This is a genomic window from Sphingomonas sp. (assembly GCF_019749955.1).
Classification (GTDB): domain Bacteria; phylum Pseudomonadota; class Alphaproteobacteria; order Sphingomonadales; family Sphingomonadaceae; genus Sphingomonas.
This window is the reverse complement of record NZ_JAIEPC010000063.1, coordinates 1-50,253: the sequence shown is the minus strand read 5'-3', so window position 1 is coordinate 50,253 and position 50,253 is coordinate 1. Positions and strand designations below refer to the sequence as shown.

Here is a 50,253-nt window from a genome sequence, read left to right as displayed (position 1 = left end):
GCGATCTGTGCGCGTCCGTAAGAAAACAGCGACGACATACCCGGCTCTCCCGGCCTGGTGAGATGGCAACATAGCCCCGGCAGGGATCGTCATGTTTGACCCGTACCCCGTCGAGTCGAGAGGCTACGCTGCGGAATCCAATGTGACAATATCCAAAATTCGACCGCCGCAAAAACTGTCCAAATTTTTGGACGTTCGTTTCTATTGACACTTTAAACCGGGCAGGCCAGTCTCACAAAGACAGTAAGTCCAAGAGGGACGCGAAGCGATGCAAGCGCGGACGACAGCCACGGGAGGAACCAGCCAGCGGGCCACCGCCGGGCTCTATACCCCCGAAGAGCGCGTGCGCCGCGATACCAGCGTGTGGACGTTGGTGCAGGGCATATTGGCCCCGGTTCAGTTCCTGATCTTTGTCGTCAGCCTGGTGCTGGTGCTGCGCTATCTGGCCACGGACGAAGGCGCCTATGCGGCGACCGTTTCGGTCATCGTCAAGACGGTGGCGCTCTATACGATCATGATCACCGGCTCGATCTGGGAAAAGGTCGTGTTCGGCAAATGGCTGTTCGTGCCCGCCTTCTTCTGGGAAGACGTTTTTTCGATGCTCGTGCTGGCGCTGCACACGGCTTATCTGGTGGCGCTCGGCTGGGGGTTGTTGGGAGAGCGGGCGCTGATGCTGCTCGCGCTGGCCGCCTACATCACCTACGTCATCAACGCCGGGCAGTTCGTCTGGAAGCTGCGTGCTGCGCGGCTTCAAGCAGCATCCGAGTCCCCCATGCAGGCGGTGGCGGCATGAGCGTGCTGACGCTCCCCGAGGCGCTGCGCCCCGCCAGCCTTCCCGGCAGCGCCGCTGATTGCGCGCCGGTGCTGCGCGAACGCGGCCAGCGCGAAGTTTTCTGTGGGCTGACGGGCATCATCTGGCTGCATCGCAAATTGCAGGATGCGTTCTTCCTCGTCGTCGGCTCGCGCACCTGCGCGCATTTGCTCCAATCGGCGGCGGGCGTGATGGTGTTCGCCGAGCCACGCTTCGGCACTGCGATCATCGAGGAACGCGACCTCGCCGGCATGGCCGATTGCCATGAGGAACTCGACCGCGTCGTTGCCGAGCTGCTCGCGCGGCGCCCCGATATCAAGATGCTGTTTCTGGTCGGCTCGTGCCCGTCCGAAGTGATCAAGCTAGATCTGTCGAAGGCAGCGCAGCGGCTGTCAACGCGGCATCATCCCGCTGTGCGGATCGTGTCCTATTCGGGCAGCGGCATCGAGACGACGTTCACCGAAGGCGAGGATGCCTGCCTTGCCGCGCTGGTCCCGCAACTTCCTGTTGCGCAAAATGCTGCGCAGCAATTGCTCGTCGTCGGCACCCTGCCGGACATCGTCGAGGATCAGTTTGCGCGGCTGTTCGCGCAACTCGGGATCGGCCCGGTCGCCTTCCTGCCCGCACGTCGGTCAGACGCGCTCCCGGCGATCGGGCCGAACACCCGCTATCTCCTCGCCCAGCCTTTCCTCGGCGATACCGCCCGCGCGCTCGAAGATCGCGGTGCCGTGCGGCTTGATGCGCTATTCCCGTTCGGCGTGATTGGGACCACCGACTGGCTGCGCGCTGCCGCGACGGCCTTCGGCGTCGACGAGGCGCATTTCGAAGCGGTGATCGCGCCTTACCGTGAGCGTGCCCGCCGCGCGATTGCGCATGCGCGCGGTCAGCTCGAAGGCAAAAGCGTCTTCTTCCTGCCCGACTCGCAGCTCGAAGTGCCGCTCGCGCGCTTCCTTGCGCAGGAGCTGGGGATGGCGCCGATCGAAGTCGGCACGCCTTATCTCCACCGCCGTCACCTCGCCCGCGAACTCGATCTGCTGCCGGTCGAGACGGTGATCAGCGAAGGGCAGCATCTCGAACGCCAGCTCGACCGCGTGCGCGATGCCAAGCCCGATCTGACGATCTGTGGCCTTGGTCTCGCCAATCCGCTTGAGGCCGAAGGCTTCACGACCAAATGGGCGATCGAGCTGGTGTTCTCGCCGATCCACGGTTTCGATCAGGCAGGCGACCTCGCCGAACTTTTCGCGCGACCGCTGCGGCGCCGCGACGTGTTGAGGGTCTGATGCAGCTGACGGTCTGGACCTATGAGGGACCACCCCATGTCGGCGCGATGCGGATCGCCACCGCGATGGAAGGCGTGCATTACGTGCTCCACGCGCCGCAGGGCGACACCTATGCCGACCTGCTGTTCACGATGATCGAGCGCTCGCAGAAGCGTCCGCCGGTCACCTACACGACGTTCCAGGCGCGCGATCTGGGCAAGGATACCGCCGAGCTGTTCCAGGCGGCGGCGCGCGATGCGTTCGATCGCTTCAAACCGCAGGCGATGATCGTCGGCGCATCGTGCACTGCCGAGCTGATCCAGGACGATCCCGCCGGCATGGCCGAGGCGATGCGCCTGCCCTGCCCCGTGATCCCGCTCGAATTGCCGAGCTATAGTCGCAAGGAAAATTGGGGCGCGGCGGAGACCTTCTACCAAATCGTCCGTACGCTTGCCGACCGTGACGTTCGCCCCGCCGCACGTGAAGGCCGCCGCCCGCTCGCCAATCTCCTGGGTCCAACAGCACTCGGGTTCCGTCACCGCGACGATGTGATCGAGATCACCCGGCTGCTCGACCAGATGGGCGTCGACCTCAACATGGTCGCGCCACGCGGCGCATCGCCGGCCGACATCGCGCGCATTGGCGCGGCCGATTTCAACATCTGCCTCTATCCCGAAATCGCCGACACCGCCGCGCGCTGGCTGGAAAAGACGTTCGGGCAGAAGACAGTGCGGACCGTACCGATCGGTTACGGCGCGACTCGCGACTTCATCGCCGAAGTGGCCGCCGCCGCCGGTGTCGATCCGGCGAAGGCGCTCGATCAATCGAACATGCCGTGGTGGAGCCGCTCGGTCGACTCGACCTATCTGACGGCCAAGCGCGTCTTCATCTTCGGCGATGCGACCCACGCGATCGCCGCTGCCCGGGTGGCGCAGGATGAGCTGGGTTTCACCGTCGTCGGCCTTGGTTGCTACAACCGCGAATTCGCGCGCGACATCCGTGAGGCCGCGAAGCTTTACGGCGTCGAGCCGCTGATCACCGACGATTATCTGGCCGTCGAGTCGGCGATCCAGGCGCTCCAGCCCGAACTGGTGCTCGGAACCCAGATGGAGCGGCATATCGCCAAGCGGCTGCGCATTCCGTGTGCGGTGATTTCGGCGCCGGTGCATGTGCAGGATTTCCCGGCGCGCTACAGCCCGCAAATGGGGTTCGAGGGCGCGAATGTGCTGTTCGACAGCTGGGTGCATCCGCTGGTGATGGGGCTGGAGGAGCATCTGCTGACGATGTTCCGCGACGATTTTGAGTTCAGCGATGCGGCGGGGGCGAGCCACCTCGGCCATGGCGCCGGAGTGCCGCATGCCGCAGCTCAACCGCTCGTTTCGAGCGAAGTCGAGCAACAGGCCACAAGCGGTGCGCAAGGTGCCTCGACGTCGCTCGACAATCACGGCTCGGTTGATGTTCTCGTCGCTGAGCCCGAAGTCGCAGCCCCCACCGGCTGGTCGGCCGAAGCCGAACGCGAGTTGCAGAAAATTCCGTTCTTCGTGCGCGGCAAGGCGCGGCGGAACACCGAGAAATATGCCGCCGAAATGGGCCTGACGGCGATCACGCTCGACACCCTCTATGACGCAAAGGCCCATTATGCGCGCTGAGGTCTCCATCCCCGCCGTCCCGGTGCGCGTCGTCGTGATCACGCTCGACAACCATTTATCGGGGGCATTCCAGCGCGCGCAGGCAGCGTTCGACCGGGCGGGGACCGGCGTGACGATTGGCTTCCATGCCGCCGCCGATTGGGAAGAAAAGCCCGATACCCTCAACGCCGCCAATGCCGACATCGCGCGCGCCGACATCGTGCTCTGCACGATGCTTTTCCTCGAAGATCACATCCGCGCCGTCCTCCCCGCGCTTCAGGCGCGCCGCGAAGACTGTGATGCAATGGTCGGGCTGATGTCGGCGGGCGACATCGTCAAGCTCACCCGCATGGGCGATTACCGGATGGACAAGCCCACGTCCGGCCCGCTTGCCTTGCTCAAGAAGCTGCGCGGCTCGGGCAAGCCGGGGACCAATTCGGGCGCGGGGCAGATGAAGATGCTGCGGCGTTTGCCCAAGCTGCTGCGCTTCATTCCCGGCACCGCGCAGGACGTGCGCGCCTATTTCCTGACGCTCCAATATTGGCTCGCCGGGAGCGATGACAATGTCGTGGACATGATCCGCGCGCTGATCGATCGTTATGCCAGCGGCGCGCGCCAGGGCTTGCGCGGCGCGATGAAAGCGGCGGCGCCGCGGGATTATCCCGAAGTCGGCGTCTATCACCCGAAAATGCCCGCGCGCATGTCGGCGCGCCTCGCCGATTTGCCATCGAACCGGGGCACCAAGGGCACGGTCGGGCTGCTGATGCTGCGGTCCTATGTCCTCGCCAAGGATGCCGCGCATTACGACGGCGTGATCGCAGCGATGGAGGCCAAGGGCCTGAACGTCATCCCGGCTTTTGCAGGCGGGCTCGACGGACGTCCGGCGATCGAGGCACTGTTCATGAAGGACGGCAAGGCGACCGTCGATGCAGTGGTCAACCTGACCGGGTTCAGCCTTGTCGGTGGCCCCGCCTACAACGACACAGCGGCGGCGGAAGCGGTGCTGACGAAGCTCGACCGCCCGTACCTCGCCGCGCATCCGGTCGAGTTCCAGACGCTGCAAGCCTGGGGCGCCAACAACATGGGGCTGCTCCCGCTCGAATCGACGATGATGATCGCGATCCCCGAACTCGACGGCGGCACCGTGCCGATGGTGTTCGGTGGCCGTTCGGACGGCAGCGACTCGCCGTGCACGGGGTGCAACTGCGGCTGTACTTTCCCGGCGACCGGTGCCGTTCGCGCGATGGAAAGCTGTCCCGAGCGGGCCGAAACGCTGGCCGGCCGCGTGCTCAAGCTCATCGACCTGCGCCGGTCGCGCGAGGCGGAACGCCGCGTCGCGATCGTGCTGTTCAACTTCCCGCCCAATGCGGGGGCTGCTGGCACCGCGCAGTTCCTGAGCGTGTTCGAATCGCTCCACGCAACGCTCAAGCGGCTCGATGCCGAGGGCTATGAGGTCGAAGTGCCTGCGACCGTCGACGCTTTGCGCGACGCGATCCTCAGCGGCAATGCCGCACGCTTCGGTACCGAAGCCAATGTCCATGCCCGCGTCAGCGCCGACACGATCGTCGCACGCGAAACTTGGCTCAAGGAAATCGAAGCCAGCTGGGGCCCCGCCCCCGGCAAGCTCCAGTCAGACGGCGCATCGGTCCAGATCCTCGGCGCGCGCTTCGGCAATGTCTTCATCGGCATCCAGCCCGCGCTCGGCATCGAAGGCGATCCGATGCGGCTGCTGTTCGAAGGGCGATTTGCCCCGACGCATGCCTTTGCCGCATTCTACCGCTGGCTGAAGGAAGATTTCCGCGCGCATGCGGTGCTGCACTTCGGCACGCATGGCAGCCTGGAATTCATGCCCGGCAAGCAGAGCGGGCTCAGCGCGCAGTGCTGGCCCGACCGGCTGATCGGCGACTTGCCCAACATCTATCTCTACGCCGCCAACAACCCGTCTGAAGGCGTGCTCGCCAAGCGGCGCTCGGGCGCGACCTTGGTCAGCTATCTGACGCCCGCGCTCACCAAGTCGGGGGTCTACAAGGGCCTCGCCGACCTCAAGGCCTCGGTCGAGCGCTGGCGGTCGAGCCCGGCGGGCGATCCCGATACTGCGCTGCTCGCCGAGCTGATCGAGACGCAGGCTGAAGCACTTGATCTCGACGGCAGCGATGTGGCGGCCCTCGCCGCCCGCCTCTACGAAATCGAGCGCGAACTGATCCCGCAAGGGCTGCATGTCGCGGGCCTCGCCGCATCACGCGAAGAGCGGATCGACATGATCCTCGCCGCGTCCGAAAGCCGGGGCGAACCGCTGTCGATCGAGACCGCCGCCGCGCTGGTCGACGGCAAGCTCAAGATCGATACCCCGCTGCTGAAAGACATGGCCGCGCTCGACAAGGCGCTGAGCACCAACCACGAGCTCGATGGCATCGTCCGCGCGCTGGCCGGCCGCTACATCCAGCCGGTGTCGGGCGGCGACTTGCTGCGCACCCCCGAAATCCTGCCGACCGGGCGCAACATCCACGGCTTCGACCCCTTCCGCCTGCCGAGCGCGTTCGCGGTGCAGGACGGTGCGGCGCAGGCGCAGCGGCTGATCGACCGCAGTCTGACCGACTCGGGTCGCCTGCCCGAGACGGTGGCGATGGTGCTGTGGGGCACTGACAACCTCAAGAGTGAAGGCGCGCAGATCGCGCAGGCGCTCGCGCTGATGGGGGCGCGGCCCCGCTTCGACAGTTACAACCGGCTGGCGGGTGCGGAGCTGATCCCGCTCGCTGAGCTGGACCGTCCGCGCATCGACGTAATCGCCACCTTGTCGGGCGTGTTCCGCGACCTGCTGCCGCTCCAGACGCGGATGCTGGCCGAAGCGGCGCTGCTCGCGAGCCAGGCCGATGAGCCGATCGAGCAGAATTTCATCCGCAAGCACAGCTTGGCGCATCAGTCGCAGCACGGCTGCGATATCGATACCGCCGCACTGCGGGTCTTCTCCAACGCGCAAGGCGCTTATGGCGCCAACGTCAATCTGATGATCGACGACGGCAGCTGGAGCGACCCCAACGAACTCGCCGACAGCTTTGAGCGGCAAAAGGGTTATGCCTACGGGGTCAAAGGCGCGCCGGTCCGGCAGGCCGCGATCCTCGCCTCGGCGCTCAAGACCGTCGATTGCGCCTATCAGAATCTCGAAAGCGTCGAACTCGGCATCACCAGCATCGACCAATATGTCGACACGCTCGGCGGCATTAGCCGCGCCGTCACCCGCGCCAAGGGTGAGGCCGCACCGGTCTATATCGGCGACCAGACGCAAGGCGCGGGCAAGGTCCGCAGCTTGCAGGAGCAAGTCGCGCTTGAGACGCGCACGCGTATCCTCAATCCGGTCTGGACCGAAGGGCTGCTCCGCCACGGCTACGAAGGCGTGCGTCAGGTCGAAGCCAGCGTGACCACGACGATGGGCTGGTCGGCGACGACGGGCGAAGTCGATCCCTGGGTCTATCAGCGGATCGGCGAGACCTATGTACTCGACGCCGAAATGCGCGAGCGCATCGCCGCGCTCAATCCCAAGGCGGCGGCACGCGTCGCCAACCGGCTGATCGAAGCTTCCGAACGCAAATATTGGACCCCCGACGCGGCGACGCTCGCCGCACTCCATGCCGCCAGCGATGAACTCGAGGATCGTCTCGAAGGCATCGTAGCGGTGGCGGCATAAAGGAACGAAAACGATGGCACTACTCGATCCCCCCACACGCGGCCTCGACGGCGAAGGCTCGGTTCAGGTCAAGCTCGATCCCTCCGACCGGATCGGCACCGCCAAGGTGATTGCGGTCTATGGCAAGGGCGGCATCGGCAAATCGACGACCTCGTCGAACCTGTCAGCGGCTTTCTCGATGCTCGGCAAGCGCGTGCTGCAGATCGGCTGCGACCCGAAGCATGATTCAACCTTCACGCTGACCAAAAAGCTGATGCCAACCGTCATCGATGTGCTCGAAACGGTCGAGTTTCATTCGGAAGAGTTGCGGCCTGAAGATTATATGTTCGAAGGCTTCAACGGCGTCATGTGCGTCGAAGCGGGCGGGCCACCCGCTGGAACCGGCTGCGGCGGCTATGTCGTCGGCCAGACGGTGAAGCTGCTCAAGCAGCATCACCTGCTCGAAGAAACCGACATCGTGATTTTCGATGTGCTTGGCGATGTGGTGTGCGGCGGATTTGCCGCGCCGCTCCAGCATGCCGAGCGCGCGGTCGTCGTTGCGGCGAATGATTTCGACTCGATCTTCGCGATGAACCGGATTGTCGCGGCGATCGGCGCCAAGGCCAAGAATTATGACGTGCGGATGGCCGGCGTGATCGCCAATCGTTCGGCGGCGACCGACGAGATCGATCGCTTCAATGCGGCGACGGGTCTGAAGCGGCTCGCGCATTTCCCCGATCTCGACGCGATCCGCCGCAGCCGCCTGAAGAAGTGCACGCTGTTCGAAATGGAGCAGACGCCCGAGGTCGAGGCGGCGTGCAACGAATATAAGCGGCTGGCCGCGACGCTCTGGGCAGGTGCCCCGGCGCTCGACGCAAAGCCGATGAAAGACCGCGACATTTTCGAGTTTTTGGGCTTCGAGTGATGACGACGACGACCTACTCACGCTATCGCGGCCAGCTCGAAACCTATTTCGATCGCACCGCGAGCAAGGCCTGGGAGCAGCTGACCAGCGATGCGCCGGTCAGCGGCATCCGCGCCACAGTGCGTGCGGGGCGCAACGAAATGCGTGACACTTTGCTATCGTGGCTCCCGGCTGACCTGACCGGCAAGCGCGTGCTCGATGCGGGCTGCGGCACCGGCGCCTTTGCGGTCGAAGCAGCACAACGCGGCGCTGAAGTCGTGGCGATCGATGTCGCCGCCAGCCTGGTCGAGATCGCCCGCAAGCGCGCGCCCAAGAACCTCCACATCGACTGGCGCGTCGGCGACATGCACGATGTGTCGCTCGGCAGCTTCGACCATGTCGTCGCGATGGACTCGCTGATCCACTATCCCGCATTTGAGATCGTCGAGGTGATCCGCGGCCTTGGTGATCGCACGCGCGGATCGATCGTGTTCACTTTTGCCCCGCAGACGCCACTGTTGATGGTCGCGCTCGGTATGGGGCGCCTGTTCCCGCGCAGCGACCGGTCGCCCGCGATCCTGCCGGTGCGCGAGCGGCTGCTGCGCACCTTGATTACCAACGCGCTGCCCAACGCCGCGCTCGGTCGCGACCGTAAGGTTTCGGGCGGCTTTTACACCAGCCACGCGTTGGAGGTGTTGCCGGCATGAGCAGCCGCACCGCCAAATTCTGGACGACGATGGGCACGCGGTTCCTGCCCTTTGCCGATGCCGCGACGACCGAATTGCCGCTCGGGCGGTTGCTGCGGCTGTCGCTGTTCCAGGTGTCGATCGGCATGGCGTTCGTGCTGTTGAACTTCACGCTCAACCGCGTGATGATTGTCGAGCTTGGCGTTCCTGCCACACTCGTTGCGGCGCTGGTCGCACTCCCGCTGCTGTTCGCTCCTGCCCGTGCACTGATCGGCTATAAGTCCGATAATCACGTCTCGGTGCTCGGTTGGCGGCGCGTGCCCTATATCTGGTTCGGGACATTGCTCCAGTTCGGCGGGCTGGCGATCATGCCGTTTGCGCTGCTGCTGATGACCGGCCGTGGTGCGGTCGGCGGCCTATGGGTTGGCATCATCGGCGCCTCGGTCGCGTTCCTGCTGGTCGGCGCCGGAATGGCGACCGCCCAAACGGCGGGACTCGCACTCGCGACTGATTTGTCGCCTGAGGCCAAGCGCCCCCGGGTTGTGGCGCTGCTCTATGTGATGCTGCTGATCGGCATGTTCACCTGCTCGCTGATCTTCGGTAGGATCCTCAGCGGTGGCTTTGATCCGTACCGGCTGGTCGGCGTCATTCAAGGCACCGCCATGGTGACGATGCTGCTCAACGTGATCGCGCTGTGGAAGCAGGAGGCGCGCGTTATCGGCGGTACCCGCCGGGTTGATACCGTCGAGTTCAGCGTCCAGTGGCGCCAGCTCATCGGCGAGCCGCGCATGCGCCGCTTGTTGCTTGCGCTCGCGCTGGGTGCGGCAGGCTTTTCGATGCAGGACATTTTGCTTGAGCCCTATGGTGGCCATGTGCTCGGCCTCAACGTCGGCCAGACGACTGCGCTGTCGGCTTTGTGGTCGGCGGGGATGATCGCGGGCTTTGCCTATGCAGCGCGCGCGCTGGACCGTGCAGTCGATCCGCACCGGCTGGCGGGCATGGGCGTGTTGCTCGGCATCGCGGCCTTTGCCGTGGTGGTGATGTCGGCGCCGCTCGCGTCGGTGCCGCTGTTGTGCCTGGGCGCGACCGGCATTGGGTTGGGCGGCGGGCTGTTCACCGTGTGCACGCTGATCGCCGCGATGGATCATGTGCCCGCCGACAAGGCCGGGCTCGCGCTTGGCGCCTGGGGCGCGGTGCAGGCGACGGCGGGCGGGGTTGCGATTCTGCTGTCGGGAGCTTTGCGCGATGGCTTCGACGCGCTGTCGATGAGCGGGCGGCTCGGCGCCGGCCTGATCGATCCGTCGAGCGGCTATAGCTTTGTCTGGCATATCGAAATTGCCCTGTTGTTTGCGACACTTGTCGCCATTGGTCCGCTGGCGCGGCGGACCGCCGAAAATGGTTCGCGTCCCTTGCCCCTATTCAACGAACGTCTCGCCTGAGCGCGCAGAAAGAAGGATGGTCCGATGCATTTGACCCTCACCCCGCACATCGACGTGGCACTTGTCGTGCTCAACGCATTCTTCCTCTTTTTCCTCGGGCTGGTGATTTATCTCCGCCGCGAGGATCGCCGCGAAGGCTATCCGCTCGAACATGAGCTGACCGGTCGTGTCGAGGGTGAAGGTGGGCTGCTGCTCCGCGCCTTGCCCAAGACGTTCCGCCTGCCGTTCGGGCAAGGCACCGTTACGGTCCCCAACGGCAGCCGCGACGATTTCAAGATTGCGGCCCGCCCTGCCGAGAATTTCGCGGGTGCGCCGCTGGTGCCGACCGGCAATCCGCTGGTCGACGGCGTCGGTCCGGCATCGTTCGCCAACCGCGCCAAGCACCCTGATCTCGATTGGGAAGGCCATCCCCGCATCGTGCCGATGCGTGTCGCCGAAGGTTTCACCGTTGAACGCCGTGACGCTGATCCGCGCGGCTACACCGTCGTCGGCGTCGATGGCGCCGTGGCGGGCAAGGTCACCGAGTTGTGGATTGACCGCGCCGATCGCCTGATCCGCTATCTCGAAGTCGAGATCGCCGGTGGCCGCCATGTGCTGGCCCCGATGTTCATGTCGAGCATCAGCCGCGCCAGGGCTACCGTGACCGTCGATGCCATCACTGCCGCACAATTCGCCGATGCCCCGTCGATCGAGGGACCCGATGTGATCACGCTCTACGAAGAAGAGCGCGTGCAGGCCTATTTCGGTGGCGGTTATCTCTATGCCATCCCGAGCCGTTCGGAGCCGATCCTGTGAGCGAATACGACAACGAACCGATCCGCGGCCTGCCGGGGCTGTTGCCGCCGGGCGAGACCATCCTGTGGCAAGGATCGCCCGACTGGCGCGTGCTGGCGCGCACAGCGTTCCACACCGGCGCGGTTGCAGGCTATTTCGGGGTGCTCGCGGTGGTGGCGCTGGTCGGTGGTTCGGTGATCGGTCTGGGCATGACCCTCGCCGCCGGGCTGATCGGCATGGCGCTGCTGCACCTGATCGCGTTTGGGACGGCCAAGACCACCGTCTATACGATTACCAATCGCCGGATCGTGCTGCGGTTCGGCATGGCGATCCCGAAGTGCATCAACCTGCCGCTGCCGATGATCGGCTCGCTCGACCTGCGCGCGCGCACCCGGGGCACTGGCGACCTGCTGATGCACCTGACCGGCAAGCAGCGGCTCGGCTATATCGCGCTGTGGCCGCATGCCCAAGCCTGGCACTTCAATGAGCCGCGGCCGATGTTCCGGGCTATCCCCGACATCGCCAAGGTCGGCATGATCGCGGCCCGTGCCACACGCGCGGCGCAAGGTGACGGCACGGTGACGCCGCCAGTCGCGATCACGCCGGTGGTGACGATGCCCACGAACACGGCGGTGGCGGCATGAGCATGACCCATGATCACAGCAACATGCTGCCCAAGGGTGCGCTGATGCTCGCCTGCGGACTGGTGCTCTCGGCACTGGCGGCGACCGCGGCTGCCCGGATCGCGCAGTTGCCGCCTGCTGCCCTGCCCGCTGCCGTCCGCGCCAACGAGAACGCGAAGATCGTGATCACGCGCAGCCTGCGCTTCAGCGATCGTGCCGATGGCGCGCTGGTGATCGAAGACGTCAATGCCAAGCAAGTCGCCGGCACCGTCGCTCCCTTCACCAAAAGCGGCTTCGTGCGCAGCGTGATGCGCGGCATGGCGCGCGATCGCCATATGCGCGGGCTGGGCTCTGAAGCGCCGTTTGAGCTGACCTTGTGGAGTGACGGCCAGTTATCGCTGGTCGACTCACTGTCGGGGCGCTCGCTTGAACTTGGCGCGTTCGGCCCGACCAATCGCGAAGCCTTTCTCGCGCTGCTGCAATCGAAGGAAGGTCGCTGATGCCGTTTCGCCGCACCTCGTTCGACACAGCGTGCCGGATCGAGATCGATAACAGTGATGCCGCATGCCATGCGCATGTCGAACTCGCCGATGATTTGCCGATCTATCCCGGCGACCGCGTGCGCGTGCACGGCGAGCCGATCGTCGTCGGCTTTGGCGAAAGCGCCGTGTTCGACCGGATCGCGACGGTCGAACGGGCAACCGCGATCGAACGGCTGTGGACCAAATTCGCGGGTCATTTTGAAATGACCGAACTCTACGAAGTCAGTTTTTCCCCCGGGAGGGCCGCATGAACGCTCCGGCAAAATTCCCCGCCATTCCTTCGGCCAAGGCGACCGACACCGAATCGATGAAGATCGCCCAGCGCGAAACGGTGCTGAGTCCGCGTTTCTACACCACCGATTATGCCGCGCTCGACCGGATCGACGTGTCGAACGTCCGCCGCGAGTGGGATTCGCTGATCGCCGAAATGCAGTCCGATCCGAACAAGCGCCACTTTAAGCGCACCGAAGCGTTCGACGGTGTGATCGAAAGCCTGCCCGAGGAACTGCGCGTCGAATTCGTCGACTTCCTCGTCAGCTCGCTCACGTCGGAATTTTCGGGCTGCATCCTCTATGCCGAAATCGCCAAGCGCGCGAAGAACCCCGACATCAAGCAGCTGTTCAAGCTGCTGAGTCGCGACGAAAGCCGCCACGCGGGGTTCATCAACGACACGTTGAAGGATGCCGGGATCGGCGTGAACCTGTCGTTCCTCACCAAGACCAAGAAATACACGTACTTCCGGCCGAAGTTCATCTTTTACGCGGTCTATCTGTCGGAAAAAATTGGCTATGCGCGCTATATCGCGATCTATCGCCATCTCGCGAAGCACCCTGAGCTGCGCTTCCACCCGATTTTCAACTGGTTTGAGCAGTGGTGCAACGACGAGTTCCGCCACGGTGAGGCGTTCGCGCTGCTGATGCGCAACGATCCCAAGCTGCTGCAAGGCCATAACCGGCTGTGGATCAAATTCTTCCTGATGGCGGTCTATGCGACGATGTATGTGCGCGATCACAATCGCCCGTCGTTCCACGCCGCGCTCGGCGTTGACCCGACCGATTATGACTATCAGGTGTTCGATATCTGCTCGGCGATTTCGAAGCAGGTGTTCCCGCTGACGGTCGATAGCAACGCACCGGCATTCCGGCGCGGGATGGAGCGCATGCGCAAAATCTCGAACGCAATGGATGCGGCCGGGGCACAGGGCGGGATCATCGGTCGCGTCAAGAAGCTGGCGCTGACGGCAGCGGCGGGCGCGACTTTCGTGCGGATGCTGTTCATTCCCGCCCAGCGCAACGCGCTGCCGGCCCAAGTGCGGCTGGTGCCGGCCTGGTGAGCTTTCCGCCGCTCCTGTTCGCGCTGATGGTGTGGTTCTTTGGGACGGCTGCGGTGGTGTGGCTCGACAGTCGCCCGCGCAGCACCTTCCGCCGAAGCTTTCGCGGCGCGGGGATTGTTGCGCTGATGGCACTCGCGGCAATTGTGCTGACCGCGAGCGACAGCAGCATGACATCGGTCTATATCGCCTTTGCCGCATCGGTGGCGATCTGGGGCTGGCACGAAATGGGCTTCCTGATGGGCTTCGTCAGCGGGCCATCGCATGAGCCCTGCCCGCCCGAAGCGCGCGGTTGGGCGCGGTTCAAGCTGGCGACGGCGACGGTGATCCATCACGAAGTCGCGCTCGCCGCGACCGTGCTGCTGCTGTTCGCGCTGACCTGGGGCCAGCCCAACCAAGCCGCGCCACTGGCATTCGCGCTGCTGTTCGGGATGCGGCTCTCGGCCAAGCTCAACCTTTTCCTCGGCGTGCCGAGCCTGTCGGACGAGGTCTTCCCGGCGCATCTCGCGTACCTCAAGACCTATTTTCGCAAAGCGCGCTGCAACTGGCTCTTTCCAGTCTCGGTCACGCTGGGATCGGCCGCGACCTGGTGGGCATGGACTGCCGCCGAAGCGGCCCGCGACCCCGGCGTCGCCGCGAGCTATACGCTGGTCGCGGGGCTCGCTTTTCTCGGCGTCGTCGAGCATTTGTTCCTTGTGTTACCGATCCGGGACGCAATGATGTATCGCTGGGCAACGCCCCAGCCTGTTAAGGCCAAGACAATAAGCACGGAGCGGAGGTAAGATGGATTACGAGGCATATTTCGGCAGCCAGCTTGCCGCGCTGAAAGAAGACGGGCGCTATCGCATCTTCGCCGAGCTTGAACGCAAGGCCGGCGCCTTCCCGCGCGCGCGCCACTATACCGATGATGGCGTCGGCGAAGTCACCGTTTGGTGCTCGAACGACTATCTCGGCATGGGCCAGCACCCGGCGGTGCTCGACGCGATGCACCAGACGCTCGACGATTGCGGCGCGGGCGCGGGCGGCACGCGCAACATCAGCGGCACCTGCCACGCGCATGTCGAGCTCGAAGCCGAACTCGCCGATCTGCACGGCAAGGAAGCTGCGCTGCTGTTCACTTCGGGCTATGTCTCGAACTGGGCGGCGCTGTCGACGCTCGCCGCGAAGCTGCCCGATTGCGTGGTGCTGTCGGACGCGCTCAACCATGCATCGATGATCGAAGGCATCCGCCACAGCCGCGCCGAATGCCAGCGCTTCAACCACAACGACTGGGAAGATCTCGACCGCAAGCTCGCCGCGATCGCGCCGGGCCGCGCCAAGCTGGTCGCGTTCGAAAGCGTCTATTCGATGGACGGCGATATCGCGCCGATCGAGCAGATCCTCGATGTGTGCGAAAAGCATGGCGCGCTGACCTATATCGACGAAGTTCATGCGGTCGGCCTTTATGGCCCGCGCGGCGGCGGGGTTGCCGAAGCGCGCGGCCTGATGGACCGGATCGACGTGATCGAAGGCACGCTGGGCAAGGCTTATGGCGTGATGGGCGGCTACATCACCGGATCGGCCAAGCTGATCGATTTCGTCCGCAGCTTTGCCAGCGGCTTCATCTTCACGACCGCGCTGCCGCCGGCGCTTGCCGCCGGGGCTGTCGCGAGCATCCGCCATCTGAAGACCAGCCAGGTCGAACGCGCCCGTCACCAGGAACGCGTCGCCACTGTCCGCCGTCGCCTCCACGCGATCGGCATTCCGACGCTGGAAAACCCCAGCCACATCATCCCGGTGATGGTTGGCGACGCCAAGAAGTGCAAAATGATCAGCGACTGGCTGCTCGACAACCACGGGATCTATGTCCAGCCGATCAACTATCCGACCGTGCCGGTCGGCACTGAGCGGCTGCGCATCACCCCTTCGCCCGTCCATTCAGACGCGGATATCGACAAGCTGGTGACCACGCTGAGTGAAATCTGGTCGATGTGCGAACTGGCGCGGAGTTCGATGGCGGCTTGATTACGTCTGAGCCACTCCGCGGGGGTTGAGCGAGAGCCCCGCGGAGCATGGCACAGCATCATTCGCGACGGCGCACTGTCACGCTCAACCCGTCGCTCGCGAAGCTTGCCGAGGATCCGCGCGCCAGCGCAAAGCGCTGCGCGATTTCCAAGGTTCGCGTGCCCGGCGGGTTCGGGCATGTGACGGGCAGCGGTCGAGTGTAGCGCACGCTCATCGTGAACATCTTCGGCTCTCCAGAGCGATAGCCGGACATGATGGTCACGCGGATGCCCGACATTTGGTTCGCCAGTCTTGGCTCATCGCCGATTGTCGTGTTTGGGCACGCATTGGGGGGCGCGTCGCTGGTTTCCCGATTGTAGTTCGCCGCACGCTCTGCCGCGACACGGAGCGGCCCCTTGAAGAGCACTTCGTCGCGGTCGCGGACCTCGACGTCGAGGTTGGCGACTTCACCCGAGATTATTGGGACCCGAATGATTGGCGGCGGCGGATCGCCCGGCGAGACAACAGTCGCAATTTGCACGAGCACGGCGGTCAGCATCGTCTTCTCCCTGTCGATTCTGCTCGGACTATCGCATTGAGATTGCGAGCGAGTAGGGAGACACGGTCAACGGCGGCTTAAGCCGCGACCGCCTGCCCCTCCAGTACGGCCTTCACCGCCGCCACCGCCTCTGCTGCCTTGTCGCCTTCCGGCCCGCCGCCCTGCGCCATGTCGGGGCGGCCGCCACCGCCCTGCCCGCCGAGCGCCGCGACGGCGGCGCGCAGCAGATCGACGGCATTGTGACTGCCGGTGAGATCGCTTGACACCCCGACCGCGACCGAGGCGCGGCCTTCGTTGACCGCGACGATCATCGCGACGCCCGACCCGATCCGCGCCTTGGCATCGTCGACCGCGCCGCGCAGGCCCTTGGGATCGAGCCCTTCGACGACTTGCGCGAGGAAATTCACCCCGCCGACGTGTTCGGGGCCTGCCGGCGCCGCACCGCCGCCACCGCCGAGTGCGAGCGCCTTCTTGGCTTCGGCCAGTTCGCGCTCCAACCGCCGCCGGTCCTCGACCAAAGCCGCGACGCGCGCGGGCACTTCGTCGGGCGATGCGCGGAGCGACGCCGCCGTCTCGCGCAGCTTCTCGTCGCGATCGGCTAGCCACAGCCGTGCCGCCTCGCCCGTCAGTGCCTCGATCCGGCGGATGCCGCTTGAGACGGCACTTTCACTCACGATCTTCACCAGCGCGATGTCGCCCAGCGCGCCAACATGCGTGCCGCCGCACAGTTCGACCGAATAGGATTTGTCGGCCTCGGCCCCCATGCTCAGCACGCGCACTTCATCGCCATATTTCTCGCCGAACAGCGCCATCGCGCCTGCCGCAATCGCATCGTCGGGGGTCATCAGCCGCGTCGTCACCGGGGCATTGCCGCGAATCTGGCGATTCACATCGGCTTCAACCTGCGCGATTTCAGCCGCCGTCATCGCCTGCTGGTGGGAAAAATCGAAGCGCAGCCGGTCGGGCGCGACCAGGCTGCCCTTCTGGCTAACATGATGCCCGAGCCGTTCGCGAAGGGCCGCGTGGAGCAAATGCGTCGCCGAGTGATTGGCCCGCACTTGCCCGCGTCGCGCAGTATCGATCGCAAGCCGCACCTTATCGCCGACCGCGACCGATCCGGCCTCGATCACGCTCTGATGCGCGTGCAAACGGCCGAGCGCCTTGGCGGTATCCTCGACCCGCACGACCAACCCGCCATCACCGGTGATCGTCCCGGCATCGCCCATCTGACCGCCGCTTTCGGCGTAGAAAGGCGTCTGATTGGTCAGGATGACAACGCTCTCGCTCGCCCCTGCCCGCTCGATCCGTGCGCCGTCTTTGACGATGGCAATCACCTGCCCCTCGCCGGTGTCGGCGGTGTAGCCCGTGAATTCGGTGCCGCCATGTTCCTCGGCAATGTCGAACCAGACATCGTCGGAGGCACGCTCGCCTGATCCCTTCCACGCAGCGCGCGCAGCCCGCTTCTGTTCGGCCATCGCCGTGTCGAAGCCCGCGCGGTCGATGCCGAAGCCTTGCGCGCGCAGAGCATCCTCGGTCAGATCATAGGGGAAGCCATAGGTGTCGTAGAGCTTGAACGCGGTTTCGCCCGGCAGGGTCGCGCCCGCCGCCATGCCCGCCGTGGCTTCGTCGAGCAGCTTGAGCCCGTTTTCGAGCGTGCGGCGGAAGCGCGTTTCCTCTTGCAGCAAGGTCGCCTCGATCAGAGGCTGCGCGCGGACGAGCTCGGGATAAGCCGCGCCCATCTCCGCCACCAGCGCGGGGACCAGCCGGTGCATCAGCGGCGTCTTCGCGCCCAATATATGCGCATGCCGCATCGCGCGGCGCATGATCCGCCGCAGCACATAGCCGCGGCCCTCGTTGGCGGGCAGCACGCCATCCGCCACGAGGAACCCGGCCGAGCGCAGATGATCGGCAATCACGCGGTGGCTCGCCTTGGCAGCGCCCTCGGCCAGCGTGCCCGTCAGCGCGGTCGAGGCGGCGATCAGCGCCTTGAAGGTATCGGTGTCGTAATTGTCGTGCACGCCCTGTAGCACAGCGGCGACGCGCTCGATGCCCATGCCGGTGTCGATCGATGGGCGCGGCAGCGGGGTGCGGTTGCCGTCGGCAGCTTGCTCGAACTGCATGAAGACGAGATTCCAGATCTCGACAAAGCGGTCGCCATCCTCATCAGGCGATCCGGGTGGGCCGCCGGGAATGTGATCGCCGTGGTCGTAGAAGATTTCCGAACACGGCCCGCATGGCCCCGTATCGCCCATCGACCAGAAATTGTCGTTGGTCGCGATGCGGATGATGCGCTCGCCGGGCAGGCCCGCGATGCGCTTCCACAGATCATAGGCTTCATCATCGGTGTGGTAGACAGTGACGGTGAGCCGGCTGGGATCGATCCCCCATTCCTTGGTGATCAGATTCCACGCGAGCGTGATCGCGCGGTCCTTGAAATAATCACCGAAGGAGAAATTGCCGAGCATTTCGAAGAAAGTATGGTGCCGCGCGGTATAGCCGACATTGTCGAGATCATTGTGCTTGCCGCCCGCGCGCACGCATTTCTGGCTCGACACGGCGGTCACATAGGGGCGGCTCTCCAGCCCCGTGAACACATTCTTGAACGGCACCATCCCCGCGTTGACGAACATCAGCGTCGGGTCGTTGTGCGGCACCAAAGGTGCGGATGCGACGCGCGCATGGCCTTCGCGTTCGAAGTAATCGAGGAAGGAGCGGCGGATATCATTGGTCGAGGTCATGCACCCGATCTAGGGCGCGCGTGCGGCTTGCTCAAGCGAAACGGTTATCCGGCCCGCTCAAGGCTGTGGCGGCGGGTCGGGCAAGCGCCGCGCGCTGACGATCCTGATCGGCGCGGCGATGATCTGGCCCTTCATGCCGCCCTCACCTTTGGCCGGATCGACCGGCGCGTTGAAAATCTTGACGACGACATCCTTGCCGTCGGTGACCCGGCCGAAGGCGGCATAGCCAGCATTGTCACCGCTCGCCTTGGGATCAGCATCGAGCGCGGGCTGATCGCCGAGCATGATCGAGAAATCGCCGGTCGCGGTGCCGGGATCATAGCGCGCCATCGAGATCGCCCACGCCTTGTGGAGGATGCCGGTCTGCGTCGTCGGTTCATGCGCGATGGGCTTCAGGATGCGCTTGGGGTCGTTTTGCGTGCCGCCTTGGATCAGCCCGTTGGGCGCATCGCCCCATGGCAGGCGCAGCGCGCGGTAAAATACGGTGCCGTCGAAGCGCTTCTGATCGACATAGACAACGAAATTCTCGGTCGTGATCGGCGCGCGCTTGTGATCGAGTTCGAGCGTGATGACGCCGGCTTCGGTCGTGAGCGCAATCCGCACCGTGTCGCCGATCGGTGCTGGTTTGGGCGGCGGCGGGGGTGCGGGCTTCTTGCGCGGAGGGGCGGCATGCGCGGCGGTGGCGAGCGCGAGGGGGAGCAGGATGGCGGCGGCGAATCGGCGGGTCATGTGGCGATCATGCCGCAGTGACGACCGGTTGTTGAGGTGCCTTAGCAACGGTCGTGCTCTTTAGTGCAGCCGTGATTTGGCCCATAGCCGACCGAAGGTTTCGCACATCGGCCTGCAACTCGGCGAGCAGCGGCGCGGCCTCGTCCCCATCGATGACGAGCTTCGTGCGTTTGGCGCCCGAGGAATCGAGCGCCGCCAGCTTGATCACCATTATCCAGCGCCGTTGACGGTCGAGCGCGACCGTAGCCACGCCGTGACAGAGCGTGGCGCGCAACGTTTCATGTTCGCGAAACTTTGCGAGCCGAGCGACGGCACATTTACCTTCGGTCGCGAACGGCCCGTCGGTCTTGATTGCGTCGTGCAGATCGGCGAGCCGCTGGCCCAACAGTTGCCTGAGCTTCACCTTGGCGCCACGCCCGTGGACAGCGTGCAGCGTAAGCAGCATCTCCGTCACCAAGGCTTCGCCTTGCGCCAACACATCAATGGCTTCGCTGCGCCACTGATTGGCCGCCCGAGTCGCTCGATCCCAAACGGCAGTATCTAGCGTCGGTTCGACTGGTGTAACGGCGTTCATTACATTCGATTAGCCCAACAATATTGAAAAGTTCTTTCCCCTACCCCAACGGTGCGTCGAGTGACTTGGGCGGCTCGCTGAACCACACCGGCCCCGCCGGCGTCATGTGGAAGCAGTCCTCGAGCCGCACGCCAAATTTGCCGGGCAAGTAAATGCCGGGCTCGTTTGAAAAGCACATGCCCGGCGCGAGCTTCGTCGTCTCGCCGCGCACGAGATTGACGGGTTCATGCCCGTCGAGGCCGATGCCGTGGCCGGTGCGGTGCGACAGGCCGGGGAGCTTATAGTCAGGGCCATAGCCCCACGCCGCATATTGCCGCCGCACGGCATCGTCGACCGATCCCGCCGCCGCGCCCACCTGCGCCGCCTTGAACGCGATCTGCTGGCCCGCTGCGACCTGATCCCAGACCTTGCGTTGCTCGGCGTTTGGCGTGCCATAGACAAAGGTGCGCGAGATGTCGGACTGATAGCCTTCGACCGAGCAGCCGCAGTCCATCAGCACGATCTGGCCATCGCCCACGCGCTGCGGCGCGCGGCTGCCGTGCGGATAGGCCGCTGCTTCGCCGATCAGGACCAGCGCAAAGCCGGGATCGCCGCCGAGCTTGGCCGTCGCAGCATTCATCAGCGCGCCGATATCGGCGGGCGTCATGCCTTTCTCGACGCGCGGCCAGGTCCAGCGATAGGCGGCAATGGTGATGTCGCTCGCCTTTTGCATCAGTGCGATTTCGGCTGCCGACTTGCTGCCCCGGCACCCGCGCACCACCGGATTGGCCGACACGATCCGCGCGGCGGGGAGTGCGCGCGCCAGCCCGTTCGACGCGAAGAAGCGCGCGGTTTCCTCGATGCCGATCGCGCCCGTCAGCTTGCGCGCCTTGAGCCAGGCGGCGATCAGCGCGACCGGCGACTGATCTTCCTGCCACACGCGCACTTCGGCCTCGACCGCCAGCGTCTGGCGGACCGAGGGTTCTTCGAAGAAGGGCGTGACGATCAGCACTGGCCCCTCGACCGGCAGCACCGCCGCCGTCAGCCGCTCGCTGCGGCCCCAGCGCACGCCGGTGAAATAGACGAGGCTCGCCCCCGGCTCGATCAGCACCGCGTCGATGCCGTTCGCTTTCATCAGCCTCTGCGCCTTGGCGAGGCGGGCGGCGCGTTCGGCAGCGGTGATCGGCGCGACGTCGCGCGTCATATCGGCGAGGCCCGCCAGATCGGGGGCCGCTGCCCGCGCGGCTGCCGAGCACAGCAACGGCGCCACTGCCGCGCCGACGATGAGGCTGCGCCGGTCGATCGTGAAACCCTGTTGCATGCGGCGCTTCCCCCGTTTTTTCGTCGACCAGCGATAGGGCGCTTGACCGGGGCGCCGCAATCCCCTTCGCTGGCGGGCAGGAATTGGGGAGCATGTAATGGCCAAGCGGCTGACCTTGTACATCATGATCGGGCTAGTGCTTGGCCTGTTCACCGGTTGGGTGATCAACAGCACGATTGCCGATGGCAGCGCGGAAGCCACCGCGCGGCTGAAGGACATCGCGGGCGGGTTCAAGATCGTCACCGACATTTTTCTGCGGCTGATCAAGATGATCATCGCGCCCCTCGTCTTCTCCACCCTCGTCGTCGGCATTGCGCATATGGGCGATACTGCCGCACTCGGGCGGATCGGCGCGCGCACGATGGGCTGGTTCATCACCGCGTCGCTGATCTCGCTCAGCATGGGCCTCGTGCTGTTCCACGCGATCGAATGGATCGTCGATATCGTCGCGCCGGGCCAGGGCTTTGGCTTCAAGCTGCCGCCGCCGAGCGAGACGGTGGGGCTGGAAAAGTCGGCTTTCAGCCTGTCCAACTTCATCACCCATATCGTGGCGACGTCGATCGTCGACGCGATGGCCAAGAACGAGATCATCCAGATCGTCGTCTTCTCGATCTTCGCCGGCGTTGCGCTGACCGCGATCGGCGAGCGCGGCAAGCCGATCGTCGCGGGGGCCGAGGCGCTGGCGGCGATGATGCTCCAGATCACCGATTATGTGATGCGCGTCGCCCCGCTCGCGGTGTTCGCGGCGATCACCGCGACGATTGCCGTCAACGGGCTCGGCATCATTGTGACCCTCGGGCTGTTCGTCGGCAGCTTTTATGTCGGCCTCGCCTTTTTGTGGCTCGTGCTGTTCGGCGCGGCATTTGTGTTCATCGGCCCGCGCGCGGGCACGCTGCTGCGCTATATCCGCGAGCCGATCTTGCTCGCTTTCTCGACCGCCTCGTCCGAAGCCGCCTATCCGCGCACGCTCGAAGCGCTCGACCGGTTCGGTGTGCCACCCAAGATCGCGAGCTTCGTGCTGCCGCTCGGCTACTCGTTCAATCTCGACGGGTCGATGATGTACATGACCTTCGCGACTTTGTTCATCGCGCGCGTTTATGGCATCGACTTGCCGATCGGGACGCAGATCCTGATGCTGCTGATCCTGATGGTGACATCGAAGGGGATCGCCGGGGTGCCGCGCGCGTCGCTGGTCGTGATTGCCGCGGTGATGGGCCAGTTCGGCATTCCCGAAGCCGGGCTGCTGCTGATCCTGCCGGTCGACCAGTTCCTCGACATGGGGCGGTCGGGCACCAATGTCGTCGGCAATGCGGTGGCGACGGCGGTCGTCGCGCGCTGGGAAGGGCAGCTCGACGACCCCGAAGAACCCGAGATCGAGCCGCCGCACGCGCCATCGAAGCATGGGGTTTAGAGCTTAATCACTCTAGCTCGAACCGTTTGTTTCGAGCGAAGTCGAGAAACAGGCCACAGGCGGTCCGCAAGGTGTCTCGACTTCGCTCGACACGAACGGGATGGGGATTGAGTCCATCTTTGGTCCTCACCCACTAGGCATAGGCATAGGGTCCGCCCTTGGCGAGCGCGGTCTGGTAGGCGGGGCGCGCATGGACCTTGGCGAGCCAGGCGAGTGTTGCCGGACGCTTGCCATTGTCGAGCCCGGCGCGGCTCTTGGCGGCTTCGAGCGGGAAGCTCATCATGATGTCGGCGGCGCTGATGTCGTCGCCCGCGAACCAGGGGCGCTGGGCAAGTTCGCTTTCGATATAATCGAGGTGATTGTCGATCATCGGCTGGATGCGTTTAACCGCTGTGTTTCCGACCAGCGGAATACGGCTCATCACCAGCCGCATGACTAACGGCGGCATCACCGATCCTTCGGCATAATGCAGGAAAAAGCGATAGCGCAGCAGCGAGTCGCGATGCGCGCGCGAGCCGAAGCGGCCGTCGGCCTTGGCGACGAGATATTCCACGATCGCGCCGGTTTCGGCGATTACCAGCCCGTCATCCTCGATCACCGGCGACTTGCCGAGCGGATGTACCGCACGCAGTTCGGGCGGGGCGAGCATCGTCGCCTTGTTCCGCTCATAGCGTGTAATCGTGTACGGCAGGTCGAGTTCCTCGAGCAGCCAGAGAATGCGCTGCGAGCGCGAGTTTTCGAGGTGGTGGACGGTGATCGTCATGGGTGGTCTCCGGGTGGTGGCGTCAGGCTGGCCGGGCGTTGCCTCTTCTATTCTTCACCTATCCGTTCGTGTCGAGCGAAGTCGAGACACGGGTCAGAGTACCTGGCGCCCGTCCCTCGACTTCGCTCGGGACGAACGGTGGATTATCGATCAGGTCCACTCTCTCTTCCTCCGCGCTCTCCGCGCCGCCGCACGAACCAATCTTCTTCTGCCGCTTCCGACCACGCCCGCATCGCTCGAAAGGTCACAAAAGTCACGACGATCGCAGGGGGGTCCCCCTGCCTCCAAACATGAAAGGCCCGCCGGGGGGAGGCGGGCCTTTCCAGTCTTGCGGCGAGGGGGACGCCGCTGGGGGTAAAATCAAACCGGTGCGCGGGGCCGCGCCCGATCACATCCAAATCACATATCGTCGTCGTCGGCCTCATCGCCATCGGGGCCGACCATCATTTCCTCCGCCACCTTGTCGGTGCGCGTGCGGATCGCCTTTTCGAGCCGGTCGGCCATTTCAGGATTGTCGGTCAGATAGGTCTTGGCATTCTCACGCCCCTGCCCGATCCGCACGCTGTCGTAAGAGAACCACGCGCCTGACTTCTCGACGAGGCCGGCCTTGACGCCAAGATCGAGAATCTCGCCGATCTTGGAAATGCCCTGGCCGTACATGATGTCGAACTCGACCTGCTTGAACGGCGGCGCGACCTTGTTCTTGACGACCTTCACCCGCGTGGTGTTGCCGACAATGTCTTCGCGGTCCTTGATCTGGCCGGTGCGGCGGATGTCGAGGCGGACCGACGCGTAGAATTTCAGCGCATTGCCGCCCGTGGTCGTCTCGGGATTGCCGTACATCACGCCAATCTTCATGCGCAGCTGGTTGATGAAAATGACCATGCAGCGCGAGCGGCTGATCGACCCCGTCAGTTTACGCAACGACTGCGACATCAGCCGCGCCTGCAAGCCGACATGGCTGTCGCCCATTTCGCCTTCGATCTCGGCGCGCGGCACGAGTGCGGCGACCGAATCGACCACCAGCACGTCGATCGCGTTCGAGCGCACCAATGTGTCGACGATTTCGAGCGCTTGCTCGCCGGTGTCGGGCTGCGACACGATCAGCTCATCGATGTTGACGCCCAATTTCTTGGCATAGACGGGATCGAGCGCATGCTCGGCGTCGACGAAGGCGGCGGTCCCGCCATTTTTCTGCGCCTCGGCGATCACGTGGAGCGCGAGCGTGGTTTTGCCCGAGCTTTCCGGGCCGTAAATCTCGATCACGCGGCCGCGCGGCAAACCGCCAACGCCAAGCGCAATGTCGAGCCCAAGCGAGCCGGTCGAAATCGATTCGACCTGCATCGTCGCTTTCGACCCCAGCCGCATCGCGCTGCCCTTGCCGAATGCGCGGTCGATCTGCGCGAGCGCGGCGTCGAGCGCCTTCTGGCGGTCGCCCGCAGCCTTGTCGCTTGTCTTGTCCGAAGAAAGGGCCATGTCGCTGTCGATAACCTTCAATTTGGCTGCCATGATGGTTCTCCTCGCTAGACCGAACACCGTTGTCGTTCAATGCGTCGCGAGCCATGTACCGTATCTGTTCCAATAGAACAAGAGCGGAACATCATGAGTGTCAAAAAAAATCGTGCGCGCCGCCCGGGCGCTGCCGCGCGGTTGTTGTTGCCGCCTCAGCCCAGCGCTTCGAGCGCCTTGGCGACGGCTTCCATCGTGAACGGCTTGGCGAGCACCGGGCGGTTGCTGTGCGGGCCTTCGACGCCGTCGCCGCTGCCGCCGCTCGCGAACAGGAACGGAATGCCGGCGGCGGCCAGCGCATCGGCGATCGGATCGCTGGTTTCGCCGCCGCGCAGATTGACGTCGAGGATCGCCGCATCGATGCCGCCCTTGGCGATCAGCGCTAGCGCCTGTGCGCAGCTATCCGCCGGGCCGATGACGGTCTTGCCCATCTCGCCCAGAAAATCCTCAAGCATCATCGCGATGAGCGGTTCGTCTTCGACGATCAGGACAGTGGCTGGCATCGGGGGCGCATAGGCGGTCGGGCGGCCAGCGCCAAGCGTCATTTGGCGGCGAGCACGTCGCGCGTGGCTTCGGCGAGTTGCTGAACCGAAAACGGCTTGGGCAGGAAGGCGACATTGTCGAGATCGATCGACTTGCGCAATTGCTCCTCGGCATAGCCCGACATGAACAGGATCGGCAGGTCGGGATAGCGCGCGCGGGCATGGCGGACCATCGTCGGCCCGTCCATCATCGGCATCACGACGTCGGAAATCAGCAGGTCGGGCCGCGCGGCGGTGGCCAATACTTCGAGTGCTGCTTCGCCATTCTCGGCGGTGAGCACGGTATAGCCCTGCCGCGCCAGCGCGCGTTCGGCGACCGCGCGGACCATATCCTCATCCTCGACGAGCAGGATCGTCCCCGATCCCCAGAGTTCGGCGGGTTTGGCCTTGGCTTTCGGCGCGCTCGGCCGCGCGGCGGCTTCGGTGCGGTGGACAGGCAGGTAGATGCTGAATACCGCGCCCTTGCCGGGGGCGCTATCGGGGAAGATGTAGCCGCCCGATTGCTTGACGATGCCATAGACGGTTGAGAGCCCGAGGCCAGTGCCCTTCCCCACATCCTTGGTCGTGAAAAAGGGTTCGAAAATCTTGGGCAGGATATCGGCGGGAATGCCCATGCCGGTGTCGGACACGCGCAGCGCGGTGTAATCGGCGACGGGCATCGTCTCCGCCGACAGCTTATGCGCCAGCGCGATCTGCGGGACGTCGGCGGCGGCGACCGCAAGCGTTTCAATCGTCAGCGTGCCGCCGCCTTGCGGGTTTTTGGTGAGCATCGCGTCGCGGGCATTGACGGCGAGGTTCATGACGACTTGTTCGAGCTGCCCCGGATCGGCACGCACCGGGCCGAGATTACGGCCATGCTTGACGACGAGCGTCACGGTTTCGCCGAGCAGTCGCTTGAGCAGGTTCGAAACTTCGGAAATCACGTCGGGCAGTTGGAGAATCTGTGGGCGCAATGTCTGCTGGCGCGAGAAGGCGAGCAATTGCCGCGTCAGGCTGGCGGCGCGGTTCGAATTGAGGCGGATCTGCTGGATGTCGTCATAATCGCCATCGCCCGGCGCATGGCGCATCAGCATCAGGTCGCAGTGGCCGATGATTGCGGTCAGGATATTGTTGAAATCATGCGCGACGCCGCCCGCGAGCTGGCCGACCGCCTGCATCTTGGTCGCCTGCGCCACTTCGCGCTTGAGGCGGCTTTCCTCGCCATTGTCCTTGAGGCTGAGCAGCACCGCCGCGTCGCCGAAGCCGCGCGCGCCGGCGATCGACAGGATCACCGGCTCGTCGGGGCGATCATGCAGCCGCACCGCGAGGTCGCTTGCCTGCGCGCCGCCGCCGGTGAAGCGGCGCACGGCATCCGCGACGGCGGCCTTGTCCTCGCGCACGACAAGGTCGCCGGGATAGACGGGGACGGTGAGCGGATCGATCCGCGCCGCGCGGTGGAATGCGGCGTTCATCTCGATGAACCGCCCGTCGCGCGCCACCAGGGCAATCGCGGCGGGAATCAGCGCGACGAGGCTCTTCACATAATCGGCGCTCGACGCGTCGATCGCGGGGACCGGCGGGGCATCATCATCGACCAGCGCGACGAGAATGGGCGCGGCATCACCGTCGAGAAAGGGTATCTGCATCACGCGCAGCGGGGTGCCGCCGCGCCCCTCGCGCTCGAAACGGACGACGCCGTCGCTATCGTTGGTCAGGAAGCGACCGAAGTCGCGCCCGGCGACGGCGCCTTCCTCATGGCCCATCGCGCGCAGCCGAAACACGCGGTTGGCGGCCTTGATCCGCCCGTCGGGGTCGACGAGGCACAGCATCAGCCCCGCGCCCGCGACGCGGTTGCCGATTGGCCCTGCAATCATCGCTTCGGCGCGCGCGGCAACGTCCATCCCGGCGGCACCGCGAAAGCGCCAGACGAGCATGTCATCGGCATGGCCTGCGCGGGTGATGGCGGCAGCGATCGGGCCGCTTGATGTGGTCAGCCGCGCCACCTCGCCCGTGCCGTCGCGCCACGCCGCGCGCCCCGCGCCTGCGAGCGCAGCGATCCCCGGCTCGCCGATGGGCAGATTGGGGGGCGTGGGAAAGCCGTCGAACTGCGCGCGATAGGCCTGGTTCGCACAGACGAGCCGCCCGCCGCGATCGGTGACGGCCACCGCGTCGCTCGACGCATCGGCGAGCAGATGCGCGATCGACCAGTCGAGGTCGGGCTCGGCGGCTTGAGCGGCGGGCTGCAGCATGCGCGCCGCAATCGCGATGCCGCCCAGCACGACGGCGCCCGCCAGAAATCCTGCTGCTACGGTGATATTGCCGATCGCGAACAGCACCACCAGCGCCGCTGCCAGCCCTGCCCCGCCCGCGACCAGCGCCGCCGCGCGGCCGGAGCGGGCTCGGGGATCGGGGATAAGCGACAGGCTGGCCATCACGCCGTCATGACCGTCACGGCCAGCCCGTCAAGTCCCTGCCGCGCACAACCTGCTGCACCGCAGTGGAAAAGCGTTTACCAGATGCGCACGCGCGCTTCGGGGGCAAGGTACATCTTCTGCCCCGGCTTGGCGCCGAACGCGGCGTACCAGGCATCGATGTTGCGCACGGTCCACACCCGCTGCTCGGCGGGCGAATGCGGATCGGTGAGCAGCCGGTTGCGCAGATCATTGTCGCGGTGGCGCCGCTGCCAGACTTGCGCATAGCCAAGGTAGAAGCGCTGATCGCCGGTGAAGCCGTTGATCACGCGGGCGGGCTTGCCGCCCAATGACTTGTGATAGGCGTCGAGCGAGGCGGCGAGCCCGGCGAGATCGGCGGTATTCTCCCCCAGGGTCAGCGCGCCCTTCACATGGAAGCCGGGCAGCGGTTCATAGCCGTCATATTGCGCGACGAGTTGGTCGGTACGCTTTTTGAACGCGGCGACATCGGCGGGGGTCCACCAGGTCGCGAGCTTGCCCTTGGGGTCGAACTTCGATCCCTGATCGTCGAAATGGTGGCTGATCTCATGGCCGATCACCGCGCCGATGCCGCCATAATTCACCGCCGGATCGGCCTTGGGATCGAAGAACGGCGGCTGCAGGATTGCCGCCGGGAAGGTGATCGCGACCAAGGTCGGGTTCGCCTGCGCGTTCACCGTCATCGGGGCGAGGCCCCATTCCCAGCGATAAACCGGCTTGCCGAGCTTGTTGATGTTATAGTTGTGCGCCCATTGGTTCGCGCGCAGCTGATTACCGAACGCATCACCGGCCTTCATTTCGAGCGCCGAATAATCGCGCCACTGCGACGGGTAGCCGATGCGCGGCGTGAAATTGGCGAGCTTCACGCGCGCCGCCGCCTTGGTTTCGGGGGACATCCAGTCGAGCTTGTCGATCCGCGCACTCATCGCGGTGAGGATGTTCTTGACGAGCGTATCGGCCGCCGCCTTGGTCGCGGGCGGGAAATATTTGGCGACATAGATTTTGGAGACTTCATCGGTCACCGCGCCCGACGTCCAGTTGACCGCGCGCTTCCAACGGAGCTGCTGTTCGGGCGTGCCGCGCAATTCGGTGCCGTAGAAAGCGAAACTTTCCTTGTCGAAGGCGCTCGGCAAGACGCCCGCAAATTCGTCGAGCGAGCGGATCAGCAATTGATCCTTGAGCACGTCGATCGGTGCGTCGGCGATGACCTTGGCGATGCCGGCAACCGCGCTCGGCTGGCCGACGACGACGGTTTCGGTGGGGGTGCCGACACCCTTGAAATAGGTCGCGAAATCGAAGCCCGGTGCCATTTCGACAAGCTGGGCGACGCTCATCTTGTTATAGGTCTTGTCGGCGTCGCGGCTCTGGACGTTCGTCCAGTGCGCCTGAGCGATCTGGGTTTCGAGCTCGACCACGGCCTTCGCCCGCGCCTCCGCATTGGCTTCGCCGGCGAGGCCGAACATGCGCGCAATATGCCCCTGATAGGCCGCCTTGGTCGCTTGCAGCTTGGCATCGGTGCTGAGGTAATAATCGCGATTGGGCATGCCGATACCGGCTTGCCGTACGCTGACGGTGTAGCTGTCGGGGTCCTTCGCATCGGTCGACACGCCGATGCCGAACGGCACTGGCACGCCACTCCGGTCGGCTTCGATCGCCAGCGCAAGGTAATCGGCCTTCGACGACGCCGCCTTGATCCGCGCGAGCCACGGCCTGATCGGCGTCAGGCCCTTGGCCTCGATCGTCGCGGTGTCGAGATAAGCGGCATAGGCGTTGCCGATCTTCGACGCCGGGTCCTTGGTCGCGGCTTCGAGCAACCCGCGCGTGCGCATTTGCGACAGGTCGGCGAGCGTATCGAACGCACCGAAGCTGGGCTTGTCGTTGGGGATTTCGGTGCGCTTGACCCAGCCACCATCGGCGAAGCTGAAGAAATTGTCGCCCGCCGCGACTGATCGGTCCATGCCGGTCTCATCAAAGCCAAAGGTGCCGATTGTCGGCTTGGTCGCGGCGGGCTTGCCCGGGGCGGCGAACGCCATGCCGGCAACGATTCCAGCGATGGCGGCGCCCGAAGCGATCGTGGCGATAGTCTTGCGGTGCATCATTCTCTCCCTGATTTTTTGAGCGCGCGGCGCCCCAAAAGCAGGAAAGGGCGACACCCCGCGGGTGCCGCCCCTTCCCTGTTCAACGATTTACCAGATGCGGACCCGAGCCGCTGGCGCGAGATATTGCTTCTCGCCGGGCTTGGCGCCGAAAGCGGCGTACCACGGATCGAGATTGCGCACCGTCGCCGTGCGATATTCGCCGGGCGAGTGCGGATCGCTGAGCAGTTGCGAGCGCAGCGCCTGTTCCTTGTACTTGGTCCGCCACACCTGCGCCCAGCCGAGGTAGAAGCGCTGATCGCCGGTCATCCCGTCAATCACCGGCGCAGGCTTGCCGCCCAATGACTTGTGATAGGCGTCGATTGCCACCGACAGCCCGGCGAGATCGGCGATATTCTCGCCCAAGGTCAGCCCGCCCTGCACTTTCTGGCCCGGCAGCGGCTCATAGGCATCATATTGCTTGACGAGCTGCGCGGTCAGCTTGTCGAAGGCGTCGATGTCGGCCTTGGTCCACCATTCGGCCAGCTTGCCGGTTGGATCATATTTGCGGCCCTGATCGTCGAAATGATGGCTGATTTCGTGGCCGATCACCGCGCCGATGCCGCCATAATTGACCGCCGGATCGGCCTTGGCGTCGAAGAACGGCGGCTGCAGGATCGCGGCGGGGAAGACAATCTCGTTCATCACCGGATTGGCATAGGCATTGATCGTCATCGGCGTCATGAACCATTCGGTCCGGTCGATCGGCTTGCCGAGCTTGGCAATCCCGCGCGCATATTCGAACGCATTGGCGCGCGCGATATTGCCGACCAGATCGTCGCGCTTCACCTCAAGCGCCGAGTAATCGCGCCAGCGGCTGGGGTAGCCAATCTTGGGCGTGAACGACGCGAGCTTGGTCCGCGCCTTGGCCTTGGTCTCGGGGCTCATCCAGGTCAGCTTGTCGATGCGCGCGCCCATTGCCGCGATTACATTCTTGACGAGCGTGTCCGCCGCCGCTTTGGTCGCGGGCGGGAAATAACGCGCGACATATTCCTTGCCGATTTCCTCGCCAAGCGCGCCCGACGTGGCCGCGACAGCGCGCTTCCAGCGATCGCGTTGCACCGCCTGCCCCGACAGGATCGGGCCGTAGAAGCTGAAATTGGCGTCGTCGATCGGCTTGGCGAGATAGCCCGCAAAGCTGCGCACGACCCGCAGCTTGGCATAATCGCGCAGCACCTCGATCGGCGTGTCGGCAAAGGCCTTGGCCTCACCCGTGATCGCGCTGGACTGCGCCACGACGAAATTCTGTTCGCCCGCGACACCCAGCGCGGTGCGGATCGCGCCCCATGGCATGCCCGGCGCCTTGGCGTCGAAATCGTCCGCCGACCATTTGTTATAGGTCTTGTCCGAATCGCGCGATTCGATCGCGGTCCAATGCGCCGTCGCGAGCGACTTTTCGAATTCGAACACGGCTTTCGCACGCGCCTCGGCATTGTCGCCTTCGCCGATCAGGCCGAGCATCTTGGCGATGTTCGCCTGATACGCCGTGCGGACCGCGTCGAGCTTGGGATCGGCCTTCACATAATAATCGCGGTTGGGCAGCGCGATGCCGCCCTGACCGATGTTGACGATATAGATGTCGGGCGCCTTTTCATCCTGATTGACGAAGAAGCTGATCAACCCGCCGACGCCCTGCCGCTGGAGTTTGGCCATTTCGGTTGCGAGCGCGGTCTTGTCGGTCGCGCCGTTCAGCGCCGTCAGCCAGGGCTGGATCGGGGCGACGCCCTTCGCGTCGATCGCGGCCTGATCCATATAGCTGGCGAAGAAATCGCCGATCTTGCTGCCCGGCTTGGCGGCGGCTTCGTCGAGGATCGCCTTGGTCTGCGCGAGGCTGCGATCCTGCAGCACGTTGAACATGCCGTAAGCGGCGCGGTCTGCCGGAATCTCGGTCTTGGTCAGCCAGCCGCCACCGGCGTAGCGGAAGAAGTCGTCACCCGGCTTGACGCTCGCGTCCATGCCGGCGGCGTCAAAGCCATAGCTGCCGATCTCGGGCTTGGCCGCTTTGGCCTTGGCTGGCGGCGTAGCGGGCGCAGGCGCGCCGGATTTGGCAACGGCGATGCCGGCAATCGCAGCAGTGGCGAGCAAGGTCGTAACGATCAGCGAGGAACGCATGGAATATCCTTTGCGTGTTTTGGAGGGCATGCGCCGTGTCATAACCAAACGTGCCGGGGCGTCAAACCGGTATCGCATGCAACCAGCGGCTCGAAATACCGCCGCTGGATCAGGGACGTCAGCCGCGGTCGCGCATGATCCGGGCGGCGTCGCGCTTCCAGTCGCGTTCCTTGATCGCGTCGCGCTTGTCATGCGCCTGCTTGCCCTTCGCCAGCGCGAGTTCGACCTTCGCACGGCCGCGCCCGTTGAAGAAGATGGAGAGCGGCACCAACGTCATCCCCTGCCGCGCAACCGCGCCGTGGAGCTTGTTGATCTCGCGTTCGTGGAGCAGCAATTTGCGCGCACGCTTGGGCTCGTGGTTATAGCGATTGCCGTGGCTGAATTCGGGGATGTTCGAATTGATCAGCCACACCTGCCCGTCGCTGACCTCGGCATAGCTTTCGGCGATCGACCCTTCGCCGAAGCGCAGCGATTTGACCTCGGTGCCGGTGAGCGCGATGCCCGCCTCGTACACCGTCTCGATCGCATAGTCGTAGCGCGCGCGCCGGTTCTCGGCGACGGTCTTCTTCTTGTCGAATACAGGCGGCTTGGGGCGCGGCATAAGGGAGAGGCATGTAGGGAGGGTGAGCGCGGAAGGGAAGCGGCGATCCAGCCCCCTCCACCACGCCTGCGGCGCGGTCCCCCTCCCCCGCTAAAGCGGTGGAGGTTCAAAAATCCTCCCTCGGAGCATCGCTCCGGGGGAGGGGGACCGCGCCCGCAGGGCGTGGTGGAAGGGGATCGACGCTCGCGAGAATCAGGCGGATCACGGCATCCAAGTCAGTCAGCACGGCTTTGGCCGATATCCGGAGCACCCGCACCCCCTGCCCCTCAAGCCAAGCGTCCCGCTCAGCATCCCTTGCCGGCCGATCGCCATAATCATGCGCCTCGCCATCGACCTCGATCGCGAGTCGAGCGGGCGCGCAATAGAAGTCCAGGTCGTACGGGCCTCCGGGATGCTGGCGACGGAAGCGATGGCCGCCCGGCGACTGGCGGAGTTGCTGCCAGAGGAGGACTTCGGGGAGCGACATTTTGCGGCGGAGTTGCCGCGCGTTGCGTTTGGATTGAGCATCGCCCTTCAATCGCATCGGCCCCCTCCACCACGCCTTCGGCGCGGTCCCCCTCCCCCGCTAAAGCGGTGGAGGATCTAGATTAGCCCTGCCCTTTCAAGCGCCGCATCCACCGCGCGCTGGCTGGCTTCGCTGGGCCAGGTCATCGGCAGGCGCAGCGCCGTGGGGAAACCGGGGCGGACCCGGCTCATCGCGTATTTTACCGGTCCCGGCGACGCATCGGTGAACATCGCGAGATGCAGCGGGAACAGCAGGTCGTGGAGACGCAGCGCTTCGGCACGGTTGCCTGCCGCCCACGCCTTCTGGAAATCGGCGCAGAGGCGTGGGGCGACATTGGCGGTGACCGAAATCGTCCCCAGCCCGCCCATCGCGTTGAAGGCCAGCGCGGTTTCGTCATTGCCCGACAGCTGGATGAAGCCTTCGCCGCACGCCAGCCGTTGCTGCGTCACCCGGCCGAGATTGCCGGTGGCGTCCTTCACCGCGACAAAGCTCGCCGGAAACGCCTGCACCAGCCGCGCCATCGTCTCGACCGCGATATCGGTCACGGTGCGGCCAGGCACATTGTAAAGCATCACCGGCAAGTCGCAGCTTTCGGCGACGGCCTTGAAATGCTGGAAAATGCCTTCCTGCGACGGGCGGTTGTAATAGGGCGGCACCATCAGCGCGGCGTCGGCACCTGCGGCTTTGGCAGCGGCGATGTTCTGGATTGCGACGCGGGTGTCGTTCGACCCGGCGCCCGCGATCACCGGCACGCGCCCTGCCGCCTGTTCGACACAGATGCGAACTACGCCGAAATGCTCGTCGGCGGACATCGTCGCGGCCTCGCCAGTGGTGCCGCACGGGACCAGCCCGGCCGATCCTTCGGCGATCTGCCACTCGATCAGCTCGCGATATGGGGCCTCGTCAAAGCTGCCGTCGGCGGCGAAGGGCGTGACGAGCGCGGGAATGGAACCGGAAAACATGGGATAAAGCGCTCCGCTGGGTCGGTGAACTGTCGCACATGCTCGGAACCGGGACAGTTTGTTAGGCGACAGATAAGATTGAATCCCCTATCATGTCCACATGATCGCCGGGGCGTATAAATCGATTTTGCTGCTCGCTGCCGCCGGCGGGCTGATCAGCACGAGCGCGATATCGCAGGATCAGCTCGACGCTTATCGTCAGCAGCTCCAGCAAATGCCGACGTCGGATGCGATCGCGAGCGCGATCACCCAGTGGAAACAGGTCCAGCAGTCCGACAGCTACAGCTTCGACACTTATGCCCAGTTCCTGCTCGCGCATCCCGGCTGGCCGGGCGAAGCCGCGCGGCGCAAGGCTGCCGAACGCGCGCTCGATACCGCGAGCTGGTCGCCGGGGGTGGCGGTCAGCTATTTCCGCAAATTCCCGCCACTGACGGGGACGGGCGGGGTGCGCTTTGCCCAGGCGCTTGCCTCGACGGGTCAGCCTGCCGAAGCCAATGCGGCGGCGCGGGCAGCGTGGTTGCAGGGCGCGCTGTCGCCCGCCGATGAAGCCGTGGTGCTCACCAGTTTTTCAAGCGCGCTCACACTGGCGGATCACGACGCGCGGATGGATGCGTTGCTCTGGGCCGGCGCGACCGGGTCGGCGCAGCGGCAATTGTCGCTCACCAGCGCCGACAAGCGCCCGCTGTTCGAAGCCCGACTCGCGCTACGGGCCAAGGCGGCTGACGCTGCCGACAAGCTCGCGCTGGTCGAGGCACGCTTTGCCGGTGACGCGGGCCTCGTCGCTGATCGCACGGTGTGGCTGCGTGCGAGCAATCGCTGGAGCGAGGCACGCGCGCTCCTCGCCCGCCCGCATGGCTTTACCGCGCCGCCGCGCGATACCGCCAACTGGTTCGAGCTGATGCTCACCAATGCGCGCGGTGCCGCTGCCGATGCGCAATATCAGACCGCGTTCGACATCGCGCGGCAAGTCGATGACGCGTATCCGGCGGGCACCGATGTCAGCACGCGCAGCTATGCCGAACGCGACGCCTATACCGATCTGATGTGGCTCGCCGGCCGCACCGCGCTCAACACGCTTGGCAAGCCCGGTGACGCCGCTGGCCTGTTCGAGCGCTATGCCGGTGGCTCGGCGTCGCCCACGGTGCGGTCTAAGGGGCTGTATTGGGCCGGCCGCGCCGCGCTGGCGGCCGGGCAGACCGCGCAGGCCAATGCGCTGTTCGATCGCGCCGCACGTTACCGCGACCAGTTTTATGGCCAGCTCGCGAGCGAAAAGCTCGGTCGCGCGCTCACCGCGCCGCCTGATGCGGCCCCGCGCCCGGTCGACAAACCCGTGCGTGATGCTTTCTACAACCGCGAGACGGTGCGCGCCGCGCGCTACCTCGGCACGGTTGGCGCGCATGAGGACCAGACCGCTTTCGTCCGGCAGATCGCGCTCGACGCCAAGTCCGACAGCGATCATGTGCTCGCGACCGAATTGTCGCGCAGCCTTGGCCGCCCTGATCTCGGCGTGATGGTCGGCAAGAGCGCGCTGCTCAACGGCCTGTCCGATTATGCCGCGACCGGCTATCCGAGCGTCAAGGTGCCCGATGGCGCGGCGGACGCCTGGACGATGATCCATGCGATTGCGCGGCAGGAAAGCCAGTTCGACCGCGCCGCCGTCAGCCGCGCGGGCGCGCGCGGGCTGATGCAATTGATGCCGGGCACCGCGCGCCAGGCCGCCAACGGCCTTGGCCTCGCCTATGACAGCAGCGCGCTGACCGCCAACACCGATTACAATATCCAGCTCGGGTCGAGCTATTTCCAGAAGCTGCTCAATCTCTATGGCAGCTATCCGCTCGCGGTCGCGGCGTATAATGCGGGCGGCGGCAATGTGAACAAATGGCTCGCGGCGAACGGCGATCCGCGCCAGGGCCAGATCGACATGATCGACTGGATCGAGGCGATCCCGTTCAGCGAGACGCGCGGCTATGTCCAGCGCGTGCTCGAAAACGCCGTTGTCTATGACCTGCTCAACCCCGAGCGCAGCCGATCACAGGGGCAGGCACGGCTGAGCTGGTATCTGGGCCGCAAGCCGGGCTAACCTCGCCCGCAGCATGGACCACCCCAATTACATCACCCCTGCCGGTTACGCGGTGCTGCGTGCCGAGTACGACCTGCTCCTCGGCGAAGAACGCCCGCGCATCGTTGATGTCGTGTCCTGGGCGGCGGGCAATGGCGACCGGTCGGAAAATGGCGATTACATCTATGGCCGCAAGCGGCTGCGCGAGATCGACCGGCGGCTCGGCTGGCTGTCGAAGCGGATGAAGGCGGCGAAGGTGATCGACCCGGCGCGGGCGCCCGACAAAAGCCGTATCTGGTTCGGCGCGACCGTAACGATCGCCGACCCCGACGACAATCAGCGCGTGCTGACCTTGCTCGGCGACGACGAAGCCGATGCGAACGCGGGCACGATCGGCTGGAGCGCGCCGATCGCGCGCGCCTTGCGCGGTGCGGCGATTGGCGACACGCGGCGCGTCACGCTCCCCGCCGGGGTGTGCGATTATGAAGTGCTGGCGATCACTTATCCGGACGCCTAAAGGCATCGAAGTTGGTCTGGTCGTGCGTGCGGTGACCCCGGCATTTCATCGGGCCTTGATGAAGGCTCGGATATCGGCCGAAAGCTTGGTCAGATCGGCATCGCGCACATACATCATGTGGCCCGCGCCATAATAATGGAACTGGACGCGATCGGTAGGGATACCGGTCCGGTTGAGCGAGAGTTCCGCCCCGAAGAAGGGCGTCGCAAAGTCGTAATAGCCCTGGCCGACAAAGATCCGGAGCCCCGAGTTTTCCCGCAGCGCCTTGCCCAGATAGGGCGCGACGTTGACATAGACTTGGCCATCGCGGTTGGCGCCATCGAGCCGCCAGTCCCAGGGGCCGACCGGGCCGATCGTCACATAGTCGCGCTCGGGCGAGAATTTCAGAACGTCGCGGGCATAGCTGTTGATCGCGGCAGTGTAGCTTGCGTCGATCGCGTAGAAGCTCGGATCATTGTCCGGCTCTTCACCCGCGCGGTCATAATCCTTGCCCGTGTAGCGCGCGTCAAGCCGCCCGATTGTCAGCCCGCGATCGCGCAGCAATTCCTTATAGAAGCGGCCCGACGAGACACGGAGATCGGCATTGTCGATAAACGTCTCGCTCAACCCGGTGAAGCGCGCGAGCTGGCGGCGGATGGCGGCGCGTTCGTCGGCCGCCAATTTGCTGCCCTTGAGCAGCGCGGCAGCATAAGGGCCGATCGCGAATTGCCGCGCTTCCTCAACGAGGGCGGCGACATCGGACGCACCGGGCACCTTGCCGTGGAGCTGCGCGGCGGCCGCCATCGACGGCAGGGTGACGACATAGGCCATTTCGTTGCCGGGCGTCTCTGCGCGCATGCTGAAATCGAGGATGGTCGAAATCAGGATCACGCCGTTTAGCGAAACGTCGTTATACTGCCCTTCGAGCTCGTTGACGACCGCTGCCGACCGCGTCGTGCCATAGCTTTCGCCGCCCAGGAATTTCGGGCTGTTCCAACGGCCATTTTCGGCCAGCCATCGGCGGATGAACTGGCCGATCGACCGCGCGTCCTTGCTGACGCCATAGAAATCCTTCGGATCGGTTTTGCCCAGCGCCCGGCTGAACCCGGTGCCGACCGGATCGATGAAGACAATGTCGGTCACGTCGAGCAGGCTCGCGGGATTGTCGACGATTGGATAGGGCGGCGCGCCATCATCGCGCGCGTCTGACGGGATCGCGACGCGCTTGGGGCCAAAGGCGCCCATGTGCAGCCATACCGAACCCGAACCCGGCCCACCGTTGAACAGAAAGGTGACCGGTCGGCTGGTCGGATCGGTCACGCCTTCCTTGACATAGGCGGTCGAAAAGATTGCGGCAGTCGGCTTGCCTTCCTTGTCTTTGAGATAGGTCTCACCCGCCGTCGCCTTATAGGCAACCGTAACGCCGCCGAACGTGCCCGAATGGCGCGTGATCGACACGACCGGCGGCGGAATGGCAGGATCTGCCGCTGACACTTGGCTGGCTGGCTCGACCTTGCGGTCCGACTGCGCCGTCGCAGCGCCGGAGCCAAGCAACACCGCCAGTGCCAGCATCAACGTCGCGACCGTCCAGTTCATGGCTTTCCCCCCAATCAATCAGGCCATGGTCGATGCCACATCGCGATCGACGACGAAAGCCACGGCTGCCTGATCGCTCTCGACCAAATCTGCCCCGATCGCGACGAATGGCGATTTGCTGCCCGCTGCATTTGGGATCGATGTGCTAAGCCGCGTTCGAGGGCGTCTTTCTCCGGGTAAAAAAAGTTAGAATCATGATGATGCGCCGGGTATTTGTGAGCGGCAAAGTGCAGCATGTCGGCTATCGCGACTGGATCGTGCGCCGAGCCGGAGAGCTGAAACTCGCGGGATGGGTGCGCAATTGCACCGACGGCCGCGTGGAAATCCTGATCGCGGGCGATGACGAGGCGACCGACGCGCTGGTCGATGCCGCACGCCAGGGTCCGCCCCGCGCGCGCGTGGATAACGTCGAAGCGCATCTCGCCGACGAACGCCTGCCCAAGGGCTTTACCAAGCGCTTTACGGCGTAAGGTCGGCGGGCGGCTCGCACAGCCCATAGCCGTCGATCGCCGCCATCAGCAGCGGCTTGACCTTGTCGCGCGGCAGCTTGGCGAGCGTTTGCAGCGGCATTGTCGCGCCGATCTTGGCCGCGAGCAGATAGCCCAGGAAATAGCCATAGCGCGGGGGGAACGCGCCCTTTGCCGCGTCGGCATAGAAAAATGGCGCATGGTCATCGGGTAGCGCCGACTCGAATTTGGCGCGCAGACTGCACATCGCCTCGCCAAGGCGCGGCTCGACTTCCGAGCGGATCGGGCGCGGCTCGGTGAGCAGCAGCGCGCGGTCGCTGGCGCCAGGGTTGAGCTGCGCGGCCACATAGGTCGCCATCCCCTCCTGCCACAGCGAGCACCAGAGCTGGGGGCAATCGCCGAAATATTTCTCGTGATAGATGTGGAACAGCTCGTGATCGAGGAACGGGCCGATCGTGGTCTCGTCATGGATCGCGGCAATGACGTCGGCGCCGAAGAACATGATCGTGCGCCCACCAATTGTCCGCGTGCCGCCATCCTGCTGGCCCATCGAATGGACGAGATAGACCGGCACGCTCAGACTGTAATCGGGGAAAGCCTGCGTGAAATGAGCCTGCCCGCGCGTGAAGGCGGCGCCAAAGGCAGCGGCGGTGGCGACAAATTTTTGGCGGGTCTGCGGAAAATCCCTCAGCCGCTGCGCGACGAGAATGTCGAACCTGGCTTGATTGGTGCCCTTGTCGTCGAAATAGCCAGGTAGAACCGGATCGAAGCGCGCGTGGAATGCTTTGACGCGATCGGCATCGGGCAAAGCCGCACTCTGATCGGCAAAGGCGACGAATTCAGGCGTCAGGTCGGTCAGTGTCCCGGCCTTGGCCGTGGCGGCGGCCTTGGGATCGGCCGGCCCCGCCCCGCTCCCCAACAATGCCATCGCGATCAGCAGCAACAGTCCTGGCGCACGCATCCCCGTTTCCCCGATTATCCCGCAACAAGCGCTGCTGATCAATCGACAGCCACGATCCGACACGACATGATGGCACGTCAAGACTCGTCGGGAGGGAAAACATGCGCCGTTCGATCACCACGATCGCTCTATCACTTGCTGCCACCACTTCGCTCGCTGCACCCGCCAGCGCGCAGCAGGGACCGGTCCAGCCGATCACGCCGCAGGAACGCGCGCAGGGTGACGCCGCCAATGGCGACATCGTCAGCCAATATGGCGGCGCCTATACCGCGCGGCAAAACGCCTATGTCGAAAGCATCGCGCGCCGGGTGGCGGTGCAATCGGGGCTGTCGACCGATCCCAAGGCCTTCACCGTCACCATTCTCGACACGCCGATCGACAATGCCTTCGCCATTCCCGGTGGCTATGTTTACGTCACACGCGGGCTGCTCGCGCTGGCCAATGACGAGGCCGAACTGGCGGGCGTGCTCGGCCATGAAGTCGGCCATGTCGCCGCGCGCCACAGTCGCAAGCGCCAGAACACCGCGACCCGCAACGCCATCCTCGGCATGCTCGGCCAGATTGCCGCGAGCGCGCTGATCAAGAACACCGACATCAGCAATCTGCTCGGACGCGGGATCGGCACCGGCACGCAGTTGCTGACGCTCAGCTATTCGCGCGGGCAGGAAACCGAGGCCGACAACCTCGGCATCAATTATCTGCGCGGCGCCACTTACGACACTGACGCCATGGCGTCGATGCTGGCCGATTTGTCGAACAAGACCGCGCTCGATCAGCGGCTGGCGGGGCGCACCGCCGCAACGCCTGCCTGGGCGAGCACGCACCCCGAACCGGGCAAGCGGGTCGCCGCCGCGCTGGAGCGCGCGCGCAGCGTCGGTGGCACCGACGCCCCGCGCAACCGCGACGCCTATCTCGCCGCGATCGACGGCCTGCTCTATGGCGATAACCCTCGGCAAGGCGTGGTCGAGGGACGGACGTTTCGCCACCCCGACCTGCGCATCACCTTCACCGTGCCGACCGGCTTCGCGCTGGCCAATGGCGCGCGCGTGGTGACGATCAGCGGCGAAGGCGCACAGGGTGAATTTTCGACCGGGGCCTATGCCGGCGATTTCCAACCCTATGTCGCGCGCGTGCTGCAAGCGCTGGGCGACAAGAATACGGCACCCCCGCCCTTCGAGCTGCGCCGCACGCGGGTGAACGGCTTTGACGCGGCCTATGCGACGGTCGAGGCCGCCGGTGGCAGCGGGCGGGTTGACGCGACGGTGTTCGTCATCGCGGTATCGCCGACCAAGGCTTACCACTTCACCGTCGTCGCGCCGCTCGGCTCTGGGCTTGGTCCGCTGGTTGACCTGCCCGCCAGCTTCCGCACGCTGACCGCTGCCGAGGCCGCCGCGATCAAGCCGCGCTTCGTGCGGATCGTGACGGTGAAAAAGGGCGAGACCACAGCGACAATCGCCGCGCGCATGGCCTATCCCGACGCCCAGCTCGAACGCTTCCTCGCGCTCAATGGGCTGGCGGATGGCGCGGTCCTGAAGCCGGGCGATAAGGTGAAGATCGTGGGCTATTGAAGGGCGGCGGATTGGTGATTTCGCGGGGTTCTGATAGGATTGGCGCATGACTGAAGTGCTGCCGCTCAACACGACGCCACTGCCGGTGAAGCTTCGGATCGAGGATTATCTCCTCCTCGATCGCTCGGGCGCGTTCGACGCCTATGCCAAGACCGAGCTGATCGATGGGGAGATTTTCTACATGAATGCCCAGCATCGGCCGCATGCGCGGATCAAGTCCCAGCTGTTCCTCGCGATCAGTGCGGCCTTGACGTCATCGGGGTCGCCGCTCGAGGCCTTGGTCGAAGCCAGCATCGCGATTCCTGATCGCGGCGTGCCAGAACCTGACATCGTATTGACGAGCGAACCCGAAGGCGAAGGGCTGATCCCGCTCGGGACGGTAGCGCTGGTGATCGAAGTCGCCGACACCACGCTCGCGAACGATCTCGGCGTGAAGGCGCGGCTTTATGCGCGGGCAGGCATCCCCGAATATTGGGTCGCCGATGTCGAGGCGAAGGTCATCCACCAGCTCTGGGCGCCTGAGGGCGAGGCCTATGCGCAGCACCGCGAAATGGCGTTCGGGGGGCGGATCGCGGCGGTGACGGTGGCGGGGTTGGTGGTGCAGAGGGTCGGTTTATGAACCTGCAAACGACCATCGGCCGACGTCCGCCGATCAAAATTACTTCTGCCAGCTTTTGGTGGTTGCGGAATCGCCCGACGTTCTCGGGATTCGTCAAAAGAGAATTGATCAAGGGCGAACTGCTCGGCGTGCCGCTCGGTGACGATGGCGAGCCAATCTCCGACGCGTCGGTCACCGTCAAACTGCTGGCCGACGACTACCAGCTGCTGTGCGACACTGGTGCCTTCGCCGAATACGGCAGGACGGAGCTGATCGATGGAAAGGTGTTCGAGGTGAGTCCGCAATATCGTCGGCATGGCATCGTCAAGATGGACCTGTACGATGCATTGCGCGACGCGCTCCGCGCCAACGGCTCGCCGTTCCGGCCTGTGATAGAATTCAGCCTCGCGCTGAGTCCGGTCAGCCTCCCCGAGCCGGATATCCTGCTGACGTCGGAACCAGTCGGGGACGGTCCGGTGCCGCTGGCGTCGGTGGCGCTGGTGGTCGAAGTCGCCAGCAGTACGCTCGCCGAAGATATGGGCACCGTGGCGGGGCTCTATGCAGCGGCGGGTATCCCCGAATATTGGGTCGCCGATGTCGAGGGCAAAGTCATCCACCAGCTTTGGGCGCCCGAGGGCGAGACCTATGCGCAGCGGCGCGAGGTGGCGTTCGGGGAGCGGATCGAGGCGGTGACGGTGGCGGGGTTGACGGTGACGAGTGCCGCCTTGTGAGTTTTGCTGATCGCTACAACGCCGACGGCTCGCGGATCCGCGCGGTCCTTGCCATCTTCGCGCTGATCGGATTCGGATTTGGCTGGGTCCTGCTCTATGCGCAGGGCTCAATGGTGATCCTCGATGCCGATGGCGTCGTAGATGAAGTCGTGCTTCGGGATTCGTCACGCCAAGTGAGCGCCATGCAATTGGTCGGTGGACTTTATGTGACCAATGCCCATCTCGAGGGCGAAGCGTTGGTTCGCTGCCGGAACGGTCGCGAGATCAATTACGGCTACTACACTGCCGCAACGCATATCTGGCAGACGATAGAGGCGAGCGACTGTAAGAACGCTCGCCTCCCGTCAACACTCACCGCGTCAGCTTCTTATACGCCAAACGCGTAGGCCGATCCGCCGCATCGCCCAACCGCCGCCTTTTGTCTTCTTCGTAGCTCTCGAAGTTCCCCTCAAACCACTCCACATGCGAATTCCCCTCGAACGCCAGGATATGCGTCGCCAGCCGATCCAGGAAGAAGCGGTCGTGGCTGATCACCACCGCGCAGCCTGCGAACGACTCCAACGCCTCCTCCAGCGCGCGCAGGGTTTCGACGTCGAGATCGTTGGTCGGTTCGTCGAGCAGCAGCACGTTGCCGCCCTCTTTCAGCATCTTGGCCATGTGGACGCGGTTGCGTTCGCCGCCCGAGAGCTGGCCGACTTTCTTCTGCTGGTCCTGCCCCTTGAAGTTGAACGCACCGACATAGGCGCGCGTGCCGAGTTCCTGCTTGCCAAAGCGGAATACGTCGGCGCCGTCGGAGATTTCTTCCCAGACATTCTTGTTGGGGTCGAGATCGTCGCGGCTCTGGTCGACATAGCCGAGCTTCACCGTCTGGCCGACTTCGATCGAGCCTTCGTCGGGCTGTTCCTGCCCGGTAATGAGTTTGAACAGGGTCGATTTGCCCGCGCCGTTCGGCCCGATCACGCCGACGATACCGCCCGGCGGCAGGGTGAAGTTCAGGTCCTCGAACAGCAATTTCTCGCCATAGGACTTGGTCAGCCCTTTGGCTTCGATCACGCGACCGCCGAGCCGTTCGGGCAGCTGGATGAGGATTTGCGCCTTGCCGACGCTGCGGTTTTCCTGCGCCGCCACCAGTTCGTCGAACGCACGGATACGCGCCTTGGACTTGGTCTGGCGTGCCTTGGGGCTCTGGCGAATCCAGGCGAGTTCGTCCTGGATCGCCTTTTGCTTGCCAGCATCCTCGCGCTCTTCCTGGTCGAGCCGCTTGGCCTTTTTCTCCAGATAGCCCGAATAGTTGGATTCGTAGGTGTAATAGCGCCCGCGATCGAGCTCGAGCACCCAGTTGACGACGTTATCGAGGAAATAGCGATCGTGGGTGACGAGGATGACGTTGCCGGCATATTCCTTCAGGAAATTTTCGAGCCAAGCGACGCTTTCGGCATCGAGGTGGTTGGTCGGTTCGTCGAGCAGCAGGATGTCGGGCTTTTCGAGCAGCAGCTTGCACAAAGCGACGCGGCGCTTTTCACCGCCCGAGAGATTGTCGACCGGCGCATCGCCGGGCGGGCAGCGCAGCGCCTCCATCGCCTGTTCGAGCTGGCTGTCGAGGCTCCAGCCATCCGCCGCGTCGATCTTGGCTTGCAGATCGCCCATTTCCTCCATCAGCGCGTCGAAATCGGTGTCGTCCTGCGGATCGCCCATTTCGGCCGAAATGGCGTTGAAGCGCTCGACCATCGTCGCGACCGGCCCCGCGCCGTCGCGGACATTGCCGATCACGTCCTTGGTCGGGTCGAGCTGCGGCTCCTGCGGCAGGTAGCCGACCTTGATGCCGTCGGCGGGCCAGGCTTCGCCGGTGTAATCCTTGTCGATGCCGCCCATGATTTTCATGAGGGTCGACTTGCCCGATCCGTTCGGGCCGATGATCGCGATCTTCGCAGTCGGCAGGAATTGCAGGCTGATGTTGTTGAGCACCGGCTTGGCGGCGCCCGGAAAGGTCTTGGTCAAGCCCTTCATCACATAGGTATATTGAACGGCCATGGCCGACGAGCTCCGTCATTTGGGGGTCGGGGAATTTGGCCGGGGACATAGCGATGCCCCCCGCGCTTGGCAACGCGCCGGAAGCGGTCAGGCGCGGGTAATGCTGATCCGGTTGCGGTCATGCGCCGCGTCGACCGCGATGGCATCGCCCGCCTGCGTCTCGACCGGATCGTCGAAGCGGTGGAAGCGCAGCCCCCAGTTCGACCACGCCCCGCCGGGCGGATTTTCGTAAGCAATCCCGGCGCAGAGTTCGAGCCGCAGCCACTGCACCACGCCGTCGATCCGCCCCCCACCCGAGACCATCGACCGTGTCCCGCGTTCGGGTGCTTGTCGCACCGGCGTGGCGAGATCGAACGCGAAGAGATCGATCGGATCGCTACGCAATTGCACATCCGGGTCGTCGGCCTTGATGCTGATCACGGGGGGCTTGAGCCGGTTGAAGGGTGCCAGATCAAAGCCGTCAAGATGATCGAGCGGGGCGCGGACAGGACTGTGGTCGGTCGCGAGCGCCACACGCACGGTCGCCCGCGCCGGAATGACGACCGGATCGGGCACGCACAGCGCGCGCAGCGCATGTTCGTGCGACGGGAGCACGCCTTCGCTGAGCACATTGTCGGCAATGATTTCGGAGACGAGGATATCGGCGCGGCCGCCGATATCGGTGTCGGTCAGGCTGGTCGAATGGCGATTGAGCAGCGTGACTTGCCGGTGCAGCCCATTGGCGACCAGCACGCCCTGCGCGGCCTGCGCGACGAGGCGATTGGCCTCGCACGTCACCACCTGCGCCGCGCCCGCCCGCGCGGCGTGCATCGCCAGAATGCCGCTGCCGGTGCCGATCTCCAGCACCCGCGCCCCCGGCCGATCGGCGAGCGCGCGGGCAATCGCATCGGCATAGGCGCGGTTGCGCGGCAGGTCGCTCAGGATCGAGAAATGCCAGCCGGGGATTTGGCGCAGCATCAGGCTGCGCGCGCGCGCCGCGACATTGGCATCGGCGCCCGCGACGATTTGCTCGCACAGGTCGATCATCTCATCGAAGCGCTGCGCCTCGACCATCATCTCGGCAATGCGCAGCAATGCGAGCGAGTCTCCCGCCGCTTTGGCGCGGAGCACGTCGATATGTTTGAGCGGATCGATCACCAAACTCCCTAGCAAGCGTCAACTCGCCGCGCCTTGGCATAGGCTGCGGATCGTACCAAGCGATTGCATCTTGGCGCCACCCGGCTAGGCTCGCGAGCATGAACCTTCGCCCCCTGCTCGCGGCCAGCGCGGCCTTCGCCCTGCCCTTTCTCATCCAACCCGCTACCGCCCAGCGCGCCGCACCGCCGCCCGCGCCCGCGCTCGACCCGCAAGTCGCCGTGCTTCGCGATGCCGCGCTCAAGGACGACGTCGCCTATGACATTGTCGAGGGACTGACCACTGAAGTCGGCCCGCGCATGGCCGGCACCGAAGCCGAAGCGCGGGCACGCGCCTGGGGCCTCACCAAGATGAAGGCGCTCGGCTTCAAAAATGTGCGGATCGAAACCGCGATGATGCGGACCTGGGTGCGCGGCGTCGAGACGGGCGAAGTCGTCAGCCCCTTCCCGCAAAAGCTGCAACTGACCGCGCTCGGCGGATCGGGCGCGACGCCGCCTGAGGGGATCACCGCCGAAATCGTTTATTTCCCGAGCTTTGCCGATCTCCAGCGCGCCCCCGACGGGAGCCTCAGGGGCAAGATCGCCTTTGTCTCCAACGCGATGGTCGCGACGCAGGACGGGTCGAGCTATGGCACCTTCGGGTCCGCGCGCTTCGTCGGCCCCAATCTTGCCGCCAAGAAGGGCGCCGTCGCGATGGTGATTCGCTCGATCGGCAGCGATCACGGGCGCGGGCCACACACTGGGCAGACCAATTTTGAAAAGGGCGTGACGCCAATCCCGGCGGCAGCGCTCTCCACCTCCGACGCTGACAATCTCAGCCGCATGGTCAAGCGGGGCAAGCCGATCACGCTCCACCTGACCTTGACACCGCGCGATCTGGGCATGACCGAAACGGGCAATGTCATCGGCGAAGTGCCGGGGACCGATCCCGATGCGGGGATCATCGTCGTCGGCGGGCATCTCGATAGCTGGGACCTTGGCACCGGCGCGATCGACGATGGCGCAGGCGTCGCGATCACGGCAGCAGCGGCCAAGCGGCTGCTCGACGGCCCCGCCCCGCGCCGGACGATCCGGGTGGTGTGGTTCGGCGATGAGGAAACCGGTGGCGCGGGCGCCGAAGCCTATTTCGCGGCGCACAAGGCCGAACGTCATGTGCTGGTGGCGGAATCGGATTTCGGGGCCGACCGGGTGTGGCGCGTCGCGTTCAAGCTGCCGCCCGCCGCAAGCGCGGTGGGCGACCGGGTCTATGCCGCCCTCGCGCCGCTCGGCATCGTGCGCTCACGCGAGGCGGCAGGCGGCGGCGCCGATGTCGCCCCGCTGGTGCGGGCAGGCGTCGCGGTGATCGATCTCAACCAGAGCGGCACGCGCTATTTCGACTATCATCACACGCCGGAGGATACGCTCGAGCGGATCGACCCCGTGCAGCTCGCACAAAATGTCGCGGCGTGGACGGCGATGCTGGCGGTTGTCGCCAACGCGCCCGAGGCACTCGATCCCGCCCCGGCCAAGTGAAGCCATGCAAGTCGATCGCGTTGTTCTCTGGGAGCAAATGAGGTGAAGAAGCTAGCGATCGCCGCCATCGGGCTGATCAGTCTGTCCGCCTGCAATCGTCCGCCCGAGGGCGCGGCCACCGAAAATCGGGGCGACGACATGGAGATGAAGGCCGACAATATGGAAGCGATGGCCGAATCATCGTCGAACGCGATGGCCGCCGACATGATGGAAAACAACGCCGACGACATTAATGCAAACGCCGACACTGTGGCCGAGCAGAGCGACGCAATGGCCACGAACAAGGCCGACAAAAAGTAGCCCGATCGACGGTTGACCGCCCTCGAAAGGCCGAGGGGCGCTTCCCCGCTAGTGTGGGCCCTGTGCAGCCGTCTAGCGTCAGCTGGCAGTCGGCAACCAAAGGGTCACGCGCAAGCCCGGCGCGTTGTCGCCGATTACCAGCCGCCCGCCGTGCGCGACGGCGATGGCGGACACGAGATTGAGCCCCAGTCCGTGACCGGCATTGGTACGACTCGAGTCGAGGCGCACGAACCGCCGGACGACACGCTCACGATCGGCCTCGGGGACGCCGGGGCCATTATCGGCGACGATCAACTGCACCCCGTCGGAGACGCGCTCGGCAAGGATGGCAATCGCCGTGCCGGGCGGCGTGTGGCGCTGGGCATTATCGAGCAGATTGATCAGCGCCTGCGCGATCAGCTCGCGGTCGCCGCGCACGCTCAGCCCCGGCACCACGCTTTGCGTCAGCGTCCGCCCGCCATCGGTGATGGCGGGGGCAAAGCTTTCCGACAAGTCCTCGACCAGAGCGGACACATTGATCGTGCTGAAACTGCGTTCGAGCGCCCCGCCCTCAACTTCGGAAATGCGCAGGATCGCGCTGAACAGCCGCAGCAATTCGTCGCTCTGGCGCAGCGCGCGGTCGAGCGCTGCGCGCTGCTGCTCAGGATCGGGCGCGCCGTTCTGCGCGAGCTCGATCTCGACGCGGAGTCGCGCCAGCGGCGTGCGCAGATCGTGCGCGACGTCGCTCGAAATCTGGCGCAGATTGTCGAGCAGCATCGTGATCCGGTCGAGCATGGCATTGAGCGCGCCGCCCAGCCGGTCGAACTCGTCACCGCGTGGGCCAAGCGGCATCCGCCGCCCGAGATTGCCGCCCGCGATATCCACGGCGGTCGCAACCACGACCTCAAACCGTCGTTGGAGGTAGCCGCCGAGCATCAGCGCGCCAATCGCGCCAACCACAATCGCAAGCGCAAATGCCGCAAGGCACAGCGCCAATATCGTCCGGTCGACCTGCTCAATCGCGTGATTGTCGAGCGCTACCGCAAGCCGCAGCCCAGGCGCTATGTCAGTTGAGAACAAGCGCGCCGGCACGCTTGCGTCATCGCGCTCGCGCACGGCGATGCGGTGCCAGCCAATCGCTGGGGCGCGGATCTGGAGCGTTCCGGCCATCCGCTTGCCGCGCGCATCGAACAAACCATAGCTGAAGCTGTTGCTGCCGCCGCCTGCCTCGCGCGCGTTGATCGCGCGGACGAGATCATCGAGCCCTTCGCGCCGATATTCGTCGGCGAGTTCGACGATCTCGACGCGGATACCTTCGTCTTGCTGGCGGCTGATTTCGGCGTCCGCAGCGAAATAAACGGCCATGCCCAGCGCAGCGATCGTGACCGCATAGACGACCGAATAAATCAGCGCGATCCGATAGGCTGCGCTCGCGTACCATTTGAGCTTTTTGCGATGCGGCATCGTCAGCGCCCGGCCGACGCGGGCGCCAGCCTAGTCATCGCCGCGCATGCGATAGCCGACGCCGCGCAAGGTCTGGATCGGATCGACATCAAAGCCTTCGTTGATCTTCGAGCGCAGGCGGCTGAGATGGCTTTCGACGATGTTGGTCTGCGGGTCGAAATGAAAACCCCAGACGATTTCGAGGAACATCGTGCGCGTGACGATCTTGCCCGCGTGGCGCATCAATTGCTCAAGCAGGGCGAATTCGCGCGGCTGGAGGTGGATTTCGCGCCCGTCGCGGCGGACTTCGCGCTTGATCAGATCCATCTCGATGCCCGCAACCGCAAGCCGGGTTGGCGAGTCGCTGATCGGCGGGCGCCGCATCAGCGCAGCAAGCCGCGCGGCCAGTTCGGGAAAGGCAAAGGGCTTGACCAGATAATCGTCGGCGCCTGCCTCAAGCCCGGCAACCCGGTCCCTTATCCCGCCAAGCGCCGTCAGCATCAGCACCGGGATACTCACGCCCGCAGCGCGCCAGCGCTGGACGACTTCGGTGCCATCGAGTTCGGGCAGCATCCGGTCGATGACCGCAACGTCGAAAGCTTCGCTGCCGCCCAGCTTCAGCGCGGCATCGCCGGTCGCGACGCGCACTACCTGATGGCCAAGCTCGACCAGCCCCTGGTCAACGAGCCGCGCCGTATCATCGTCATCTTCAGCCAGAAGTACCCGCATGCCGATGCCTTTACCGCAACCGTCCGGCAACGCCCGACATTTAATCCCAATGTTGATGAACGAATTGGTCGGGGAGACAGGATTCGAACCTGCGACATCCTGCTCCCAAAGCAGGCGCGCTACCAGACTGCGCCACTCCCC

The 50,253-nt window shown here is 64.9% G+C and carries 44 protein-coding genes; 24 read left to right on the top strand and 20 right to left on the bottom strand.

Features of this window, described 5'->3' with window-relative positions:
• The first annotated feature begins 268 nt into the window (after positions 1-268).
• Genes bchF through hemA form a run of 14 tightly spaced genes read left to right on the top strand, consistent with a single transcriptional unit; the run spans position 269 to position 15,661 of the window.
• Positions 269-793: a 2-vinyl bacteriochlorophyllide hydratase gene (bchF, locus tag K2W81_RS12150; RefSeq protein ID WP_294104652.1), complete on the top strand. Its 525-nt coding sequence runs from the start codon at positions 269-271 to the stop codon at positions 791-793.
• Positions 790-2,091: a ferredoxin:protochlorophyllide reductase (ATP-dependent) subunit N gene (locus tag K2W81_RS12145; protein WP_294104650.1), complete on the top strand. Its 1,302-nt coding sequence runs from the start codon at positions 790-792 to the stop codon at positions 2,089-2,091. Before bchF ends, K2W81_RS12145 begins: the two co-directional genes overlap by 4 nt.
• The gene (bchB, locus tag K2W81_RS12140) at positions 2,091-3,719 is read left to right on the top strand and encodes a ferredoxin:protochlorophyllide reductase (ATP-dependent) subunit B (protein ID WP_294104648.1); all 1,629 of its coding nucleotides are present in this window, start codon (positions 2,091-2,093) and stop codon (positions 3,717-3,719) included. The genes K2W81_RS12145 and bchB overlap by 1 nt, the downstream gene beginning before the upstream one ends.
• On the top strand, positions 3,709-7,380 hold the full coding sequence (locus K2W81_RS12135; protein WP_294104646.1) for a magnesium chelatase subunit H: 3,672 nt from the start codon (positions 3,709-3,711) through the stop codon (positions 7,378-7,380). Before bchB ends, K2W81_RS12135 begins: the two co-directional genes overlap by 11 nt.
• A gap of 13 nt (positions 7,381-7,393) precedes the next feature.
• Positions 7,394-8,284, top strand: a complete 891-nt coding sequence (gene bchL, locus K2W81_RS12130) for a ferredoxin:protochlorophyllide reductase (ATP-dependent) iron-sulfur ATP-binding protein (protein ID WP_294104644.1) — start codon at positions 7,394-7,396, stop codon at positions 8,282-8,284.
• On the top strand, positions 8,284-8,970 hold the full coding sequence (gene bchM / locus K2W81_RS12125) for a magnesium protoporphyrin IX methyltransferase (protein ID WP_294104642.1): 687 nt from the start codon (positions 8,284-8,286) through the stop codon (positions 8,968-8,970). Before bchL ends, bchM begins: the two co-directional genes overlap by 1 nt.
• Entirely contained in the window at positions 8,967-10,388 is a 1,422-nt protein-coding gene (locus K2W81_RS12120) for a BCD family MFS transporter (RefSeq protein ID WP_294104640.1), read from the top strand. The genes bchM and K2W81_RS12120 overlap by 4 nt, the downstream gene beginning before the upstream one ends.
• Before the next feature lie 24 nt (positions 10,389-10,412).
• Positions 10,413-11,183 carry a photosynthetic reaction center subunit H gene (puhA, locus tag K2W81_RS12115; RefSeq protein WP_294104638.1) on the top strand — a complete coding sequence of 257 codons (771 nt, stop codon included), beginning with the start codon at positions 10,413-10,415 and terminating at the stop codon, positions 11,181-11,183.
• A complete protein-coding gene (gene puhB, locus K2W81_RS12110; protein ID WP_294104636.1) occupies positions 11,180-11,806 on the top strand; it encodes a photosynthetic complex putative assembly protein PuhB in 627 nt (208 codons plus the stop codon). Before puhA ends, puhB begins: the two co-directional genes overlap by 4 nt.
• Positions 11,803-12,285, top strand: coding sequence for a photosynthetic complex assembly protein PuhC (gene puhC, locus K2W81_RS12105; RefSeq protein ID WP_294104634.1), 483 nt, complete (start codon positions 11,803-11,805; stop codon positions 12,283-12,285). The genes puhB and puhC overlap by 4 nt, the downstream gene beginning before the upstream one ends.
• A complete protein-coding gene (locus K2W81_RS12100; protein ID WP_366932250.1) occupies positions 12,285-12,578 on the top strand; it encodes a hypothetical protein in 294 nt (97 codons plus the stop codon). Before puhC ends, K2W81_RS12100 begins: the two co-directional genes overlap by 1 nt.
• Positions 12,575-13,660 carry a magnesium-protoporphyrin IX monomethyl ester (oxidative) cyclase gene (acsF, locus tag K2W81_RS12095; RefSeq protein ID WP_294104632.1) on the top strand — a complete coding sequence of 362 codons (1,086 nt, stop codon included), beginning with the start codon at positions 12,575-12,577 and terminating at the stop codon, positions 13,658-13,660. Before K2W81_RS12100 ends, acsF begins: the two co-directional genes overlap by 4 nt.
• Positions 13,657-14,439: a putative photosynthetic complex assembly protein PuhE gene (gene puhE, locus K2W81_RS12090; RefSeq protein WP_294104631.1), complete on the top strand. Its 783-nt coding sequence runs from the start codon at positions 13,657-13,659 to the stop codon at positions 14,437-14,439. The genes acsF and puhE overlap by 4 nt, the downstream gene beginning before the upstream one ends.
• A gap of 1 nt (position 14,440) precedes the next feature.
• On the top strand, positions 14,441-15,661 hold the full coding sequence (gene hemA, locus K2W81_RS12085) for a 5-aminolevulinate synthase (protein ID WP_294104629.1): 1,221 nt from the start codon (positions 14,441-14,443) through the stop codon (positions 15,659-15,661).
• Positions 15,662-15,719: 58 nt separating this feature from the next.
• On the opposite strand, the gene K2W81_RS12080 is transcribed toward hemA, so the two are convergent.
• The 5 genes from K2W81_RS12080 to K2W81_RS12060 form a co-directional block, all read right to left on the bottom strand.
• Positions 15,720-16,199 (bottom strand): hypothetical protein, encoded by a 480-nt coding sequence (locus K2W81_RS12080; RefSeq protein ID WP_294104627.1) that lies wholly within the window; start codon positions 16,197-16,199, stop codon positions 15,720-15,722.
• Between the two features lie 77 nt (positions 16,200-16,276).
• Positions 16,277-18,937: an alanine--tRNA ligase gene (gene alaS / locus K2W81_RS12075; RefSeq protein ID WP_294104625.1), complete on the bottom strand. Its 2,661-nt coding sequence runs from the start codon at positions 18,935-18,937 to the stop codon at positions 16,277-16,279.
• Between the two features lie 57 nt (positions 18,938-18,994).
• The gene (locus K2W81_RS12070) at positions 18,995-19,666 is read right to left on the bottom strand and encodes a peptidylprolyl isomerase (RefSeq protein ID WP_294104623.1); all 672 of its coding nucleotides are present in this window, start codon (positions 19,664-19,666) and stop codon (positions 18,995-18,997) included.
• 7 nt (positions 19,667-19,673) lie between these two features.
• Positions 19,674-20,240: a hypothetical protein gene (locus tag K2W81_RS12065; protein WP_294104621.1), complete on the bottom strand. Its 567-nt coding sequence runs from the start codon at positions 20,238-20,240 to the stop codon at positions 19,674-19,676.
• Between the two features lie 40 nt (positions 20,241-20,280).
• Positions 20,281-21,540, bottom strand: coding sequence for a Xaa-Pro peptidase family protein (locus K2W81_RS12060; RefSeq protein WP_294104619.1), 1,260 nt, complete (start codon positions 21,538-21,540; stop codon positions 20,281-20,283).
• 97 nt (positions 21,541-21,637) lie between these two features.
• On the opposite strand from K2W81_RS12060, the gene K2W81_RS12055 reads away from it, so the two are divergent.
• Positions 21,638-22,951: a dicarboxylate/amino acid:cation symporter gene (locus K2W81_RS12055; protein ID WP_294104618.1), complete on the top strand. Its 1,314-nt coding sequence runs from the start codon at positions 21,638-21,640 to the stop codon at positions 22,949-22,951.
• Positions 22,952-23,084: 133 nt separating this feature from the next.
• Here the strand turns inward: K2W81_RS12055 and K2W81_RS12050 are convergent, their stop codons facing one another.
• The 9 genes from K2W81_RS12050 to dapA all read right to left on the bottom strand — a co-directional run bounded on the left by K2W81_RS12050 (position 23,085) and on the right by dapA (position 34,509).
• Entirely contained in the window at positions 23,085-23,714 is a 630-nt protein-coding gene (locus K2W81_RS12050; RefSeq protein ID WP_294104616.1) for a glutathione S-transferase, read from the bottom strand.
• A gap of 399 nt (positions 23,715-24,113) precedes the next feature.
• Positions 24,114-25,223, bottom strand: coding sequence for a recombinase RecA (recA, locus tag K2W81_RS12045; protein ID WP_294104614.1), 1,110 nt, complete (start codon positions 25,221-25,223; stop codon positions 24,114-24,116).
• 155 nt (positions 25,224-25,378) lie between these two features.
• Positions 25,379-25,726 (bottom strand): response regulator, encoded by a 348-nt coding sequence (locus tag K2W81_RS12040; protein WP_294104612.1) that lies wholly within the window; start codon positions 25,724-25,726, stop codon positions 25,379-25,381.
• Positions 25,727-25,764: 38 nt separating this feature from the next.
• Complete coding sequence (locus K2W81_RS12035; protein ID WP_294104610.1) at positions 25,765-28,176, bottom strand: response regulator; 2,412 nt, start codon at positions 28,174-28,176, stop codon at positions 25,765-25,767.
• A gap of 77 nt (positions 28,177-28,253) precedes the next feature.
• Positions 28,254-30,227: a M13 family metallopeptidase gene (locus tag K2W81_RS12030; protein ID WP_294104654.1), complete on the bottom strand. Its 1,974-nt coding sequence runs from the start codon at positions 30,225-30,227 to the stop codon at positions 28,254-28,256.
• A 153-nt stretch (positions 30,228-30,380) separates the two neighbouring features.
• Positions 30,381-32,441 (bottom strand): M13-type metalloendopeptidase, encoded by a 2,061-nt coding sequence (locus tag K2W81_RS12025; RefSeq protein ID WP_294104608.1) that lies wholly within the window; start codon positions 32,439-32,441, stop codon positions 30,381-30,383.
• A gap of 118 nt (positions 32,442-32,559) precedes the next feature.
• Positions 32,560-33,042, bottom strand: coding sequence for an SsrA-binding protein SmpB (gene smpB / locus K2W81_RS12020; RefSeq protein ID WP_294104607.1), 483 nt, complete (start codon positions 33,040-33,042; stop codon positions 32,560-32,562).
• Between the two features lie 106 nt (positions 33,043-33,148).
• On the bottom strand, positions 33,149-33,565 hold the full coding sequence (locus K2W81_RS12015; protein WP_294104606.1) for an endonuclease domain-containing protein: 417 nt from the start codon (positions 33,563-33,565) through the stop codon (positions 33,149-33,151).
• Between the two features lie 59 nt (positions 33,566-33,624).
• The gene (gene dapA / locus K2W81_RS12010; RefSeq protein ID WP_294104605.1) at positions 33,625-34,509 is read right to left on the bottom strand and encodes a 4-hydroxy-tetrahydrodipicolinate synthase; all 885 of its coding nucleotides are present in this window, start codon (positions 34,507-34,509) and stop codon (positions 33,625-33,627) included.
• A gap of 100 nt (positions 34,510-34,609) precedes the next feature.
• Between dapA and K2W81_RS12005 the strand changes: the two genes are divergently transcribed.
• Positions 34,610-36,589 carry a lytic transglycosylase domain-containing protein gene (locus tag K2W81_RS12005; protein ID WP_294104603.1) on the top strand — a complete coding sequence of 660 codons (1,980 nt, stop codon included), beginning with the start codon at positions 34,610-34,612 and terminating at the stop codon, positions 36,587-36,589.
• A gap of 13 nt (positions 36,590-36,602) precedes the next feature.
• On the top strand, positions 36,603-37,085 hold the full coding sequence (locus K2W81_RS12000; protein WP_294104601.1) for a GreA/GreB family elongation factor: 483 nt from the start codon (positions 36,603-36,605) through the stop codon (positions 37,083-37,085).
• Between the two features lie 45 nt (positions 37,086-37,130).
• Here the strand turns inward: K2W81_RS12000 and K2W81_RS11995 are convergent, their stop codons facing one another.
• Complete coding sequence (locus tag K2W81_RS11995; RefSeq protein ID WP_294104600.1) at positions 37,131-38,660, bottom strand: peptidase S10; 1,530 nt, start codon at positions 38,658-38,660, stop codon at positions 37,131-37,133.
• 200 nt (positions 38,661-38,860) lie between these two features.
• Here K2W81_RS11995 and K2W81_RS11990 point away from each other — a divergent pair, with 200 nt between their 5' ends.
• Complete coding sequence (locus K2W81_RS11990; protein WP_366932248.1) at positions 38,861-39,130, top strand: acylphosphatase; 270 nt, start codon at positions 38,861-38,863, stop codon at positions 39,128-39,130.
• Here K2W81_RS11990 and K2W81_RS11985 read toward each other — a convergent pair.
• The gene (locus K2W81_RS11985) at positions 39,120-40,088 is read right to left on the bottom strand and encodes a hypothetical protein (RefSeq protein WP_294104597.1); all 969 of its coding nucleotides are present in this window, start codon (positions 40,086-40,088) and stop codon (positions 39,120-39,122) included. The two genes, K2W81_RS11990 and K2W81_RS11985, sit on opposite strands and share 11 nt — an antisense overlap.
• Before the next feature lie 101 nt (positions 40,089-40,189).
• On the opposite strand from K2W81_RS11985, the gene K2W81_RS11980 reads away from it, so the two are divergent.
• The 4 genes from K2W81_RS11980 (at position 40,190) to K2W81_RS11965 (ending at position 43,371) form a co-directional block, all read left to right on the top strand.
• A complete protein-coding gene (locus tag K2W81_RS11980; protein ID WP_294104595.1) occupies positions 40,190-41,656 on the top strand; it encodes a M48 family metalloprotease in 1,467 nt (488 codons plus the stop codon).
• Positions 41,657-41,702: 46 nt separating this feature from the next.
• A complete protein-coding gene (locus K2W81_RS11975; protein ID WP_294104593.1) occupies positions 41,703-42,275 on the top strand; it encodes a Uma2 family endonuclease in 573 nt (190 codons plus the stop codon).
• Positions 42,276-42,379: 104 nt separating this feature from the next.
• Positions 42,380-42,985: a Uma2 family endonuclease gene (locus tag K2W81_RS11970; RefSeq protein ID WP_294104591.1), complete on the top strand. Its 606-nt coding sequence runs from the start codon at positions 42,380-42,382 to the stop codon at positions 42,983-42,985.
• Complete coding sequence (locus K2W81_RS11965) at positions 42,982-43,371, top strand: hypothetical protein (protein WP_294104589.1); 390 nt, start codon at positions 42,982-42,984, stop codon at positions 43,369-43,371. Before K2W81_RS11970 ends, K2W81_RS11965 begins: the two co-directional genes overlap by 4 nt.
• Here K2W81_RS11965 and ettA read toward each other — a convergent pair.
• Entirely contained in the window at positions 43,337-45,016 is a 1,680-nt protein-coding gene (gene ettA, locus K2W81_RS11960) for an energy-dependent translational throttle protein EttA (protein WP_294104587.1), read from the bottom strand. The two genes, K2W81_RS11965 and ettA, sit on opposite strands and share 35 nt — an antisense overlap.
• 87 nt (positions 45,017-45,103) lie before the next feature.
• Entirely contained in the window at positions 45,104-46,153 is a 1,050-nt protein-coding gene (locus K2W81_RS11955; RefSeq protein WP_294104584.1) for a 50S ribosomal protein L11 methyltransferase, read from the bottom strand.
• A 98-nt stretch (positions 46,154-46,251) separates the two neighbouring features.
• Here K2W81_RS11955 and K2W81_RS11950 point away from each other — a divergent pair, with 98 nt between their 5' ends.
• Positions 46,252-47,661: a M20/M25/M40 family metallo-hydrolase gene (locus tag K2W81_RS11950; protein ID WP_294104582.1), complete on the top strand. Its 1,410-nt coding sequence runs from the start codon at positions 46,252-46,254 to the stop codon at positions 47,659-47,661.
• 42 nt (positions 47,662-47,703) lie between these two features.
• A complete protein-coding gene (locus K2W81_RS11945; RefSeq protein ID WP_294104580.1) occupies positions 47,704-47,961 on the top strand; it encodes a hypothetical protein in 258 nt (85 codons plus the stop codon).
• Positions 47,962-48,039: 78 nt separating this feature from the next.
• Here the strand turns inward: K2W81_RS11945 and K2W81_RS11940 are convergent, their stop codons facing one another.
• Both K2W81_RS11940 and K2W81_RS11935 read right to left on the bottom strand, forming a co-directional pair.
• Positions 48,040-49,404 carry a HAMP domain-containing sensor histidine kinase gene (locus K2W81_RS11940; protein ID WP_294104578.1) on the bottom strand — a complete coding sequence of 455 codons (1,365 nt, stop codon included), beginning with the start codon at positions 49,402-49,404 and terminating at the stop codon, positions 48,040-48,042.
• Between the two features lie 30 nt (positions 49,405-49,434).
• Positions 49,435-50,112: a response regulator transcription factor gene (locus K2W81_RS11935; RefSeq protein WP_294104576.1), complete on the bottom strand. Its 678-nt coding sequence runs from the start codon at positions 50,110-50,112 to the stop codon at positions 49,435-49,437.
• Positions 50,113-50,253 lie beyond the last annotated feature (141 nt).

Bases quoted from the DNA above. Each gene is read 5' to 3' on its own strand.
- K2W81_RS11980 (WP_294104595.1), top strand. From the start codon at position 40,190: ATGCGCCGTTCGATCACCACGATCGCTCTATCACTTGCTGCCACCACT.
- K2W81_RS12025 (WP_294104608.1), bottom strand. From the start codon at position 32,441: ATGCGTTCCTCGCTGATCGTTACGACCTTGCTCGCCACTGCTGCGATT.
- K2W81_RS12120 (WP_294104640.1), top strand. From the start codon at position 8,967: ATGAGCAGCCGCACCGCCAAATTCTGGACGACGATGGGCACGCGGTTC.
- K2W81_RS12035 (WP_294104610.1), bottom strand. From the start codon at position 28,176: ATGGCCAGCCTGTCGCTTATCCCCGATCCCCGAGCCCGCTCCGGCCGC.
- K2W81_RS11975 (WP_294104593.1), top strand. From the start codon at position 41,703: ATGACTGAAGTGCTGCCGCTCAACACGACGCCACTGCCGGTGAAGCTT.
- K2W81_RS12080 (WP_294104627.1), bottom strand. From the start codon at position 16,199: ATGCTGACCGCCGTGCTCGTGCAAATTGCGACTGTTGTCTCGCCGGGC.
- K2W81_RS12060 (WP_294104619.1), bottom strand. From the start codon at position 21,540: ATGCAACAGGGTTTCACGATCGACCGGCGCAGCCTCATCGTCGGCGCG.
- K2W81_RS11985 (WP_294104597.1), bottom strand. From the start codon at position 40,088: ATGCGTGCGCCAGGACTGTTGCTGCTGATCGCGATGGCATTGTTGGGG.
- K2W81_RS12050 (WP_294104616.1), bottom strand. From the start codon at position 23,714: ATGACGATCACCGTCCACCACCTCGAAAACTCGCGCTCGCAGCGCATT.
- hemA (WP_294104629.1), top strand. From the start codon at position 14,441: ATGGATTACGAGGCATATTTCGGCAGCCAGCTTGCCGCGCTGAAAGAA.
- ettA (WP_294104587.1), bottom strand. From the start codon at position 45,016: ATGGCCGTTCAATATACCTATGTGATGAAGGGCTTGACCAAGACCTTT.
- smpB (WP_294104607.1), bottom strand. From the start codon at position 33,042: ATGCCGCGCCCCAAGCCGCCTGTATTCGACAAGAAGAAGACCGTCGCC.
- K2W81_RS12055 (WP_294104618.1), top strand. From the start codon at position 21,638: ATGGCCAAGCGGCTGACCTTGTACATCATGATCGGGCTAGTGCTTGGC.
- K2W81_RS11995 (WP_294104600.1), bottom strand. From the start codon at position 38,660: ATGAACTGGACGGTCGCGACGTTGATGCTGGCACTGGCGGTGTTGCTT.
- K2W81_RS12015 (WP_294104606.1), bottom strand. From the start codon at position 33,565: ATGCGATTGAAGGGCGATGCTCAATCCAAACGCAACGCGCGGCAACTC.
- K2W81_RS11950 (WP_294104582.1), top strand. From the start codon at position 46,252: ATGAACCTTCGCCCCCTGCTCGCGGCCAGCGCGGCCTTCGCCCTGCCC.
- bchB (WP_294104648.1), top strand. From the start codon at position 2,091: ATGCAGCTGACGGTCTGGACCTATGAGGGACCACCCCATGTCGGCGCG.
- K2W81_RS12145 (WP_294104650.1), top strand. From the start codon at position 790: ATGAGCGTGCTGACGCTCCCCGAGGCGCTGCGCCCCGCCAGCCTTCCC.
- puhA (WP_294104638.1), top strand. From the start codon at position 10,413: ATGCATTTGACCCTCACCCCGCACATCGACGTGGCACTTGTCGTGCTC.
- bchM (WP_294104642.1), top strand. From the start codon at position 8,284: ATGACGACGACGACCTACTCACGCTATCGCGGCCAGCTCGAAACCTAT.
- K2W81_RS12065 (WP_294104621.1), bottom strand. From the start codon at position 20,240: ATGAACGCCGTTACACCAGTCGAACCGACGCTAGATACTGCCGTTTGG.
- K2W81_RS11990 (WP_366932248.1), top strand. From the start codon at position 38,861: ATGCGCCGGGTATTTGTGAGCGGCAAAGTGCAGCATGTCGGCTATCGC.
- recA (WP_294104614.1), bottom strand. From the start codon at position 25,223: ATGGCAGCCAAATTGAAGGTTATCGACAGCGACATGGCCCTTTCTTCG.
- puhC (WP_294104634.1), top strand. From the start codon at position 11,803: ATGAGCATGACCCATGATCACAGCAACATGCTGCCCAAGGGTGCGCTG.
- K2W81_RS11940 (WP_294104578.1), bottom strand. From the start codon at position 49,404: ATGCCGCATCGCAAAAAGCTCAAATGGTACGCGAGCGCAGCCTATCGG.
- acsF (WP_294104632.1), top strand. From the start codon at position 12,575: ATGAACGCTCCGGCAAAATTCCCCGCCATTCCTTCGGCCAAGGCGACC.
- K2W81_RS12005 (WP_294104603.1), top strand. From the start codon at position 34,610: ATGATCGCCGGGGCGTATAAATCGATTTTGCTGCTCGCTGCCGCCGGC.
- K2W81_RS12030 (WP_294104654.1), bottom strand. From the start codon at position 30,227: ATGGCGTTCGCCGCCCCGGGCAAGCCCGCCGCGACCAAGCCGACAATC.
- K2W81_RS12070 (WP_294104623.1), bottom strand. From the start codon at position 19,666: ATGACCCGCCGATTCGCCGCCGCCATCCTGCTCCCCCTCGCGCTCGCC.
- K2W81_RS11935 (WP_294104576.1), bottom strand. From the start codon at position 50,112: ATGCGGGTACTTCTGGCTGAAGATGACGATGATACGGCGCGGCTCGTT.
- dapA (WP_294104605.1), bottom strand. From the start codon at position 34,509: ATGTTTTCCGGTTCCATTCCCGCGCTCGTCACGCCCTTCGCCGCCGAC.
- K2W81_RS12100 (WP_366932250.1), top strand. From the start codon at position 12,285: ATGCCGTTTCGCCGCACCTCGTTCGACACAGCGTGCCGGATCGAGATC.
- bchL (WP_294104644.1), top strand. From the start codon at position 7,394: ATGGCACTACTCGATCCCCCCACACGCGGCCTCGACGGCGAAGGCTCG.
- K2W81_RS12000 (WP_294104601.1), top strand. From the start codon at position 36,603: ATGGACCACCCCAATTACATCACCCCTGCCGGTTACGCGGTGCTGCGT.
- bchF (WP_294104652.1), top strand. From the start codon at position 269: ATGCAAGCGCGGACGACAGCCACGGGAGGAACCAGCCAGCGGGCCACC.
- K2W81_RS12135 (WP_294104646.1), top strand. From the start codon at position 3,709: ATGCGCGCTGAGGTCTCCATCCCCGCCGTCCCGGTGCGCGTCGTCGTG.
- K2W81_RS12040 (WP_294104612.1), bottom strand. From the start codon at position 25,726: ATGCCAGCCACTGTCCTGATCGTCGAAGACGAACCGCTCATCGCGATG.
- alaS (WP_294104625.1), bottom strand. From the start codon at position 18,937: ATGACCTCGACCAATGATATCCGCCGCTCCTTCCTCGATTACTTCGAA.